This window comes from Chryseobacterium oryctis (assembly GCF_025971925.1).
Taxonomy (GTDB): Bacteria; Bacteroidota; Bacteroidia; order Flavobacteriales; family Weeksellaceae; genus Chryseobacterium; species Chryseobacterium oryctis.
In genome coordinates this window covers 239,674-296,491 of record NZ_JAPDHV010000002.1, presented here as the reverse complement: position 1 = coordinate 296,491, position 56,818 = coordinate 239,674, and the positions used below count along the sequence as shown (strand labels likewise).

The window sequence follows — 56,818 nt, the reverse complement described above, 5'->3', positions numbered from 1 at the left end:
TGATGCCAAAGACCTTTGGGAACGTCCTTTTTTTCATCAGTAGAAGTTGTAATGTTTTGTGCTTTTCTTTTAAACCACTCGAATGCCATATTGTCTGTATTAATGTATAAATGTAAAATGTACTAATATTAAAGTTTTCAATGCGAATCCTTAATATTAGTACAAATGTACAAGTTCTTATTTTAAAGTATTTATGTTATTTAAATCTTCAAATGCCTGAACCAATCTTGTAGAGAACGTTTCTTCACCTTTTCTTACCCAAACTCTTGGGTCATAGAATTTTTTGTTTGGTTTTTCTTCTCCTTCAGGGTTTCCGATTTGAGTTCTTAAATAATCAATTTTATCTAACATGTAATCTCTGATTCCTTCTGTATAAGCGAATTGAAGGTCAGTATCGATGTTCATTTTAATCACACCGTAATCGATAGCTTCTCTGATTTCTTCTAATGTAGATCCAGAACCTCCGTGGAATACGAAGTTAATAGGTTTAATTCCTGTTCCGAATTTTTCCTGAACAAATTTCTGAGAATTATCAAGAATTTTTGGAGTAAGAACTACATTTCCTGGCTTGTAAACACCATGTACATTACCAAAAGCGGCAGCAATAGTAAAGTTATCAGAAATTGCCTTTAATTTTTCGTAAGTATAAGCTACATCTTCAGGTTGAGTATACAATAAAGAATTGTCAACTCCGGAATTATCAACTCCGTCTTCTTCCCCTCCGGTTACCCCGATTTCTACTTCAAGAGTCATCTGCATTTTTGCCATTCTTTCGAAATATTTAGCAGAAATTTCTAGGTTTTCTTCCAAAGGTTCTTCAGAAAGATCCAGCATATGAGATGAGTAAAGGGATTTTCCTGTCTGCTTGAAGAATTCTTCGTTAGCATCCATTAATCCGTCAATCCAAGGCAATAATTTTTTTGCACAGTGGTCTGTATGAAGGATTACAGTTGCTCCATAAGCTTCAGCAAGTGTGTGGATGTGTTTTGCACCAGCAACGGCTCCTAAAATAGCTGCTTTTTGCCCATCATTACTTAATCCTTTTCCTGCGTTGAATGCTGCTCCACCGTTTGAAAATTGAATAATTACAGGAGAGTTTAATTTCGCTGCAGTTTCTATCGTAGCATTTACGTTACTTGAACCAACTACATTTACTGCAGGTAATGCATATTTGTTTTCTTTAGCATGCTGAAAAATATCAGTAACTAATTGGCCTGTGGCAACTCCTGCCGGGAAAATTCTGCTCATTTTTTACTTTTTAATATAAATTTATTACTGTGTTTTTAAAATTCCTGTAAAGGTAATAATTTTTAAGATATTGTTAGTTTCTTTTGTCTTTTCCCCAAAGGAGCTTCTGGCGGATGGTTTCGTAGAAACTTAAATTATTTGGTTGTACTAAAAGTATCTGGAAATCTGCCTTCTTTACTACAATTTCTGTATCTGTTTCAATGTGTATCAATCGTGAATCAAGCGAAAGAGAATACTGAGGAACTCTGCTTTCTACTCTGAATTTGATTTTAACACGGTCATTTACAACCAAAGGTCTTACATTAAGGTTGTGCGGAGCAATTGGGGTAATGACAAAATTTTCGTTATTGGGAGAGATAATAGGACCTCCACAACTCAAAGAATAGGCTGTAGAGCCTGTAGGTGTGGAAACGATAACTCCGTCTCCCCAAAAAACGTTTAGAAATTCATCATTGATATACGAATCTACCGTAATCATAGATGTTGTTTCTTTTCTTGAAATTGTAACATCGTTTAAAGCATAGGGAAAAACACCGTCTAAATCAGGTGAAACAACTTGAATAACTGAGCGACGACTTGTTTTTACATCTCCTTTTAATATAGAATCCAGTTCTTTAAAGGCTTCTTCTTTTGTAAAACTTGCTAAAAATCCTAATCTTCCGGTATTTACACCCACGATAGGAATTTCCAGATCTTCAATGAAAGTTAATGATGTTACAATGGTACCGTCTCCTCCAAACGTAAAGAAAAGGCTAACCTCTTTATCAAGAAGGTCTTGTTTGTTATTAAAAGTTTCGAAAATTTTTGAAAATTGAAGAGCTTCTGCCATTTCATCATACAAAACAGACTTTACACCTCTGTTTTCAAGCTCTGAAATAAACTTGCTTAAATATAAAAAAGTATCAAGATCTTTCTTCTGAGAATATATGGCTGCCTTCATTCTTTTTAAATTTCTATGAATTTTTGAAAAAATCCGAATCTGTCTTTGAACAAGTCTGATTTTTCATCAGAATAATATTTTTCAACGATTCTATAATCATATCGGTCAAAAGTTTCATCAATAGAACTCAGGTTTTCGTTACTTATTTTTATCGTGACATGAACGACTTCATCAGACATAAAACTAATGAAAGAACCATAAAACTTAGAGTTATTACTCTCAACAATATTAGCAATCTCTGTCATCGAATATTTTCTCGAAGGAGTCTCTATTGTGAGTATTGCTCCCGATTCTGAAAATAAAGGATATTTTGAGAAATCCTGAAAAACATCATCACAGCTAATGTATCCTAAATATTTTTCATTTTTATTAATGACCGGAATTATATTAGAATTGAATGTGTAGAATAGACGAATGCTATCCATGATATTATTATCCTCAAGAATTGCAAAACGCTCTATTTGATGTTCAAGACTTTTTAAAGTTCCTTCTTCTTCATAAAGAAAGTCTTTTGCGATAGCTCCGTAAAAAAGATTGGATTTTTTGATGAAAATATGAGAATATCCAAAATCATCTAATGTATTTCTTGCTGATTCTATTGAGTCAGAGAGAAGAAAACACGGGAAATCTTTCGAGATATAATCCTTGATAAACATTGTGCTAATTTATAAAAATTAAGCTATGTTTTTTCTGAAAACAAAACTTTTTTTTGATTTTATAAAAAAAAATGATTTTAAAATTTGTTTGTAATGAAAAAAAAAGTACCTTTGTCGCCTTTCATTTTTACTTTTTATTAGATTTATTTCAAACTGCACTGTCAACAAGACATATGCAGTTTTTTTATTTTAAGGCTTTTGCAAACTCCCACATTACAATTCCTCCGCAAACACTTACGTTTAAAGAGTGTTTTGTTCCCAACTGAGGAATTTCGATGAAAGAATCGATATTTTGTAATGCTTCATCACTTATTCCGTCTACTTCATTTCCTAAAATAACAGCATATTTTTTAGATTTGTCTATTGTAAAATCTGTGATCATTTTACTGTCGGTGGTTTGCTCTATTCCTACAACTTCGTAACCTTGAGATTTTAAATCATTAATTGCTGTATTTATGTCATTTTCATAGCTCCAATCAACACTTTCTGTTGCTCCTAACGCTGCTTTATGAATTTCACGATGTGGAGGCTGAGGTGTGATTCCGCAAAGAATGATTTTCTCAACCAAAAAAGCATCTGCCGTTCTGAAGGTTGCACCTACATTATGCATACTTCTTATATTATCCAGAATTACTATCAAAGGAATTTTTTCAACTTTTTTAAATGTTTCTACATCTATTCTGTTGAGTTCTTCCAGTTTTAATTTATGTACCAAAGTCTTATTTTGTTGTAGTTAATTTTCTTTATGTCTCTCCTATTTTTGAGGAAGAGCATATTTTTCATCCTGCAATTTACCAAAATTATAATTTTTGCTTTTTATAATTAAGAGTAAAATCTAGAATGGAAAAATCTTAAAAGTTGAGTTATTTTTTTAAGCCCATGATTTGATGAACGTTTCTTTCGATATTTTGAGATAAAGTTTCCATAGGAATATCATTTTCGTCATTGTTGAAAGGGTCTTCAATTTCTTCTGCGATTAATTCGAGACTCATCAATACATAATAAATAAACATGGTTAAAGGAATAATAAATGTTCCGATGTTGATAACGTATGCAATTGGCAAAGCGAAAACATACAGAATAATAAATTTTTTGATGAAAGATGAATAAGAATAGGGGATGGGTGTATTTTTAATTCTTTCACAACCTCCGCAAACTTCTAAAAAGCCTGAAAGCTGAGTGTCTAAATACATCATTTCTATGTCCGAAATTTTTCCTTCTTTTTTTAATTGGTTTAATTTGTAGGTCAAAAGAACAATAATTTCACTAGGTCCATGATGTTTCAATGATTTTTCAATTTCAGAATAATCTTCATCTAAAGCCAGTCTTGTTGATTCTTTAGAAAGATGTTTAGCTAAAAAGTGTGGAAAGAACTTTATATATCTTGCAATTTGTTCTGCATTTTGCCTGTCATCACCAAGAATAGTTTTAACTTTTACTGCAAAATTTCTTGTGTCATTTACTAATTTCCCCCAGAGTTTTCTTCCTTCCCACCATCTGTCGTAAGCTGTATTTGTTCTGAAAACCAATAATAAAGAAAGTACAAAGCCAAGCATGGAATGAATCATGCCTACATTGCTTATCCCGGATTTTGAAGTTAAATGAAGATACTCGATTTCCAGGTACATTATTCCCCAAGAATATAATCCTACAAGAAGCATGCTCGGGAAAAGAATTTTTAAAGTATCACTTTTATGTAAACTAAAAAGGATTTTCAGAAAATGTTTGGTATTATAAACTCTCATAAACGTAGTAAGTATCACAAAGATAATTTTTTTCACTTTTATAAACTTTATAGAAGTGGATAAATTAGAGGCAGAATTTTTTTTAAACTCAAAAAAACACTATTTTTATTTCGTATTAAATTTATTGTCAAATGATTCTCGAAAAAGTAGATGTTGTAAATGATATAAGCAAAGAAGATTTTCAAAAAAAATATTTTAAGAAGCAAAAGCCTCTTCTGATAAAGAATTTTGCAAGTCGTTGGGATGCTTTTGATAAATGGAATTTTGATTTTATCCGAGAAAAAGCAGGAGAACAGGAAGTTCCGTTATATGACAATAAACCGGCGGACGCATCTAAAAGCACAGATGCTCCCGTTACACACATGAAAATGAAGGATTATATTGATACCATCAAAAGTAAACCTTCAGATCTACGAATCTTCTTTTATATTATTACAGACAGATTGCCTGAATTGTTGAAAAATTTTACATATCCTGATTTGGGGATGAAATTTTTTAAGCGACTTCCCACTTTATTTTTCGGGGGAAGTGATGCGCACGTTATTATGCATTATGATGTAGATTTAGGGGATTTTTTACATGTTCATTTCGAAGGAAAAAAAAGGATTTTATTGTTTGACCAAAAGCAGTCTGATTTTTTATATAAAGTTCCGTTATCCGTTCACACAGTTTATGATTTAGATTTTGAAAATCCGGATTATGAAAAATTTCCGGCTTTAAAACAAGCCAAAGGTTTTGAAATTTTCATGGAACACGGCGATGCACTTTTTATTCCAGGAGCTTTTTGGCATTTTAACAGATACCTAGAGCCTGGTTTTTCATTGTCGCTTCGAGCGCTTCCTAACAAGCCATCTGTTTTTGCCAATATGCTATATCATGTTTTTATCATGAGATATACAGATAAAATCATGCGAAAATTTTTTAAGGCTAAATGGGTGAATTTTAAACAAAAATGGGCTTATGAGAAAAGCAATAAAGCACTAAAGAAATATTTACAAAACAATTCCTAGTTTTTAGATTAAACTCTAAAAAAAATCAAAAATAGAGGGGTTAAAATGTAATTAAGATAATCTTAAGCATTTTAATCCTTCTATTTTATTTCATATTTTTACCATCCGAATTTTAACAAATATTTTAATGGCAAAAGCGAAGAAAGAAACCCCGTTAATGATGCAGTATAATACCATCAAGGCAAAGTATCCTGATGCGCTTTTACTATTCAGAGTAGGAGATTTTTATGAAACTTTCGGGCAAGATGCTGTTAAAACTTCTCAGATTTTGGGGATTGTTCTTACAAAAAGAGCCAATGGAGAAGGACACATAGAATTAGCGGGTTTCCCTCATCATTCGGTAGATTCTTATCTTCCCAAATTGGTAAGAGCAGGAATGAGAGTTGCGATTTGTGACCAGTTGGAAGATCCAAAAATGGTAAAAGGAATCGTAAAAAGAGGAGTTACAGAATTGGTAACACCTGGTGTTACGTTCAACGATCAGGTCTTAAATTCAAAGAAAAATAATTTCCTGCTTTCTCTTCATAAAGAAAAAGAGAAGTTCGGGATTGCTTTGGTGGATATTTCTACGGGAGAATTTTTGGTAAGTGAAGGAAATTTAGAAAAACTACTTCATATTGTCAATACTTTTGATCCTAGTGAAATCATTTATCAGAGAAGTGTTCAGATTCCGGAACAGCTTAAAAATAAAAATGCCTTTAAACTAGAAGATTGGGCATATCAGTATAATTTTGCTTACGAAAAACTGACAAATCATTTTAAAACCAATTCGTTAAAAGGTTTTGGAGTTGAAAATCAACCGTTGGCAATTACGGCAGCAGGTGCTATTTTTGCCTATTTGGTAGAAGATACTCATCACAATTTATTATCTCACATTACCAAAATTCAGGTTATTCCACAAGAGGATTTTCTGATGATGGATAATTTTACGCTGAGAAATCTTGAGATTGTTTATCCAAGTAATGCACAAGGAAAATCTTTGCTGGATATTATTGATAAAACATCCACTCCGATGGGAGGAAGATTGTTAAGAAGAAGAATTATTTTACCATTAAAATCAGTTAATGAAATAAACAGAAGGCTTTCTTTAATTGATTTCCTGAACGAAAATGACGATCTAAAGTATAATATTTCTCAACTATTAAAATCTATCTCAGATTTAGACCGATTAATGGGAAAACTGGCGGCTGAAAAAATTTCACCTAAAGAATTAGGTTATCTTCGTCAAAGTTTGATTAATATTCATAAAATTAAGACTTTACTTCATCCTCACGCAGATGTTTTAGCTTGGTTAGAGCCTTTGTATGATCAGGAAGAATTGATTAAAATTTTGGAAAATCATCTTAATGAGGAACTTCCTGTTAATTTAGCCAAAGGAAATGTCATTAAAGAAGGAATCTCCGAAGAATTAGACCGATTAAGAGGTCTTCAAAGTAAAGGAAGAGGCTTTTTGGATGAAATGTGCCAGAGAGAAATCGAAAGAACAGGAATTTCAAGTCTTAAAATTGATTTTAATAATGTTTTCGGATATTTTATAGAAGTTCGAAATACCCATAAAGATAAAGTTCCGAGTGATTGGGTAAGAAAACAAACACTGGTAAACGCAGAACGTTACATTACCGAAGAACTGAAAGAATACGAAAATCAGATTCTTGGAGCTGAGGAAAAAATTGGAGTTTTAGAAAACGAATTGTATAGAAAAGTTTGTTCTGAAACCATGATTTATATCGATCAGATTCAGGAAAACTCAAATATTATCGCTCAATTGGATGTTGCGGTTGGTTTATCAGAATTAGCTGTTTCTGAAAGCTATACAAAACCTGTTTTGAATGAGGGTTTTGCAATTGATTTGAAAGAAGCGAGACATCCGATTATAGAAAATGCACTTCCTTTAGGAGAAAAATATATCCCGAATGATATTTTCTTAGACAAAGATTCTCAGCAAATCATTATGGTTACAGGACCGAATATGGCAGGTAAATCGGCTATTCTTCGTCAGACTGCGATTGTTTGTCTATTGGCTCAAATTGGTAGTTTTGTTCCTGCAAAACATGCTGAGATTGGAATTTTAGATAAAATTTTCACAAGAGTAGGAGCGACAGATAATATTTCTGCGGGAGAATCAACTTTCATGGTTGAAATGAATGAAGCAGCCAACATTTTGAATAATATTTCTGATAGAAGTTTAATTTTGTTAGACGAAATCGGACGTGGAACATCTACTTATGATGGTGTTTCCATTGCCTGGGCGATTGCGGAATATCTTCATCAGCATATAACTCAGGCAAAAACTTTGTTTGCCACGCATTATCATGAACTGAATGAAATGACCGTGAACTTTGAGCGTATTAAGAATTTCCATGTTTCTATTCAGGAGAATAAAGGGAATATTATTTTCTTAAGAAAGCTGGTTTCGGGAGGAAGTGAGCATAGCTTTGGTATTCATGTGGCAAAACTGGCGGGAATGCCGGCAAAAGTTGTAAACAGAGCCAACGAAATTCTTAAAACATTAGAAGCAAGTCGTTCCCAAAACGGAGGTTCTTCTGAAAGTATAAAAAGAGTGACAGAAGAAAATATGCAGCTTTCATTCTTCCAATTAGATGACCCTGTTTTAGAAAATATTCGAGAAGAATTAACGAAGATTGATATTAATACATTGACACCGATTGAGGCTTTAATGAAGCTTAATGCAATAAAAAAAATGATTGGGGAGTAAACCAATCATTTTTTATTTAGTCAAAATTTATTGTTAGAGGCATTTCTACTCTAGAACGGGCTTTTTTCCCATTAATTTCCGCAGGTATCCACTTCTCTTTAATTTTCTTAACCGCCCTAATGACTTCTTGATTGAAAGACTCATTTGTTCCGATAGCTTCTATATCCGTTAATGTTCCGTCTTTTTTGATAATAAAAATTATTTGAGATGTTTCTTTTTTCTGAGAATACTTTATTTTTCGCATTCTGAAATTTTCGGCAATCATTTTTCTAAATGTTTTGATTCCTTGAGGAAATTCAGCAGATTTTGTGCTGTAGAGAAAAACCTGATAGTTTTCTTGTTCTTGGAGTAACTGATCGTCAATTATTACTGAATCTTTTACTGATTCTTGTCCAAAAACCAATATGTTAAAGAGGATTGATAGAAATAGAATTATTTTCATAATGAGTTTTGCACAAAAATAGTATTTAATACTTCTTCAAAGTTAAAGGAAAAGTATAAAGATATCGCACAGGCTCACCGTTTATAGTGGCAGGTTTCCATCTTACAAACATTCTCCTTACGGCTATTTCTGCTGCTTGGGAGTGCTTTTTATCATCACCTGTTGCGGTAACATATCTTACATAGCCGTTTTTTTCAACAATGAAATATACCCGGGTGTTGATTTTATTAGATTTTACATCAATTACGTCCATTTTTTCGGCAAATTGTCTTTTAAAAGTTTCTGTTCCGCCGGGAAATTCGGGAGCAGTATCTGCTTTTGTTACCACATCATCGAGCTTCATTTTGGCTTTTATTATTCCATAATTCGGAACATTGGTAACACTGCTGAATTCAGGGGTATATGTTTCTGATTTTTGTGCAAATGTCATAAAACCAAATGATAACATCAAAAAAAGAATAGCTTTTTTCATAAGTCAATTTTTTGTTTTCTTACAGCAAAAAAAGAGCCTAAATACCTATATGAGCGAAAAAGAGTGGAGATTTTTCTGCAATTAGTTAAAATTCTTATTGAAAAAGAATTATTAAATTTGAGTATGAAGAATTTAATAAGTTTACTAATCTTGTTTCTGGGTGTTATTATTTTTAAGGCACAGCAAAAAGTAATTTCAATTGTGAAATATGAAGAGCTGGAAAAAAGAATACAAGAAGAGGGGGAAAAACTTCTTGTCGTGAATTTTTGGTCAACGACCTGTGCTCCTTGTGTGAAAGAGCTTCCTCATTTTATGGAAGTAAACAATAAAAATGCAGATAATCCCAAGTTCAAAATGATTTTGGTGTCTCTTGATAGACTTGTGGATAAAGAAAGGGTAATTAAGTTTATCAAAAATAAAAACCTTACTGCTGAGGTGATTTTGTTGGATGATATCAAAAGAATGAATACCTGGATTCCGCGTTTTGAAAAGAAATGGGATGGAAATATTCCTGTTACGATATTTTATAAAAACGGAGAGAAAGTTCATTTTAATGATGGTGAAATGAGCAAAGAAGAATTAGAAAATATTATTACAAAATACTTATAGACAATAACTTATGAAAAGTTTTAAAATTTTAATGACAGCTTTTGTTGTAGCACTCACAGCATTGAGTTTTACAACATTCAACAGAGATAAAGTAAATCAGTATGATAAAATTTCTTCTTCAAAAGGGTATGAAGTAGGAGATGAGGCGACCGATTTCAAGCTAAAAAATGTTGATGGGAAAATGGTTTCTTTGAGTGACTTTAAATCGGCAAAAGGATTTATTGTGATTTTTACATGCAACCATTGTCCGTATGCGAAAAAGTACGAAGACAGAATTATAGAGCTTGACAAGAAATACAAATATCAAGGATATCCTGTGATTGCAATTAATCCGAATGATCCGAATGTTCAGCCGGAAGACAGTTATGATAAAATGATTGAAAGAGCCAAGCAAAAAGGTTTTACCTTTCCTTATTTGCTTGATGAGGGGCAGAAAATTTATCCTCAATACGGAGCAACTAAAACGCCTCATGTTTTCCTTCTTCAAAAAGAAAATGGTAAAAATATCGTTAAATATATCGGAGCAATCGATAATAATTACGAAAACCCGAATGATGTTTCAGAATATTATGTTCAGGATGCGGTGAATGCTTTGATTAAAGGTGAAACTGTAAAAACAACAAAAACAGTTGCAATTGGATGCACAATAAAAGTCAAGAAATAATATATTTGATTTATAAAAAATCGGAATTCTTTGAACTCCGATTTTTTATGAATTAACATTTAAAATGATGAAATTAAAATTTAACCTCAAATATTTTATAGCAACAATTTTACTTTTCCTAATAGAAGTTTTAATTGCCACAAAACTTTCACATCTATTCTTTGTAAGGGCTTATCTCGGAGATGTAATCGTAGTGATTCTTCTTTATACTTTTGTGAAAAGTTTGATCCAAATAAATAATAATCAGAAATTAAATCTAGGTATTTTCCTTTTTTCCTGCGTAATAGAATTTGCACAATATTTTCATATTGCAGAAAAATTAGGCTTCAAAGTGGGAAGCCTAATGTACATCGTTATCGGAAATTCTTTCTCTTGGATTGATATTTTGTGCTATGTAGTTGGGTGTTTATTCGTTTCTCTATTTATCAAAATAAACGACTGAAAGATTATCTTCCAAAAGTGTCATTTAAATGAATAGCCATTGTGCTTAATAATTATAAATCAAATTTTCACAAGTTTTTAAGGTCTTTCCATTACTCTAGTCTACAAAAGCTTTATAATCATGCTCTTTAGTAATTCTATATTAATCAAAATTTTTAAGATTCAAATCCTGGGCAATCAGCCAAGCTTCACTCCAACATGCCTGAAAATTAAAACCACCTGTTACGGCATCAATATTCAAAACCTCTCCGGCAATGTAAAAGTTGGGCAAAATTTTAGAAGACATATTTTTGAAGTTAATTTCCTTTAAATCTACACCTCCTGCAGTTACAAATTCATCTTTGAAGGTAGATTTTCCTGTTACATGGAATTTCTTTTTGCATAAATTTTCCAGAATTTTCTGTATTTCTTTTCCCGAAATATTGGCAACTTGCTTGTTCAAATCAACTTTTGAAACTTCTAAAATTCTTTGCCAAAAACGAATGGTAATATCAAAAATTTTCGATTGTCCGATTGTTTTCTTTGGGTTTGACTGTTTAAAATTATGGAATAATTCTTCTGCTTCCTGTAAAGATTTTGATATGAAATTAACTTCAATTTCAAATTGATATTTAAGTTTTGCCAAATTAATAGCTTCCCACGCTGAAATTTTAAGGATTGCAGGACCTGAAAGGCCCCAATGCGTAATCAATAAAGGTCCGCTTTCTTCTGTTTTTAACTTAGGAATTGAGGTTTCTGCCAACTCAAAACTCGTTCCGGCTAAGTCTTTCAATAAATCGTCTTTAATGTTGAAAGTAAAAAGCGAAGGAACTAAATCAACAATTTTGTGGCCTAAATTTTCAATAATTTTGAGTGATTTAGGAGAGCTTCCTGTTGTATAAATTATATAATCTGCTTCAAAATCACCTAAACTTGTTTTAACTAAATATTTGTCTTCTTGTTTTGTAATTTCTTTGACAGAACATTTGGTCTTTACATCAACTTTTTTGTGCTGAATTTCATTCAAAAAAGTATTGATAATTGTTTGAGAAGAGTTACTTTCTGGGAAAATTCTGTTATCGTTTTCTATCTTCAACGAAACTTTTCGTTTTTCAAACCAATCCATTGTGTCTCCTGGTTGAAATTTGTTGAAAACACTTAGCAACTCTTTGTTTCCGCGAGGGTAAAACTGAACCAGTTCTCTCGGGTCAAAACAAGCATGAGTTACATTACAACGACCTCCTCCAGAAATTTTTACTTTCTGAAGTACATCTGAGTTCTGTTCAAGAATTGTAATTTTATATTGGGTTTCGTCAAGATTTGATGCACAGAAAAAACCTGCGGCACCGCCTCCGATAATAATTATTTGCTTCATAATATTTGCAATCTTATGCTCAAGATTATTTTTCCAAAAGTACAATTTTTATAAACCATCTTATTTGAGTAATTTTGAAGATTATAATTTAATGATTTTAAAACAGAAAATTAAATGATTTTTTACCATAAATTCGAAGTTCGTTGGAGTGATCTTGATGCGAATAAACATTTAGCAAATTCATCATACGTTCAATATTGTGCACAGGCAAGAATGGCTTTTATGACAAAAGAAAAAATGGGGGTAACCCAGATGAGCCGTTGGGGAATCGGACCCGTGATTTTGCATGAAAGATATTCTTTTTTCAAAGAGATTTATGCGGATCAAACAGTGATTGTAAGTGTAGAAATTGATGGATGTTCTGAAGATTCATCTATTTACAGATTTTTACATAAGTTCTATACTCCTGATGGTATGCATTGTGCAACAGCAGAAGCTACAGGCGTTTGGATTGATATGATGTTGAGAAAAATGACAACTCCACCAGATGATGTTGTAGAAGCAATGAACAAGTACAAATCTCCTGAAACGGAGGTTTTAACAAGAGAGCAATTTAAGAAATTCCCTTTCCATCCGCATAATATTGATCCCTCGGAACTTGTTTAAAATGGTTAATGTTTAATACTCTGAATTATATTTTCAGCTATTATTCATTACTAATAACTCAAATTTTATATTAAAAATATGTTTGAAGATAAATCACAGGAATTAACGCCAATTTCTAAATTAGGAGAATTTGGGTTAATTAAACATTTAACAGAACATTTTCCTCTATCAAACGATTCTTCGGAGCTTGGAGTGGGAGATGATGCGGCAGTTATCAATCCGGATAATAAAAAAGTTGTTGTTACAACCGATGTTTTGGCGGAAGGAGTTCATTTTAATTTAGGATATGTTCCGTTGAAACATTTAGGATATAAAGCTGTTGTGGTAAACCTGAGTGATATTGCGGCAATGAATGCAACACCTACTCAAATTTTGGTTTCTTTAGCCGTTTCCAATCGTTTTCCTGTAGAAGCTTTAGAGGAAATTTATGCAGGAATACAAACAGCTTGTAATCGTTATAAAGTAGATTTGATTGGCGGAGATACTACAAGTTCTAATTCCGGTCTTGTGATGAGTATTACTGCAATAGGAATTGAAAATGAAGAAAATATAGTCAAAAGAAGTGGAGCGAAACCGAATGATTTGCTTGTTGCAACAGGTGATTTGGGAGGAGCTTATATGGGTCTTCAGATTTTAGAAAGAGAGCACGCTGTGTTTTTAGCAGATCCGAATATGCAGCCTGAAATGGAAGGATATGACTATATTTTAGAAAGACAATTGAAACCTGAAGCCAGAACAGATGTGAAAGGAATTTTGGAGCAGTTGGATATCAAGCCGACTTCTATGATAGATATTTCAGATGGTTTGGCTTCAGAAATTCTCCATCTTTCAGATCAATCTAAAGTTGGATTTAGACTATATGAAGAGAAAATACCTATGGATAGTCTTACTATCTCTACAGCAGATCAATTTAATTTAAATCCTGTAATGGCAGCATTGAGTGGAGGAGAAGACTATGAATTGCTGTTTACGATCTCTCCAAACGATTTTGATAAGATTAAAAATCACCCGGATTTTACCATTATCGGTCATGTTGTTGAAAAGGAAGAAGGAAACTTTATGGTGGCAAGAGGTTCTAACCAATTAGTTGCTTTAACAGCGCAAGGTTGGAATGCTTTTTTAGGAAATAATAAAGAATAGATTAAATTACTTATATGCAGAAAACCACTACTTCTTCGGTAGTGGTTTTGTTTTTTAATAAGGTTCTTGATCTGTGCATCTAGGATCTCCAGGAGGGCAGTAAGTTCCCCCACCTCCTGTTCCTCCCCCTCCAACAGAAACACATTGTCCTGGGTTTCCATCATCAGCCATTTCACAAGCTTTACCGAAAGTGCATTCACAATCTGTCCAGCAATAAGCGGAATCTCCGTTCATATGGCAGTTGCCAGGGCCGCCACCAAGAATTGAGGATAAATCTTTTCTTAAAAGTTTTTTGAAGTTTTTCATAGTAAATTGGTGTTAAAGTTTGTATTCTAAAAATAGTGAAAAAATGGTATGTTTAGTTTTGTATATTTAAAAATTAAAAAGATGAAAGAAAGTTATATGTTATAAGAGATCAGGAGTAAGTTGGTGTAAAGTCATAAACTTTGTATAGCGAGATTATTAATAGAGCAATTAGAAGGATTTTTCAGATAAAATTAAAGAAAAAACAGGAGTAGGTAAGTATGAGCGATATAGAAGAAAAAAATAAATCCAAAATTACAAGGAAACAGTATATTCAATTTGCATTTGTAATGATTGTTATGCTCAGTTTATTTATACTTTTTGTTTATTACATGTCAAATAATAGGCAAAAAGAAATACAAGAAATAAATATAGATTATTCTTTTACCAAAGGAGTTATAACAAGAATAAGCCTATATAAAGGACATCATATATTTGTCAAATTTAAAATAGGTAATTCCATAATAGGAGGATCTGATGGAATGCAAAAGCCTACAAATAAAAAGGTTGGAGATTCTATATGGATAAAATATTCGAATGATAACCCCAAAAGTTTCATTACTGAGCTAAATAATGGCTATTAAATAAAAAAACAAAAAGATGAAAGAAGATTATGTTATAATAGCTCAAAGTCACAGACTTTGCATAGCAGGGCTTTGCGCAGTGGGACAAATAAAAAGATATGAAAAATGTATTATTGTTATTATTGCTATTAAATTGTAATTCAAAAGGTGAATTACATAACGAAGTCAATTTAAAAAATATATATAAAATAACTTATAATAACCATATTATTGAAGAAAAGGATAAGGATAATTTAGTTGATTTGATAGGAATATTAAAACATAGTGATGGTATTTGGAAATTTTATAAGAAGCAACCGCTTATATTGCAATATGAGAATAAAGAAATTGATACAATATATACCAATGGTTTTGTTTTTCAATACAAAGACAAATATTTTGTTTCAAAAAAAAATTTATTAATTCAGTATCAATAAGGCGTCTCCTTCCAGCTCAAAGTCACAGACTTTGAGCTGGAAATTGTAACCATATCAGCTTAGCTTTTAACAGATAAAACACATAAGCGATTGCTTAAAAGCAGGAGGTTATTTGCAGAGGGCTTTTCATCAAAAAAGTTTTACATTTATAATGAAAAGGCAAAGAGGTTAATGATTAACGCCATAATTTACGACTTAGAAAATGGAAAGTTTAGAATTTATTTTTTATATTATTAAAAGAAGAAGTTTGTTCTTTATTGAAGATAGTAATGACTATTTTAGATATGTTGAAGGCTATATTGCTGGGAGTAGAAATGAGCAGTTGTATATTTTTTTTAAAACATTTAGACAATATTTAATTGGTAATAATAATTTACGAGATTTTGAGAATAGACCATTACATTTATTAATAAACTTTTTAACAGTTTACAATTATGAATCATTAAACTTTTTAAATAGGGAGTTGATTAATTTTTTAAAGGATGATAGAACTCAGGAGCTTGAAATAGTTCGTGAATATTCTAAGAAATATGATTTAAGTGTTTTGATTAATACTTATGTGGATTAAAAGTAAAGAGACTTTCATAACATAAATTCTACGGGAATGCAGGGGCAAATTCAAAACGTAATAGATGGTCATTGAGTGGCTAAGTTTTTGTATTGAAATGCAGAAATAATAATCTTCCATATAATGAATATTTTAATATCCTTAAATTTTTCAGAAGAGAATGAATGGCATAAAGATTTATATCTAAATATTCCAACAATAGATGTTGAGGAAATATTGGATACATATTATTTCTTAATTGATAAGAGTTTTATGCCAAATTTAGAGAATAAGCAGAAGGTTATTTTAAGTTTAACAGATAATTTTAAATATTGGATTTTGAGAACAGAAGCCCTGAATAAAGGTGAGACTGTTGCTTTTCCAATTGATTTATCAGATGAGTATATTGGTTTCCTTTTAATAAATGCATTAGATGAAAATGTACTTTCTGTAAGGTATGGGAGTACTCAAGAGATTACAGGATGGCAAATTAATGCACATAATCCTGAGCAATTCGACTTAAAGTATTTAAATGATACTGATATTTCAGACTCTGAATTGATTATTACTAAGGAGGATTTTATAAATGATATCAAGAGAAATATAAACAACCTCCACGCTGCGCAAAGTCTGTGACTTTGAGCTGGATGTGAATATATCAGCTTTGTAAAGTTTATAGCTTTTAGCAGATAAAATACATAAACCACTGTTTTTAAGCAGTGGTTTATGTGTTTCAGTGTTTTTCATCAGAAAAATTTTACATTTATAATAAAAAGAAAAAGATGAAAGAAGATTATGCTATAATAGCTCAAAGTTATAAACTTTGCGTAGCGGGAGAATAAGAGAGCAAAATGAATGACAAAGCAGAAAATTTAGTAAATGAACTTTTTGACAATCCTATAAAATTTAATAATAATAAATTTAAGGGATATGAACTCTTAGAAGAGTTTCAGAAAGGATTAGATTTAGAGGTTTTGATTTTAATATTGAAAAGTGATGATCCACATATATATAATATTGGAATATCAATAGCTTCTGAACTAACTTCATCACAGTGTTCATACTTAATATTACATTTAATACCACTACTAAAAAAAGTGAATGAACAATTGAATTTTTATTATCTTTTAGAAGCTATATTTAAGGGCTCCTATGAAAGAGAATATAATAAATTTGTTTATGTTACTAAAATAGTAGAAGTAGAAGATATTGATAATATTGATTCTGCAATGTATTTTATATCTATGGCGAATAATGAACAGATTCAAGCTTGTTATAAGTACTATAGTGGGGTAAACAACGAAACAATGAAGTACGGGCTATTAAACTTATTAAACTTTAATAAATTAGATTTTGACTCAATTATGGAACTAATAAAAAGTGATCAGAGTATAAATCAAATTTTCGGAGTAATTATAGCAAAAAAAGTATATGATATATATCCTGAATTAATTACTGAAAGCTCTTTAAGTATAAATGAAATTGTCAAAAACTTTGCTCAAAATGTGCTAGAAGACAATGAAGAAATAGATTATTGATTCTGCTGCGCAAAGTTTATAACTTTGAGCTAACAATAAAAAATTGCTGCATAAGGTCTGTGACTTTAAGTGGGTATTTAATACATCAGCTTTGTAAGGTTTATACCTTGCAGATAAAACACATAAACCACTGTTTTTAAGCAATGGTTTATGTATTTCAGTGGTTTTTCATCAAAAAGTTTTACATTTATAATAAAAAGAAAAAGATGAAAGAAGATTATGCTATAATAGCTCAAAGTCACAGACTTTGCGCAGCGGGGGCAGCGGGGAAAGGTAATAATTTAAAATATCATAGACCGTGTGAAAAAGATCCTACAGGAAAAAGGAAATGGTAATGAATAAAAAAGAATTCTATAAAATTTTTATACCCGCAATAGAAAAGGCTTTTAAAGAAGACAGTATAAATTATGGCTTTTATGTGAAAGACCCCACAGAGTATTTAAATAAAGAAGAGTTAATTGAAATAGAGAAATATCTGGAAAATAATGAAGATAAGATGATTTCACTGAAAAGATTGCTTATTATTTTGATGCTAAATCACATAATTTCCCATCAATTCAAAATATAGAAATTAGCGAGTACAAAAAAGAACTAATTAATGAAATTTCAAAAATAAGAAAGGAACTTTCAATAGTCTAAAGTAGTTTTATCCCCGTTGCGCAAAGTTTATAACTTTGAGCTAACAATAAAAAATTGCTGCATAAGGTCTGTGACTTTAAGCTGGAAGTCACTTTATAAATTAGTTAATAACAAAATAGGCTGTCTCAAAAGTGAGACAGCCTATTTTTAGTTTTATGGAAAAATCTATTTTTATTTTTAAGCTTTTACAATGTTTATAATCACTTCAGCTGCCTTCTCCATACTTTCCAAAGCTACATATTCGTAAGGTCCGTGGAAGTTAATTCCTCCTGCAAAAATATTCGGACAAGGTAATCCCATATAAGATAATTGTGCACCATCTGTTCCTCCTCTAATAGCCTTAATTTTAGGTTCAATTCCAGCTTCTTTCATTGCAGCAGCAGCGATGTCGATAATGTGCATTTTGCCTTCAAATTGCTGTTTCATGTTTCTGTATTGCTCCTTAATTTCAATTTCGGCAGTACCATCACCATGTTTTGCATTAAATTCAGCAACTTTTTCTTCCATGAATTTTTTTCTGGCTTCAAATTTATCGGCATCGTGATCACGGATGATATATTGAAGTTTCGCTTCAGAAATATCAGCGTTTAAATCCATTAAATGATAAAATCCGTCAAAACCTTTTGTGGTAGCCGGAGTTTCGTTTGCAGGAAGCATTTGAGCAAATTCAGAAGCCAATAAAGCTGCGTTAATCATTTTTCCGTAAGCATACCCCGGGTGAACACTCAATCCGTGGATTTTCACGACTGCTCCGGCTGCATTGAAGTTTTCATATTCCAATTCCCCAACTTCTCCGCCATCCATTGTATACGCAAATTCAGCTCCGAATTTAGCAACATCAAACTTGTGTGCTCCTCTTCCGATTTCTTCATCAGGAGTAAATCCAACAGCAATTCTTCCGTGCTTAATTTCAGGATGAGCAATTAAATATTCTGCAGCCGTTACAATTTCGGCACAACCCGCTTTGTCATCAGCTCCCAAAAGTGTAGTTCCGTCAGTTGTAATTAAAGTCTGACCGATATATTTTTTTAAACTTTCAAATTTTGAAGAAGACAGAGTAAAACCTGTTTCTTTATTCAAAACCAAATCACCTCCGTCATAATTTTTCCAAATTTGAGGATTTACGTTTTCTCCGCTGAAATCAGGTGAAGTATCATAATGTGAAATAAATCCAATAGTTGGTTTATCATCATTTTCAAGATTTGAAGGTACATATCCCATGATATAACCATTTTCATCAATCGAAACATCTTCAAGACCTATCGTTTTCAGTTCTTCAGTAATATAGTTGGCGATATTCCACTGTCTTTCTGTAGAAGGCGTGGTTTCGCTTTCAGCATCACTTGTTGAATAGATTTTTACATAATTAAGAAAACGGTTCAGTAATTTTTCTTTCCACAATTGGTTGAATTTCATAAACTAAATATTATTTAAGCAAATTTAAGTTTAATTTAAATGATAGAAAAATTTTTTAATATGACAAGTTTTGTCGCTTCCTGATAATAGTTTTGATTAAAAAATTAGAAATGAGAAACATTTATGATGGATTTACTTTTGTGAAAGCTTTATCACTTAGTAATCCAATAGGAATATTGAATAATAATTCATTGAAAAACAAGACTGAAGAAATCCCTTTTTTGCATGCAGTAGTAGAGTTTAGAACAGTGCATAAAACCTACGATGGAAGTTTTGGCTTTGATTGGTATCGAAAAAAAGATAATGGTCAATCTTATGGTATAACGTATAAATACTTTATTAAAAGTGGATACAAAGACGGTAGAACAAACTTAAAACCAGAAGAAGCAATTAATCGTTTTTTAGATATGTATGAGGAAATTCCAATTAATATGGTATCTAGAAAAAGTCAAAAAGAGAGAGAACTAAGAAACTATCAAGTTCCATATCTTTCAATGTTTTCAAAAGAAACTGTGGAAGCAATGAAACTTCCAAAAGAGATTACTCAGCCTCAGTTTAGTATTACCTTGTCTGCCATAGTAGAAATTGCCAGAAACTCTGTCCTAGAGTTTGAATATGATACTACACTCTTTGATGTCACTCCCAAAACACTTGCTGATAAATCTGCAGAAAAAGGAATACGTCAATCCAAAACAAAAGAAATCACCATTACCTGCAAAAAAGATTTGGATAGTAATAAAGAAATTAGGATTTACGCTTATCCACAGGATAAGAAATACAAAAAATCTTTGGCGGGTAAAATCACAGTATTGCAAAACGATGATAAAGTAAGGAAAACTGTAAATTTTGCTCTTGTAAATGTGAAAACTAAAATAAAAGATGAAGAATTTACAGGTAATATACAACCTAAAGAGACCGACACTTTAAGAAAAGCAATGTATCAGTGTTTGATTATGCCGCATATTTTTTATGATGAAAAAGTACCTTTTGATTTAAGCAAAGATGAAAATTTTAAAATTATAAAAGATAACTTTGGAAATGATAAATACGGAAAATATATCTGTCGTAATACTTCGCCTGATGTAAAATGGACAGACGGAGGAATATTTCATTCTTCTGACTATACTGATTGTCATGATTATGTAAAAAAACTTTATATTTCAAAGAATAAGTTTTTTTTAAAGAGCATTTTCTACAAAAACTTAAATGAACAGATTGATGAGGAATATCTTAATACTAATGTTTTTACAGTATTTGCTTTTCAAGAAGATTCTTTTAAAACTTTTCGTTCTCCTATTTTTAAAGACAATCATGCTTTGGAAGGAGAGGTAAAAGGAATAGACAAAAATACGGCAATGCTTTTCAAAAGTTTGTATAGTACCCAAAGAAAAGATGATACGTCTTTGGCTCATGAAGTTTTACATGGGTTAGGAGTTTATCATACTCATATGGATGAAAACCCAATTCCTACATCAAGAATCCTGTGTACTTTTGAAGAAAAATCAACAGATAATTACATGTCTTACAGAGCGGTGGAATCAGACGGCACTTTAGATGGGGAAGAAAGGGAGACGTTATGGAGATGGCAGTGGAAAATAGCTAACACAAACATACCTAGGATAGAAAATGATCCCCAATAGTCCCATTCTAGGTACATGGCTTAAGTTCAACATGAAAAAAGTGTATTCATGATAAACCTAGAAGGTTTGATGTTTTCTAAAGTTAAAAGGAAGGTATGAGAATATGTGTAATTTTAACTATTTTTGATACTACAAAATATACATATGAAAATAATACTCTCCTTTTCAATAATTATTTATAGTTTTTTATTATTCTCTTGTAATGCAAAAACATCTATAAATTCAATAAGTCACAATTTGGTAATAGAGGCAGAAAAAAAAATAATATTGGATAGTTCTCGTTTTGATATCAAGAAATTTGAAGCCAATTCGTATAAACAAAAACTGTTTAAAGAGAATTTCAAAAGACCAGGATTCGATGCTCAAAACGAAGAAGAAAACTCTGATGGTACATTAGTTCGGCAATGGACAATCTTTCCTGATAAGGAGAAAGCAGATACGCAAGAATACTTAGAAGAAGTTTCAACAGAATGGAGCCCTTTTGTGATCAGGAAAAAATATGATTATATGGGAAGGTTGAGAAGATGGTCTACAACTTTTCGGCAAGAATCTATAAATAAAAGCTATGAATATGATGCAAATGGGAAGGTAATTAAAATCACTAATTATGAAGAAAAGTTTAAACATAGCTTTGCAGATATAAGAGCGTTTTTATTAAAAGCTAGAAGTATTGATATCTATGATACAAGGCAAGCTATAGCAAGAAGGGTTAATCATTTTTCGAAGATAAATGAAAATGCTTACTACGACATCTATATTCCAAGCAAAGAAGATGCTTATATAGGATACAAAATTATAATCTATGATGTTAGCTTGGAGATAAAGGAGCTTAGAGAAGAAAATGATTCTAAGTAAAAAACAAAACAATTGAGATGAAAAAATGCATAATTATAGTGATTTTGTGGAGCATAACTATAATTTCATGTACTTCAAAAAAATCCTATATTACTTTATCTAAAGGACGTGTTATAGATAGTACATGTTGTTTTGATATAAAAAAATATGATGAAAGAAGAATGAAACTAGGACGCTATGATTTTGATTTTATAGAAAATGGTAAAAATATTAGACAAAGGTATACTTTGCCAGAAAGAGATTCTCCTGATTCGGATGGAGAATACTTAGAAGAAATTTCAACAGAATGGAGTCCTTTTGTAATCAGGAAAAAATATGATTATATGGGAAGGTTGAGAAGATGGTCTACAACTTTTCGGCAAGAATCTATAAATAAAAGCTATGAATATGATGCAAATGGGAAGGTAATTAAAATCACTAATTATGAAGAAAAGTTTAAACATAGCTTTGCAGATATAAGAGCGTTTTTATTAAAAGCTAGAAGTATTGATATCTATGATACAAGGCAAGCTATAGCAAGAAGGGTTAATCATTTTTCGAAGATAAATGAAAATGCTTACTACGACATCTATATTCCAAGCAAAGAAGATGCTTATATAGGATACAAAATTATAATCTATGATGTTAGCTTGGAGATAAAGGAGCTTAGAGAAGAAAATGATTCTAAGTAAAATATATTATCATGAGATTTAGATATTTATGATTATATAAAAAAGTGTATTTTTGAGAAAATCTAAAGTGAAAATGTTTCTTACTGAATGTCCGCGCGACGCAATGCAGGGTTGGGGAGAATTTATCCCGACAGATAAAAAAATCGATTATATCAACTCTTTAATGGACGTTGGTTTTGATGTATTGGATTGTCTGAGTTTTGTTTCTCCAAAAGCAATTCCGCAAATGGCTGACTCTGATGAGGTTGCCGAAAATATTGATAAATCTCGTTCCGATACAAAAGTTTCTGCAATTGTAGCGAACTACAGAGGAGCAGAAAAGGCTCTGAAACATGAAGTTGTAGATATTATTGGTTTTCCGTTTTCTATTTCTGAGACATTTCAGCACAGAAATACCAATAAAACTCAGGAGGAGGCTTTTGATGAAATCATTAAAATGCTTGAGCTGGTAAAAAGTGAAAAGAGACAATTAAATATCTACTTTTCAATGGCTTTTGGAAATCCTTATGGCGAAATGTGGAAATGGGAAGATGTAGATTTTTGGGCACAACGTTTTTCAGAAATTGGGGTTAAAGATGTCTTACTTTCTGATACAACGGGGGTTGCAACGCCTGAAATAATCAGTCTTTTGTTTGAAAAAATACCGTCAAAATATCCTGAAATTAATTTCGGAGGACACTTTCATAACCGTTATGAAGATTCTTATTCAAAATTAAAAGCAGCTTACGACCAAGGCTGTACAAGATTCGACAGTGCAATTAAGGGAATTGGAGGTTGCCCGATGGCGAAGGATGATTTAGTTGGAAATATGCCTACAGAACAGGTTATTAATTTTATGAGTGTTGAAAAAATAGAGCATAATCTCAATCTGTTAAACTTTGAAAGTTCTTACAACAAAGCAAAAGATATTTTTCATTTTTAACAATTGTGCTATCCATTTAGTGATTAGTATTATGTCACCCTGAGCTTGTCGAAGGGCTATACATAAAAAGGCTTCGACAAGCTCAGCCTGACAACGAAGAATAGTCAAAAAGCAGAAAAAGAAATAAAAAATTATAATTAATGGAAGCGGGTTTTAACCCGCTTTGTTATTCAAACCTAATTAATTTTAAAATCGACAAAATGTCACCAATAATATTACCATCCGAATTAAAAAATCTCCAAAACGAAAATCTTATCATTCTTGATGCAAGAGTGGGAAAAGATGCTGAGCAGAATTATTTAAACAAGCACATAAAAGGAACAAGGTTTATTGATTTGGACAAAGATTTGGCTGAGATTGGTGAAGATGCAGCTTTTGGAGGGAGACATCCTCTTCCGAGTATCGAAAAATTTGCTGAAACGTTGTCAAACTTGGGAATTTCAGAAGACTCTCATGTTGTTGTTTATGATGATAAAAACGGAGCGAATGCGGCAGCAAGAGCATGGTGGATGCTGAAATCTTTCGGGCTAGAAAATGTTCAGGTTTTGGATGGAGGATTTCAGGCTGCAGAAAAAGAAAATCTGGATTTTTCTTCGGGAAATGAAAAATTTGATAAGGCAGAAATTATTAAAAAAGACAGATGGCTTCTTCCTGTTTCGTTTTTGGAAGATGTTGAAAATGAATTAATAAACAATTCTTCTACTGTGATTGATGTAAGAGATGCTTACCGATACAATGGAGAATCCGAGCCCATCGATTTGGTTGCAGGGCATATTCCTGGAGCAATCAATATTCCTTTTTCTGAAAATCTGGATGAAAATGGCAATTTCTTAAAACCTGAAATTTTGAAAGAAAAATATTTAAAATTATTGATAAATAAACCTCAAAATCTAATTGTTCATTGTGGTTCTGGAGTTACCGCATGTCATACTATTTTAGCATTGGATTATGCGGGATTTGATATTCCGAATTTATATGTAGGTTCTTGGAGCGAATGGAGTAGAAGAGAAGGAAAAGAAATTGCTAAAGAAATATAAAAATCTTTCACAGATATCATTCTGTGAAAGATGGATTTAACTTATGAAAAATACGTGTGTTATTTAGCAACTCCCATTCCTGCAAAATAATACTTGAATGAGTTGATTTCTAAGGCAAATACTCCATCGTTACCAATCATATTGATTGGTCTCCAGAAACTACCATCAAAAAAGCTTATTAAACCTTGATAAGAATTTAGCCCGTTTGGTTCTGTCACTCCCCAAGGATTTCTCAGAATGATATAATTTTTATTATTGAAGGTAGACCAACCTAAGATTGTATAAGCGTGATTCCCAACAATGTTAGAACCTGAATAATCTCTACCTGAACCATAAGTCCAAGCAACCATCGGATTAATAGTTTTGTAACTCATAGAATTTCCTCGGACTATTCCGAATAAATCAAGAGCTGTTCTTGAATCGGTGTTGTAATAAAAAGGAGTCTTATTGTTAAGCTGAGCAACAGCTTTTACAGGATCTCCGTACGCTGTTTTAGAAATATCCGGTCTGTCATCGTTGGTCTGGTTGATCCATTTTGCAAAAGCTTTTTCGTAAACAGCAGGCCAAATTTCACCAGCATCATTACTTCTACAGTATACAGGATTATTTGAGTTGTTGATAATGGTTCTGTCGGTAACTTCTACCAATCTGCTCGGTGCATCTTTTCCACCTCCTTTTGTGTAAAACTGTATGGCATTCACTCTATCAGCTTCTCCTGTTCCCGTGGCTCTTACTTTATGTTCGATTAGATAAGGGGAAGCCCAGGCTACGGCAGCAATAGCAGAAATAAAATAGCAATTTCCAACGGCTCCCTGAATAGGATCGTTATATTCAACCACATCATTAAAGAAATTTCCTCTGTCACTCCATGATGTGTTTGCGGGAGTCCAGCCTGTTTCAACTGTGAAATTTCCGAAAATAATATTTTTTAACGTTGGAGAAATTAGTTTGTTGCTTATTGTATTATTCACAGTCGGAATGTTTAAAACCACTTTTACGTCTCCTTTGTCCAGTCTTGCATTTTTTACAGCAATTGTGTCAAGGTTCTTGACTCCTATTTTATTAAGGTCTTTTAGGTTAGTGATAGTTGAAAAGTCTAGTGATTCTTGTTTGTCTGCTGCTCTTACTTTGATATCTTCAATTTTTAAAGGTTTTACAGAATTGTCTTTCATTAGTTCTAATCCTGCATATAAAGGAGAATTGTATTTAATATCAAAGAGTTCAGAGTAGTTTTTTTCTAAAGTTTGCTCAAGGATTTGAAAAGATTTAGGATCTTTCCAGTCGAATTTTTTCCCTGTAATAGCTTCTGTTAATGCGTAAGGGTTGATGACCCCTACAAACATTTCGATTGGTGCTTTGTCCATGATAATAATTTGTTTAAAGGTTAATGTTTTTGTTTATGATGTCTGAAAAATTATTGTTGTATAAATAAAGAAAGCGGTTAAAAAGTGAAATTCCTTTTTCATTATCAGGCTCAATCTCAATTCTTCCCGTATGATTGTCTGATATGATTTCGATTATTCTTTGGCTACCTCCTATTATATTAAAATTGTCTCTAGGAACGATGGTTTCTAATTCTGATAGAAGCTGACGAAGAATATCAGAATTGAATTTTTCTGATTCAGATAATATCAGTTCTTCATTACTATCATATCCTTTGAAAATTTTCAAATTTGCATTTCCTGTTTGCTTGGAAAATGATATTTCATATCGATAGGCATAAGGAGGAGGTACGCTACCATTATTGAATGAGATTATAACTTTTTCTGTTTTCATGGTATTTATTTCTGATACCAAAGTTATATGACCTGTATAATATTTTTAGCAGTGGTTTTACGGTTTTAAGATGGGAAAATAACTGAATTTAAGTTACTTATGATGTCGTTTTTAATGTATATAAAGGGTAAAAAATAAAAAACTTTCTTACTCGGTGAGAATAAGAAAGTTATATGTTTGATTGTTGAATAATGATGAACTATAAAAAGCCAAGCTCAAATTTAGCTTCTTCGCTCATCATCTCTTTATTCCAGCTAGGTTCGAAAGTAAGCTCTAAATCAACGCTTTTTACATTTTCTACTTCTGCAACCTTGTCTTTTACTTCTTGTGGAAGTGTTTCTGCAACAGGGCAGTTGGGAGTAGTAAGTGTCATTATGATTTTAACGTCTGCATCATCAGAAATCTGAACATCATAAACCAACCCCAATTCGTAGATATCTACAGGAATTTCAGGGTCATACACGGTTTTTAAAACTTTGATGATTTCTTCGCCAATGTCAGCAATCTGGTCGTCTGTAAATTTCATTTTTTAATCTAAATTGATGTACCTTTTCAATAAATCTTCCTGACGCATTCGTCGGAAAATATTTGCCAAAGTTAAGACATCTTTTTCACAATAGTCAACAATTCTTTGCAAGTCTTTTTCTATGTAGTAAATTGATGAAACCATTGAGCCGTCAATATCATCTTTTGGAGTGGGAATTCCGAACACATGAGCCAATAATTCTAGCGACACAAAACTTTTATAATCTCCAAATTTCCAAAGCTCCATTGTATCGATATGAGGGATTTCCCAAGGTTTTTTTCCAAACATCTGAAAAGGAACAGGCGGTTGCATTCCATTGATTAAGAATCTTCTGGCTATCCAAGGAAAATCGAATTCTTTTCCGTTGTGAGCACAGAGAATAACATCCCTGAGTCTCGGACTGTTAAAAATTTCGCCAAACTCCTGTAGAATTTTCTTTTCATCATCATTTGCAAAACTTTTAATTTTCAACGTGTCATTTTTTTCAAGCATTCCAATGCTTATGCAGATAATTTTTCCGAATTCTGCCATAATTCCGGCTCTTTCAGGATAAAAATCTTCTGCAGAGACTTCATCTTTTCTCTGAAATCTCGTTTTTTTGTCCCAAAGCATTTGTTCGGTTTCTGATAAGTCCTCCCAAGCTCCCACATTCGGAACGGTTTCAATATCAAGGAATAAGGTTCTTTCTAAAGGAATGTTTTGTATCATTTTTTTGTGCTTTTATCCTAATTGCATCCCATTTTTGGTTGGTAACGATGGCGTAACTAAAGTAACGTCTTTTTTGTCTTCTCCATAAAGTCCTAATACCAGACATTCACTAAAAAAGTTGGCAATTTGTTTCTTTGGGAAGTTGACTACAGCCAAAATCTGTTTTCCGAGAAGTTCTTCTTTTTTGTAAAGAGAAGTAATCTGTGCCGATGATTTTTTGATTCCTAAATCACCAAAATCTATTTCTAATTGATATGATGGGTTTCTTGCTTTTTCAAAATCATTTACCGAAATAATAGTACCACATCTGATATCTATTTTCTCAAAGTCAGACCAAGATATTTCGGGTTTTATATTCATGCTAATGAGTTGATTAATTGTTCTATTTCAATTTTCTGTTCTGCATATTTTTGTTGTAGCTCAGAACCTTCACCCATTCTTTTATAGTATTCTAAGGCTTTATTTCCGAAAAATTTTCTGTGATAGTCTGAAACATCCGGAATTTGAGGGAAAACTTTGTGAAAAAGCATTTCATAATATGCCTGAAACTCTCTTTCGTTTTTATCTTCAATGACTTGTCCGGGAGCTTTTTGTCTTACATGAAGCATTTCGTGAGCTACCATATTCAAGACTAAACTCAAATCAAAATCAAACAAATTTTTCGGAATCATTACTTTTTGTAATCCTCCGAGTTCTCCTTCTGCAGTTAAAAGTAATGAGTTTGGAGAAAGTTCTTCTCTAAAACCAAACCCTCCAAAGTTTTCGTGCTCCAGCTGAAAAGAATGAATAAGATACTTTGCAGCATCAATAATCTGGTCGTTTTCTTTGTATGCGGCAAGATGTGAGTTGATTTGTTTGAAATTCATCCCGAAATATGTTTTAACAAATGTATTAAAATAATAAAAACCATAATGTAAATTTTATTATTTGAAATTTTTGTTGTTTAAAATCAGTCAGTTATGTTTTTTTTTGAGAGTTTTCATGCAAGATTCTGTAAAAAGAGGGTTTATATAAATGAGTACTCGAAATAACTAATGTTTAATGAATTGAATTTGAAGAAAATGAAAAAATTATTTGTACTTAAAGCTTTTGTAATTGCTTTTATTGCTTTGCTAGGTCTATCGTTAACATCTTGTAATGATGATAAATATGAGCCAATTCCCGTAAAAATTGGTGATGAAAACGGAAAATACAGAGCCAAGTTAATTACGAAACAAGGAAATAACAGAACAGAGAAAATTATTGATTTTGTTGCAAAAGATTCTGTTATTACATACAAAGAATTTCCGGTTAAGGAAATCGTTATGACAGTGCTTGAAGATGAAGCAAAGACGAATGTGGCACTAGATGCTATGGGAGATATTGAATACAAACTTGATTTTACTCCAAAGTTATTAGCAGAACAAAATGTGATTGAACTGGAACTAGAGCCGAAAGTAATGACGCTTCAAATTCCGGTTGACGGACAGACTAAAACAGCTGTTGTTACATTTACAGCCAATGAAAAAGGATATTATGTAGGGCAGGACTTTTCTATGAGATATGGTTTTGTAGCAGATAAAATTACAGTAGACGGTGCGGATTTGACTCCTTTCGAGAAGATTGAATATAGTTTTCCGTATAGTTTAAAGTATTAATTAATGTTTATATCCCCGATAGGTTGTACTTTGTGAAAAGGCAACCTATTTTTGTATTATGTTAAGTAAATTAACTCATTTATAGTGATGTTGATATAAGAATAGATGGAGATAAGTAAGGAGCAAATCTTGGTAACCCGCCTTCTGAAAAAGGAAGAATCGGCTTGGAAAGAACTTTTCGGAGTTTATTCAGGTAATCTTACTTATGTCTGTTCTCGATATATTATAGGAAAAGAAGATGTGCATGATGTGCTTCAAAATAGCTTCATCAAAATGTTTAAGTCAATTGATTCTTTTGAGTATAGAGGAGAAGGATCTTTGAAGGCATGGATTACTAGAATTGTAATCAATGAATCTTTGAAACATATTAAACAAAACTCAGATAATAAGAGCTTTACGGATGTTTTGGACATTCCGGATATTCCAAACGAAGAAGAGCCAAATATTGAAGAAATCCCGAAATCTATCATCATGCAGATGATTCGTGAGTTACCGGATGGATATCGAACGGTGTTTAACCTTTTTGTGTTTGAAAGAAAGAGCCATAAAGAAATAGCGGAGAATTTGGGAATTGTCGAGAGTTCTTCTGCATCACAGTTTCACAGAGCAAAAGCAATACTTGCTCAAAAAATAAAGGAATATAAAATGTCAAAAAAAGCGCAATATGGATGACAAATGGTTAAATAATCTGCGCAATAAAATGGAAGATCATTCAGAAGATGTTCCTGACGGGTTATGGGATGATATCAGTAAAGAATTATTTCAGAAAGAAGATGATAATACAATTGTGGGAATAGGTTCTGGAAATGAAGTAAAAGCGCAGAAACAATCTATTCAACATAGTTTTAAGAGAAAAATTTATCGTGCTGTCGCTGTTGCTGCAACAATTGCTGTATGTTTTTTTGTAGGGAAAGAACTGTTTAATATTGACTTTTCAGACCAAAAAATAAGACAATCAAAAGCAACGTATTCTAACAATAATGTCAAAAAGGGAAACAAAACTTTAGAAAAGAAAGAGATTTCAAAATCAAATGAAAAGATAATAGCTGAGCAAAATATTGGTGATGATAATTGGTTGAATAATAGTTTTTTAAGTCAAAAATTTGCAAAGAATAAAACAGCTCATAATATAAGAGAAGAAAGAGAAACTGAGAATATACTTTCAAAAAATCAGGAAGAATTTAGCATTGAGAAATTATTCAATCAAAACCCAAACACAACTAAAGAAAATACAGCAGTAAAAGAATACACATTACCAGACAAGATTCAAGAAAATAATGAAATTCTTGCGGATAATAAACAACTTTTGTCTCCTGAAAAAATAGAAGAAACGAGACTGGAAAAGCAGCAATCAAAAAAATGGATGCTGAGTATGCTTACAGGAAACGCTTCTTCAGGTTCTACAGAGCAATTTCCGGGATATGCTAATGTAATGGGTAATCCCATGAGAGCAACGGAAGTATACCAAAGTTCTGAAGCAACACCTTTATTACATGTACTTATGGCTAATCAAAATAAGGAGGTCGAGGCAAGAATAAGGCATAAAACTCCCGTTAATTTTGGGTTGTCTTTATATTATAATTTAGGAAAAAACTGGGGAGTCGGAACTGGTTTAAATTATACCAAACTTTCTTCCGAAATCCATTCAGGAAGCGAATCAAATTATGTTAAAACGGATCAATCGGTTCATTATCTGGGAATTCCTGTTCAGGTTAATTATAATGTGGTAAAAAAAGGAAAGTTTACAGGATATGTTACGGCGGGAACTCTGGTCGAGAAAGCAATTTCTGGAAAGCAAAAAACTCAATATGTAGTTGATAATAAAATAGAAGATTCTTCACAGGAAAAAATTGACTTAAAACCGCTACAGTTTTCTGTAAATAGTGCAGTTGGTATTCAGTATAAAATCATAAATAATATTGGTGTTTATGCAGAACCAGGGGTGTCATATCATTTTAAGGACGACAGTCAGCTCAATACAATTTATAAGGAAAAGCCATTTAATTTTAATGTCAAATTTGGAATTAGAATACAAATAGATTAAATATTTTTTGGAACAATTAATTTTAATAAATCAAAATAAAAAGATTCGTTGTTTGCGGATTTTAGTTTTTCATTAAATATCCTTTGGTCGGCGCAGGCATTTTTGTCTGCGCTGTTTTTTGTTTTAAATGTTAAAAATCAACTATGTAATGACTTATTTCTATTGAATTTATGAATAGTGATGTTGATTTTGTAAAATAAAATATTAATTATTTTTATCCCAAAACACCAATCATGTTAATAAAAGTTTACGGAAGTGCTATTCACGGAGTTGCAGCTCAAACCATTACTATTGAAGTGAATGTTGATACGGGTGGAGTAGGGTATCACCTTGTTGGGCTTCCGGATAATGCAATCAAAGAGAGTAGTTATAGAATTTCAGCGGCGCTGAAAAATGTAGGATACAAAATTCCGGGTAAGAAAATTACTATCAATATGGCTCCTGCAGACCTCAGAAAGGAAGGTTCTGCTTATGATTTAAGTATTGCAATTGGTATTCTTGCTGCATCAGACCAAATTTTAGCAGAAAATATTCAGGATTATATCATCATGGGAGAGCTTTCGTTGGACGGAAGTTTACAACCGATAAAAGGTGTTTTACCCATTGCAATTCAGGCAAGGGAAGAAGGTTTTAAAGGGATTATTTTACCAAAGCAAAATACTCGCGAAGCGGCGATTGTGAATAATCTTGATGTGTATGCTGCTGAGAATATCAAAGAAGTTATTGAGTTTTTCAATGAAGGAAAACCTCTTGAAAAAGTGGAAATAGATACAAGAAAAGAATTTCAGGAGAAAATAAATAATTTTCCTTTCGATTTTTCTGAAGTTAAAGGTCAGGAAGCAGCAAAAAGAGCGATGGAAGTTGCAGCAGCAGGAGGACATAATATTATTTTAATAGGACCTCCGGGAAGCGGAAAAACAATGTTGGCAAAAAGAATTCCCAGTATTTTGCCACCTTTAACTCTGAAAGAAGCTCTCGAAACAACAAAAATACATTCTGTAGCTGGAAAAATGGGTACAAATACGTCTCTCATGACAATTCGTCCTTTTAGAAATCCCCATCACACAATCTCTGATGTTGCATTAGTAGGTGGCGGTGGTTATCCTCAACCAGGCGAAATTTCTTTGGCTCACAATGGAGTTTTATTTTTGGATGAAATGCCGGAATTTAAAAGAACGGTTTTAGAAGTTATGAGGCAACCTTTGGAAGACCGTGAAGTTACCATTTCCAGAGCAAGGTTTACGGTGAATTATCCTGCAAGTTTTATGTTGGTAGCTTCTATGAATCCTAGTCCGAGCGGATATTTTCCGGATGACCCTAATAATACCTCATCAACTTACGAAATGCAGCGATATATGAATAAACTTTCAGGACCTCTTTTAGATAGAATTGATATTCATATTGAAGTTCAGAAAGTGGAGTTTGAACAATTGGCAGAAAAAAGAAAAGGAGAAAAAAGTGAAGATATAAGAAAGCGTGTTTTAAAGGCTCGTGAAATTCAACAAGAGCGATATAAAGATTTGAAAATAAGTTATAACGCTCAAATCGGACCCAAGGAAATTGAAAAATATTGTGAGTTAGATCAAACCTCCTTTGATCTCATAAAAATGGCAATGGAAAAACTGAATCTTTCGGCGAGAGCTTATGACAGGATTTTGAAAGTTGCAAGAACGATTGCCGATTTAGAAGAATCAGAAAATGTTTTGTCGCATCACGTTTCCGAAGCTATACAATACAGAAGTTTAGATAGAGAATTTTGGAATGTGTGAAAACTTAATTTATTGAAATATTTTATTTAGCTTAGTTAAATTCCCTTCTTTCCATCCAAAATCATTTGGATCATTTTTATTTTTCTGTTCTCCCTAGTTTCCGGTTTTTTTGCCTCCTCAATCCAGCGGATATATTCCTTTTTGTGAGTATAGCTCATTTTTTCAAACAAAGTTTTGACTTTTGTATTTTTACTAAAAATCTCGGCAATATCATCCGATATTTGAACAATTCTTTCTTCTTTATCTTCAATTAAACTCACAGAAATCTCATCACCAAAAGTTTTTCCCAGTTGTTTTCTGACTTCCTGAGTTAATCCTAAGATATGACAATCAGATTTCATTTTGGCTAAACTTCCGCGATATTCAATTTTATCATCAAATAAAGCTTTGATTTTTACTTGTCCTTTTTTACCAAATAATTCTTCTGTAGAAAAAGGAAATTCTACAAATGCAGCATTTATATTTCCGTTTTGCTTTATGGTAGCAGAAAATTTTATTGGTGTAGATGACATTTTTAATGTTTTTAAAAGTCTAAAAATAAAAAAAACCGTGAAAGAAAAACTTCACGGTTTCAAAAATATATCAAAAAAGATTATTTTTTCTTTTTACCAGTTGTTTTCACATGATCTGGTTTCGCTGCTCTTGTTTTTGTATCTGCAGGAGTATTTTCGTCTCTTACTAATTGTAATTCATCAATTAATCTTCTAGCACCAGCATATTTGTCGATAGTCCAAAGAACGAAACGAACGTCAACATTGATAGTTTTTTGCCATTCTGGTTCGAAAACGATATCTCCACTTAAAGCCTCACTGTTTCCGTCAAATGCAATACCGATAAGATTTCCGTCTCCATCGATTACAGGAGAACCAGAGTTACCACCTGTAATATCATTGTTAGAAAGGAAGTTTACAGGCATATAACCTTTGGCATCAGCATACTGTCCAAAATCTTTCATGTTGTAAAGGTCAATAACCCTTTGTGGAAGGTCAAACTCTTCATCACCTTTCTTGTATTTTCCTACAAGACCTGTCATGTCTGTATAATAGTTGTCAGTAACTCCAAAGTAGTTTCTGTCTTCTCTGATTGGCAATGTGTCAACGCTTCCGTAGGTTAATCTCATTGTAGAGTTTGCATCCGGATAGAATTTTTTCTCAGGTATTGCCTTCATTAAACCAGCTAAGAATAAACGATTGTTTTTCGCAAAGTTATCATCGATTTTTGAATATCTCTCAGATGATGCTTTTTGATCAGCAACGATTCCGTTTGCAATTTTCAAAAGAGGATCTGCATCTAATTTTAAACGATCAGGGTTTAAAATGAAGTTTGTAACAGATGTTTTGTTAGCAAATATTGATGAATAAGCTACATTAGAAAGATTTTTTGAATCTAATCCCATAATAGTAGGAGAAGCAACATCTTTATTCACCTTAGACTGGTAAAGCCCAACCATGGAGTTCATCATTTCTCCTTCAAGGTTGATGTTAATCTTTTCATAAGCTGATTTTACAGCAGCTTCTACTTTTGGCTTCATAGCCAATCTTCCTTGCATATCTTGTTCAGCATAAGATTTTAGAACAGAACCAAGTTGTAATGCAATTGAGAAGTATTTAGCATTTCTTGTAAGAAGCGACGCGTAATTTCTCTCAACGTTTCTGTCAGAAGTTTGCTTGTAATAAATTGCAATATCATCTAAAACAGTTTCGTATTCTGCAATATTTGCAGGTTGTACTGCCCATTGCTTGAATTTAGCTTCAAGACCTTGCTTATCTGTGATAGTTCCATTTTTAATTACAGCATCAATTGTTCCTTGTCTGTTTTTCCAATAGTTTGCAACAGAAGCATACTGAGAAGCGTAGTTAAGTTGAGTTCCTTTATCTTTATCCATGTACTTTTTCATTACGTCCATAGCTAATTTAGAAGCTTCAACCCAAGCCGGATAATCTTTGCTTACCATTTGCTGAATTCCGTAAGAAGTCAAATAACGGTTTGTTCTCCCAGGATAACCCATAATCATAGAGAAATCACCTGGTTTAATTCCTTTAAGAGAAACAGGTAAGAAATGTTTAGGCTTTAAAGGAACATTGCTTGGAGAATATTCTGCAGGATTTCCTGCTGCATCAGCATATACTCTGAAAACAGTGAAGTCTGCTGTATGTCTTGGCCACTCCCAGTTATCTGTATCACCACCGAATTTTCCTAATGATGAAGGTGGAGCACCAACTAATCTGATATCTTTATAATCTTGATATACGAAATAGTAGAACTCATTCCCGTTGAAGAAATCTCTTACTACTACAGTATATTTCCCGTTTTCAGAGTTTTCAGCCTGAATTGCTTTAGTTTCAGCATCAATCACAGCTTTTCTCTCTTCTCCGGTCATTTTATTATTTAGTTTGGATGTGATTCTTTGTGTAGCATCATCCATTCTAACTAAAAATCTTACATAAAGATCCTTTGAATTGAATTCATCTTTTTGCTTCATTGCCCAGAAACCATTTTTTAAATAGTCTTTTTCAGGAGTAGAAGCTGCCGCGATAGCGCCATAACCACAGTGGTGGTTTGTAAATAAAAGGCCCTGGTTTGAAACAATTTCACCTGTACAGAAACCACCGAAACTTACGATAGCATCTTTCATACTTGAATTGTTTACGGAATAAATTTCTTCTGGAGTCAAATGCAAACCTTCTTTTTGCATGTCAACACCATTTAGTCTTTTGATGAGCATCAACAGCCACATCCCCTCATCCGCCCTCATCTGAGCAAAGCTCAATAGAAAAGTGAATAGTAGAAATAGTCTTTTCATTTTATAAATTAATTTTTGTGTCGCTAATTTACTAATTTTTACGATATTCTGCCTGTGGTTGGTATGAAAATGGGATAGTATCTTTTATGAAAAACATACTGCTGTCAATTTTGACTTTTTTATTTCTCGGAATGGTTTGGAATTGTACTCCCACAAAAGGAAAGGATTCACAAAATATTACTGAAATCCATAAGATTCAAAGAGAGTGGATGCTGGTTTCTTTCGGTGATTTTTCTAAACCTGAACTGATTAAAAATAAAGCTAAAATTTCTTTAACAGGGAAAATTGAAAATGAAAAAATAAAAGGTACTGCTTTTATGGGATGTAATACTATGTTTTTCACCTCTGAGTTTAAAAAAGATGGATCCGTAAAATTTTCAGATATAGGAGGTACACTCATGGCTTGTCAGGATATGGAGCTTGAACTTTATTTTTCAGAAAAATTTAAAAATATGACAAAATATTCTATTGAAGGTCATTTTCTTACATTGACGGATGATAATGGAAATTCGATGAGGTTTATTGCATCTGATTGGGATTAAATTTAAAGAAAAATGAACTTAAATAAATATGAAAAGTCCGCATATTTGCGGACTTTTTTTAATTGAAAAATCTAGTTAAACTTCGCTGGTTATTAGTTTTTGGGGATAGTTTTCTTTATTTCTTCCAAAGTTGCGGTGTTGGGAAGTCCCGGAACGTTATTATGTATGTTTTTAGAATTTGTAGTGTGTTTTGTAGCTTGTCTGTTGGGAATTGTACCTTTGATTTCTTCAAGAGTAGCTGTATTTGGCAATAATTTACCAGAATTACTTGGTATGGACTGAGTTTTTGTTTCTTGTTTTTTTACTTCAAGTCCCAGATCGGATGCTAATTGTACCGATGGTAATTTTTGGGATGCAGCTTCCTTTGCTTCTTTCATCATTTTAGCTTCAGCTTCCTTCGATTCTTTGTAGTACGGAGCCTCTTGTGTTTCAGTGTTTTTTTTATCTTGTTGGGCATAAATATTTATACTTAATGCAACAAACGCAATGATATATAGTGATTTCATGGTACTTTATTTAATGTTTACTAAAACTTTTATTTTTCCAATTTCATTTTGATTGTAATCCTGAAGGGCTTTGCCAATTACCTGTCCTACTTTTACTTTTTTAGGATTGGCTTTCATTGCTACACCTGATTTTGAGGATGTTACTAAAAGATCTCCTCTTTTTATTGCACCTCCTTCCAAGCAAACTTTTGTTGGTATTACACCAATTACTCCCATTGGTACTTTGTCAGAAATATCAGCATCTATGTGCTCTTCTGTGAGAAGTACGCCCGGTTTGGTAGCGTATACACCGGCTACAAGGGTAGAATATGGTTTGGAAGATTTTTCTACGGTTCTGTCAGAATCTGTTGAAATTACTAAAATGTCTCCAGTTTCATATTCTGAAATATTTCCTTCAACATCAAAAACTTCTGCAACATCGGCTCCACTGTTTTGTGTTCCACCATTAAAGAATCCTCTTCCGGCAGAATTGATACGAGCAACATTTACCGTTCCGGGATTTCCTGACTTGAAAACTGCTATTGAACCACTGCTGTGAGTTTCAACGGTAAGAGCAGCATTTGTATTAGTGGTATTGTAATTTACAAATCTTGCAGGCCGTCCGGTACCAAAATTAGGAACCCACGCATAAATTGCATTTCCTGTACCATCAGCTGTTGTTTCTACACCATCACCTGTATTTGATGCATTGGCTGTAATGCCATTTCCGTTTCCGTCAGCAATAGCAATAAGAGCGGGGCCGTTTCCAGCGGGATTGCTTGCGTGGAATAATCCTGCATATCCACCGGTTCCTGAAGAAATACCATAAATACCGGCTGTTCCAAAATTAGCAAACTGAGAATTTACTTCACCTCTTACGGCAGCTTTTGTTCCTGTAACTTTATCGACTTTAAAGTTTCCTGCAATACCGTTTCCTATTGTGGTTACAGTGATTACATCACTTGTATTGGATTCGTTGAAGATGTTAAATCTTCCTGCGCGTCCTGTAGCGAAAGAAGGAACCCATGCATATAGAGCATTTCCGGCTCCGTCTATATTGGTTTCAACACCGTTTCCGTCTTTACTTGCGTTGGCAGTGATTGCATTTCCGTTTCCATCGGTTATTGCTACTAATGCGGCTCCATTTCCGGATACGTTGGATGCATGGAAGAGCCCGGCAAAGCCTCCTGTGCCTGATGAAATCCCAAAAATACCTGCTGCTCCGAAGTTTCCGAAAATAGTTTTTACTTCTCCTCTTACAGCAGCAGCTACACTATTGGTGTTATTCACAAGAAAAGACGCGGCATTTCCTTGTTTATTATCAGGAATATTTCCGTTTCCGTTAGTTTCTACTTCAAAAGCATTGAAAAGATTGGTTGTATTAAAATTTTCAAAACGTCCGGCACGTCCAGTACTACCGTTAAGTCCAATTTGTCCTAAAACCCCAACTCCTGTGCCTGATGAATTGGTAGCTACAAAACCTCTTACTCCGTATCCTCCACCGTCATTTCTTCCTACAACAGCACCTGCAATATCACTGGTCGTTCTCCCTACAACAGCTTCACCGGCTCCGTTATTATCCCCTACAATACCGGCAGAAGTTTGTGCGCTGGTAATTCCATGCAGTCCAAAACCGGCGGTTGTTGAACTTCTCACACCAACTCCGTTTCCTGTTGTTGAAACATTAACTACAGTTCCGTTTCCTACAGAATTAGCAACAATTACATTATTGTTGTTGGTATTATTATAAATCGAAAAATTAGCAGGGATACCATTATTACTGGTTGCATTCAGACCTGTTCCCGTATTACTGTTGGCGTAAACTCCATAGCCGTTTGCACTGGCATTTCCATAAACACCCAATCCATTCGGAGTAACTCCATAAACACCCCAACCACTTCCATCCTGACTTCCGTATACACCTACACCTAAACCTCCGGTACCATTATTTATGCCTCTGATTCCTGAGGAAAAGCCTCCCGGAGAAGTACTATTAACAATACCTCTGACTGAAGCAATATTTGAAGTGGTTGTATTGTTAATGCCTTCTAAAGAAGTGCCATCTCCGTTATTTGTTAAGGAAAAGAGGGTTGCAGGATTATTGGCTGTATTTGTATATGGAATTGTAAAGCTTCCTCCGCCTCCGCCTGCTGATTTTGCATACATTGCATACGGAACGCTTAATAACTGACTAGTGCCTGTAATAGTATAAGTTGTTCCCCCTGTGGGATCTGTTTCTGTTTTTAAGTAATAATTTCCTGTAGACCAATCAATTGTGTTGAATGTCCCTGAAAGAACTGTCCCTGTACCAAGTTCAAGAGTGATAAGACCGTTTACATTAGTATTTCCTGTAAGTCTTTCAGAATATACAGCTGCACCTGCGGGAGACCCTTGCAAAACACTTGCTCTGATTCCTACACTTTGATTAGCGAGAATTTGTCCGCCGACATTTCGAACAATGGCCTGATAACTCATTTTTTCAGGAATTTGCGCAAAAGCAGTAATTGTTCCCAGTAAAATTCCTATCGATAGTAATATTTTTTTCATGGTAGTTATTTTTTTATGATTTTAAATGTTTTTATATTTTTTCCATCTTTGTTTACTTTTATGATATACATTGCCGAAGGAAGATGAGAAAAATTGAATTCAGACTTAGATTGAGTGATTTTGTCTTTAGCTATCAATTTACCTTGGGCATCAAATAATTGATAATCTGAATTTTTGTAATCATTTGTGGTAAAATCCAGATATAAATAATCTCTAAACGGATTTGGGTAAAGTAAAATGCCTTTTTCATTTTCCGATATCTCATTGGTAGAAAGGGGAGTGGTGATTTCATAGGCGTGTTGTAAACCTTCTAAAACTTCATTATTTCCTTTTGACAAGTAAACAACTTGTCCCACACTGTAAGAAACTGAGCCATTACTTCCTGTAGCATCTGCTCCGGTTGATAATACGGCACTTTGAGCCTTTAGTAGTCCGGAGACAATAAGGATCGGGATGAAAAAGAGACAATAGATAAATGTTCTTTTCATGTTGGATGATTTTATGGTTATTATTTCCAGAATGAATTTATATTCAATTTGGAATTACTAAATTACCATAAAAAGAAAGCATTAAAGACTTAAAATAGATAAACAACCTAAATAATCGACGAATGACAAAAGTAGAGTTATTTCTCAAAAAGAGATAATAGCAACAGAATAAATGTATTAATTAGGAGTGAAAAAATCAAGATTTTCCCTATAAGATCTACCTATCGGAAGTTTAATATGATGTACAAGCTCTACTTCGTGGGTATTCTTACTTCTGATCAAATATTTTGGAATCGCATAGCTTCTGTGTATTCTGACAAAGGAATCAAAATGGGCTTTATGTAAGAGGTTTCCTAGAGAATCTAAAATACAATGTTTTTTATCAGAAGTTACAATTCTTGTGTAATCTTTTAAGGCTTCAAGATAGAGAATATCGGTTATTTTTATCTGATGAATATTGCCTCCTTCTTTTATTTTAATGCTGTTTTCTCCAATTAATGAATCAAAATAATCACATTTTTCTTTCATTTCGAAATAATCGAAAAGTTTTTGCATTGAATAATGAAATCGGTCAGATTTTAATGGCTTTGTGATGAAGTCTAAAGTATCTATTTCGAAAGTCGCAACGGCAAACTCAGGATGAGAGCTGACAAAAATACAAGCAGGAATTTCGTGAGCTAATTTTCTGAATTCCAGACCACACATTCCTTTTATTTGGGTTTCTATAAACAATAGATCTATTTGGGTGTCAAGATAAGGTAGTGCTTGATCTATCGAATTAAAAGAACCAGCAATTTCAATATTTTCATATTGCTTGATATGGTGATGAAGAATGATTCTGTCTAGCTCGTCATCATCAATGATTATACATTTAATACTTTTGGTCATGGCGTTTTTAGTTTAGTTTTTATTTGACTTTTGACTTAAAATGTTTTTAAAACAAAAAATCAGTTTATAAAATTATTAAATTACCTTAAATAAATCCCAAGATGTGCTTAAATTAACGTTAAAATATTTTGTAATACAAAATTCATTTTGATTTTTGTATTGAAAATATTATCTTGTAAAAATCACAAAAACGGATAGAATTTAATGCTAGAAAAGAAAGAACATAACTACGAAAAGGCAGTTTTGGTAGGGGTAATTACTCAAAATCAAGATGAAGAAAAGCTTCAGGAATATATGGATGAACTGGAGTTTTTAGCTTTTACAGCAGGTGCTACGGTAGACAGACGTTTTACTCAAAAATTAACTCAGCCTGATTCCAAAACGTTCATTGGTAGCGGAAAGGCTCAGGAAATAAAAGAATATGTAAAGGAAAATGAGATTGGAACTGTAATTTTTGATGACGAGTTATCTCCCTCTCAGCTTAAAAATTTAGAAAGAGAAATAGAAGCTAAAATTCTGGATAGAACCAATCTTATATTAGATATTTTTGCACAACGAGCTCAGACTTCTTATGCGAGAACACAGGTGGAATTGGCTCAATATCAATACCTTTTACCACGATTAACAAGAATGTGGACTCACCTTGAACGTCAAAAAGGGGGAATCGGGATGAGAGGACCCGGAGAAACGGAGATTGAAACCGACCGTCGTATTATTCGTGACAGAATCTCTTTGCTGAAAGATAAATTGAAAACCATCGATAAGCAAATGGCAACTCAGAGAAATAACCGTGGAAAAGTGGTTCGTGCGGCTTTGGTAGGATATACCAATGTCGGGAAATCAACTTTGATGAATGCTATTTCTAAATCTGAAGTTTTTGCTGAAAACAAGCTTTTCGCAACCTTAGATACAACGGTAAGAAAGGTCGTAATAGGGAATTTACCTTTCTTATTAACAGATACGGTAGGTTTTATCAGAAAATTACCAACCCAATTGGTTGAATCTTTCAAATCTACATTGGATGAGGTGCGTGAAGCTGATTTACTGATTCATGTGGTGGATATTTCTCATGAAAGCTTTGAAGATCACATAGATTCTGTGAATCAAATTTTAATGGAAATCAATGCGCATCAAAAACCGATGATTATGATTTTCAATAAAATTGATGACTTTAGTTATGAGAAAAAAGACGAGGATGACTTAACGCCTTCTACGAAGAGAAACATTTCTCTTGATGAATGGAAAAAAACATGGATGGCAAAATCTAAGTATCCTACCGTTTTTATTTCAGCTTTAACGAAAGAAAACTTCCCGGAAATGAAGAAATTGGTGTATGATGAGGTAATGAAGATTCATATTTCCAGATTTCCTTACAACGATTTCCTTTTCGAGTATTTCGATAATGATGAGGAAGAAAATAATAATTAATGAAAAAATATCTTTTCTTTTTGCTGATTTTCATTTCGATTTTAGGTTTTGGTCAAAAACTAAAACTTGATTTAAAAGTCGTAGAAAAAAATCTTAAGAACTCTCACTCTCCGTATAACTACGATAAGTTGATTTTCAAATACAAAGCTTATCCGCAATCGGTTGATAGTATTGAAGCTCAGCATCTTTATTATGGAAGAAATTTTAAAGATAATTTAGTTTCAACTTCTGAAGATGAGTTTAAAAAACTGGCCGAAGCTTTTAAGAATAAAAATTTTGATGAGTGTATTTCTCAGGGAAATATTTTGTTTCAGAAAGATCCTACAAATATGGATATTTTGCTCATTCTTCTTCGAGCTTATGACTCAAAAGAAGATGGAAACAAATTTACCTACCATTTGAATCAGTTTCGTTTGTTGTCAAATGCAATAAAGTTTTCAGGAGATGGAAAGTCTGAAAAGACCGCCTATATTGTAAATTCTGTTGGGGATGAGTATATTCTGCTGAATATGCTGAAAGTGGGAGAGGAATATACAAGAGGTTCAAAAGCATTAAAAGACGGAATGCTGGATATTTGGCAAAAAGAAGATGATAAAATATATATTAAAATACTTTATTTAAATTTTTAATTAAAAAAACAGCTTAGTGGAATTATATTATTCATTTTCAGCGTTAATAGTTTTAGCATCAATATTCGCATATCTTAATTACAGATTTTTGAGACTTCCGAGTACTATCGGAATTATGATTATTGCGATTTCGGTTTCAATCATATTGGTTTTGTTTGGGGAAAGTTTTCTTCCAAAAACATTTGGGCATCTTCATAAATTGATGAATAGTATTGATTTTACTGAAGTTCTGATGGGTGCAATGCTTAATTTTCTTCTCTTTGCAGGAGGAATTCATATTAATATTAATGATTTGAAAGAGCAACTGCGGCCTGTTGCAATTTTTTCGACGGTTGGCGTTGTAATTTCAACCTTTATCGTAGGTTTCGGAATGTTCTATCTTTTGCCTTTGGTTGGGCTAAAACTTCCGTTTATATATTGTCTTGTTTTTGGAGCTTTAATCTCACCAACAGATCCTGTTGCTGTTTTAAGTATTCTGAAACAGGCAAATGTTTCAAAATCTTTGGAAACAAAGGTTGCAGGAGAATCTCTTTTCAATGATGGTATGGCAGTAGTTGTTTTTACTGTTGTATTGCAATTGGCAATAGGGAAGGAAGTGGATTTGGGTATCGAAAATATCGGATTGCTATTGATGAAAGAAGCCGGAGGAGGATTGCTTCTGGGGGTTTTATTGGGTTGGGTTACTTCCCGATTGATGCGTGAAGTTGATGATTATATTATTTCGGTTTTAGTAACGCTTTCTGTCGTGATGGGAGGGTATCTTATTGCGAGACAAATGCATATTTCCGGACCTTTAACGATGGTTGCAGCCGGATTATTTATGGGTAATTTTAATGTTAAATTTAAAATGAAATCCGTAACTCAGGATTACCTGATAAAATTTTGGGAATTAATTGACGAAATTTTGAATGCAGTTTTATTCTTATTCATTGGTTTTGAACTTTTAATGATTAAAGATTTAAAGAACTTCATGATTCCGGGATTGGTTGCAATTTTAGTTGTTTTATTTGCGAGATTTATTTCAATTTGGGGGCCTACAAAGTTTATGTCTTTGAGAACGAGGTTTAATCCGCAAACGGTAAAAGTGCTTGTTTGGGGAGGAATTCGAGGTGGTGTTTCCATTGCTTTGGCAATGTCTATTCCTAAAGGTGAGTATAGTGATGCTATTTTAAGTATTACTTATTGTGTTGTTGTATTTTCAATTGTAGTACAAGGTCTTACGATTGCTAAAGTCGCTAATCCGAAACAAATTGCACAAGAAGAACAAGAGCAAGAAGGAGTTTTAGATGAATCTCACTAAATGATACAAAATCAGAAGTATAAATGAGTGTAGTCAAGGAAATTCAAGAAGCGTTAGCTGTTTTATCTATTCCCGAAAAAGCTGAATTCTTTCCTAAATTTTTTAAAACAGGGAAAGGTGAATATGGTGAGGGTGATTTGTTTTTGGGAGTCACCGTTCCGGATCAACGAGCTGTGGCAAAAGAGTATTATGCAAAAATATTGCTGGAAGAATTAAGCAAAATTCTTTCTTCAAAATATCATGAGCACCGTTTAACGGCTTTATTTATGTTGATTTCAAAGTTTGAAAAAACGAAAGATAAAGCTGTAAAAGACGAAATTGTTGAGTTTTATATGAATCATCTTCAATTTGTTAATAACTGGGATTTGGTAGATTCAAGCTGTTACAAGATTTTAGGAAGATATGCTTTTGAAAATCAGAAAGAAAATATATTGAGGGAGTTGTCTCATTCTGATGAAATGTGGCATAAAAGGATTGCGGTTGTCGGAACAATGTATTATGTAAAAAAAGGTTTTTTTGATTTAACAAAAGAATTTGTGACAAATAATCTACAGCATCCTCACGATTTGATGCATAAGGCAAACGGCTGGCTTTTAAGAGAAATGGGAAATAAAAATGAAGGAGAGTTGATAAATTACCTTAATAAATATTATAAAGAAATGCCAAGAACTTGCCTGAGATATGCTATTGAAAAATTGGAAGAAGACCTGAGGCAGGATTATTTAAAAGGTAAAATTTAGTATGGATTGTTTCTTTTGGAAGACTTTTTTTCATTATTTTTTACATTTTATCTTTCCGGTTTTTATTGCTTTGATTTTTTTTCGTGAAAACTGGAGAAAGGTTTATTTTCTTTTTTTGGTGACAATGTTGGTAGATTTAGATCATTTATTGGCTAATCCTATTTTTGACCCTAATAGAGGAAGTATAGGATTTCATTTTTTGCACTCATATTATGCAATTGCGGTGTATTTTTTGATGCTTTTGTTTAAAGGTAATATTAGAATTATCGGTATTGGTCTTCTTTTTCATATGTTGACTGATTTTCAGGATTTTTATTTTTGGTGTCATTAAAATATTATTAATATTTTCTTTTGAAATTGTGAAAAATCGTTGGTTTTTCGTATTTTGTTAACACTTTATGAAATTAAAAGAACTTTTACATTATACGTATATTTTTCCTGTTCTGGCGGTTGTTTATTACTTCTCCGGACTCATTGGTAGCGGTGTAATTTATGATATTGTTGCCGGAATTTTACTTACTGCAAGTGTTTTATCGGCAGTGCATCATGCTGAAATGGTAGCTCATAAAGTAGGTGAGCCTTTCGGAACAATTATTTTGGCTCTTTGTATTACAATTATTGAAGTGGCTCTGATTATTTCGCTGATGGTTGCAGGTGGAGATCAGGCAATCACTCTGGCTCGAGATACTGTTTTTGCTGCTGTAATGCTTATTTTGAATGGTATTTTAGGTATCTGTATTTTGGTAGGAGGAGTTAAATATCATGAACAGTTTTTTGCCAGAACTTCGGCTACTACTTATTTGGTAAGTATTGTTTCGATTTTAGTACTTACTTTGGTTCTTCCGAATTTTACTTCAAGTGTCAACGGTCCGTTCTATAATGAGGCACAATTGGGTTTTGTTTCTGTAGCCTGTTTGGCGATTTATGGAGTATTTCTAATGGTTCAGACGGTAAGGCACAGAAGTTATTTTGTAGTACCGGAAGAACATCCTGAAGAACATTATATTCCTTCATTGACTAAGACTTTAGTGAGCTTTGTTTATCTTATCGTTTGTCTTGCTATTGTTGTGATGATGGCAAAAGGGCTTTCTTCAACTATCGAAAATATGGTAAGGAGTTTTGGAGCTCCAAAATCTTTGGTCGGGGTAATTATTGCTGCCGTAGTTTTACTTCCTGAAGGAGTTGCAGCAATTAGGGCGGCAAGAAATAATCAAATTCAGGCTAGTTTGAATCTTGGATTGGGTTCTGCTTTGGCAAGTATTGGCTTAACGATTCCTGCGGTAGCTGTAGTATGTATAGTGTACGATATTCCTTTGGTTTTAGGTCTTGATAAGAAGGATATTATTTTACTTTCTTTATCTGTTTTTATCGTAATGCTTTCCTTAAGCCGAGGAAAGACAAATATTTTGTACGGAACGGTTCTGTTAGTAAATCTTGCAGCTTATATTTTTACGGTTATTGTTCCATAAAACAAATTAAAGTCTTCTTGCTAAATCCATTTTGAAAGCCATTAATTTGGCGATGTTTTCTGCTTTGTAAATAGCTAATGAAGCCGTTTCTCCGATGAAGTTTTCCTCAATTGTTTTTCTCCATAGTTCAAGCCATTTGTCAAAATGTTTTTGTTCCATTGCCTGAATTTCGTTGATGGGAAAATGGGCACCCATTGGATTTCCTTTGTAAGTCATTTGCCCAAAAATAATTGATTCCCAGAAAGAATACATTTTAGGAAGGTGTTTGTCCCAGTCAACTTTTGCAATTTCATTAAAGAAGAAACCAATGGTTTCGTCCTTAACGACTTTATCATAAAATGAATTAACTAAAAGTTCAATATCTTCTCGTGTCTCCAAGTTTTTCATATCTCAAATTTAGGTTAAAATAGGATTATAATTTCATTCATGTACTTGATAAATTTCATAAAGCAATATTTTTATCTTTGCACAATGGTTTTTTGTATTCGAAAAACTGTTTTAGCAAAGGAAATAAATGGATTTAGAATTATATAAAAAACAGGCTTTACAAAAGCAAAAAGAGCATAAAAAATTTCTTGATGGATTGAAGAAAAAACCTCCCAAGAATCTCGACTATATTGTTCAGGAGACGCATGATGAAGTTTTTGAAGAGATAGATTGTTTATCATGTGCAAACTGCTGTAAGACGACAGGGCCATTATATACTGAAAAAGATATTGAGCGCATTGCAAAGCATCTGCGAATGAAACCCGCTGATTTTGAATCCAAATTCCTGCGAGTAGATGAGGATAATGATAAAGTTTTGCAGAATCTTCCTTGTTTCTTTTTAAATGAAGATAATACCTGTTCCATATACGAAGTCCGCCCAAAGGCTTGTAGGGAATATCCGCATACAGATAGGAAAAAAATATACCAGATAAATAATTTGATGATTAAAAATACGGTGATTTGCCCTGCTGCATACGAGTTTGTAGAAAAAATTATGAAAAATTTAGGAAAATAACATACAATCACAAATCGTCTTAATAAATTATAAAGTACGTTAAATGAGAACTTTATATATAATTTAATGAAAAATGTGTCGTTTAACTTAAACAACCATTTAAAAATATTATGTTATTATGAAAAAGTTAATTTTAACTGCAGTATTCTCATTTTTCGGAGTAGTAGCAATATCGGCGCAGGATACAATTCAAAAACCTAATGAACAACCGGCTCAGACTCCGCAAACAACAACAGATTGGAATAGTAATTCGAATGCAAATACTAATATCAATCAGAATCAAAATCAAAATACAACAATAGATACTTCTGCGGCTACGACAGTAAATCCTAATCAGGATGCAACCAAGCCTCAAGATTCAGCAAAAGAAGAGAAGAAGGCAAAAAAGAAAAAGTAATTCAGTTACTTAAAGTAGAAATGTGAAATCCTGAAAACAATATTTTCAGGATTTTTTTTGTTCAATATCATTCATTCGGAATTGTACGATTTCTTTTATCAGATTTAGTGGAAGCCTTTCATTGATAGGGAATTGTACCGCACCTTTTGAGAATTTATATTGTCTTTCTATAAAAATCTGCTCAAAGTTCTTGATGCCCATAGCTCCGGGATAAAGACCGATATGTTTTTTATAGACAGCGAAGTATATTAACCCTTTTCCTTTATATCTAAAAGCAGGCATTTGATAACCAATGTATTCTTCAATATCAGATGCTTGGGAATGAATTATACTCCTAAGGTCTTTCAGTTTTCCTTGAATTTCTTCAGGAAATAAAAGTATATATTCATCAATATTTTCGAATGTTTTTTCCATTCTATAAAAATAAAAAAAGCGTTGACATATCAACGCTTTCTCCTTTCACTATTTACTTTTTTTCCTTTTATAATCCCGGAAACAGGCTATATCAAAAAAGGTCGGGATTTTTCCCAACCTTTATATTTTATACTACTCCTTGAGCGAGCATTGCTTCTGCAACTTTTACGAATCCGGCGATATTTGCCCCTTTTACGTAGTTTACATAGCCATTCTCCTCTTTTCCGTAGTCTCTACAAGCTTTGTGGATTCCAATCATGATTTCTTTCAATCTTGCATCTACCTCTTCAGAAGTCCAGTTTAGACGAATTGAGTTTTGTGTCATTTCTAATCCTGAAGTTGCTACACCTCCTGCGTTAGAAGCTTTACCTGGAGAGAATAATACTTTATTTTCTAAGAAATAGTTGATTGCATCAAGAGTTGAAGGCATGTTTGCTGCTTCTGTAACGCACACACATCCGTTTTCAACTAAATTTTTAGCATCTTCCAAGTCTAATTCGTTTTGTGTAGCTGCAGGAATAGCAACATCACACTTAACTTCCCAAGGACGTTTTCCAGCGTGGAATTCTGCAGAAGGATATTTTTTAGCATAATCTTCAGCTCTGTTGTTTCCTGAAGATCTTAATTCTAATAAATAATCAATTTTTTCTCCATCAATACCATCTTTATCATAGATGTATCCGTCTGGTCCGGAAATAGTTAATACTTTACCTCCAAGTTCAGTTACTTTTTTGATAACTCCCCAAGCTACGTTTCCGAAACCTGAAACAGTTACTGTTTTACCTTTAAAGTCTTGTCCGATAGTTTTAAGCATTTGCTCAGCGAAATAAACTACTCCGTAACCTGTAGCTTCAGGACGAATTAGTGAACCTCCGTAAGCAAGGCCTTTACCTGTAAGAACTCCCGTAAACTCGTTTCTGATTTTTTTATACTGACCGAATAAATATCCGATTTCTCTTGCTCCAACACCGATATCACCCGCAGGAACGTCGGTTTCAGGACCTACATGCTTACATAGCTCTGTCATGAAAGCTTGGCAGAAACGCATTACTTCCATATCAGATTTACCTTGTGGGTCGAAATCTGAACCTCCTTTACCTCCTCCCATTGGAAGTGTAGTTAATGAGTTTTTAAATACTTGTTCAAAAGCTAAGAATTTAAGAACTGAAAGGTTCACTGTAGGATGGAAACGGATTCCTCCTTTATATGGTCCGATTGCAGAGTTCATCTGAATTCTGAAACCTCTGTTTACTTGGATTTCACCTTTGTCATCAACCCATGGAACTCTGAATATAATGATTCTTTCAGCTTCAGCCATTCTCTCAAGAAGCTTCATTCCTGTATATTCCTTTTTAGTCATGATAAACGGAATTACAGTTACTGCTACTTCTTTTACTGCTTGTAAAAATTCCGGTTCATTAGGGTTTTTTGCTTCAATTTTTGCAATAAACTCTTGGATTTTCTGGTCAATATTATATTGTTCCATATGTTAAGGTTGAATATTATTGCCAACAAATTTAATTTTTTTTTCAAGATTCACAATACCTTTTTTTAAAATTGTTAAAAATTTAATAATAATGTGTCGAAATATTGTTAAATTGATAATTATCCTTTAAACTTTGTTAAAAATTAAATGTTATGTCCTAAATAATGCAATATTAAGAAATCGTTAATTATGATATTGCTAAAAATTGTCTCCCGGAAAATGATTTCACTTTACCCAAAAGCTCCAACTCAAGAATTATGGGTAAAATTTTATGTGAAGGGAGTAAGACTTTAGCAGATAGATCATCCAAAGAAACATGAGGATTATTTATTATCGTATCATATATTGATTTTTGATTTTCAGTTAATTGTATGCTTTCTTTTACCTCTGGAAATAATTCTTCAGTTTTATCTTTTTGTTTATTAAGTCCAAGTAAATTGATAAGATCTTTGATGGTAGAAATCGCTGTAGCTTTATTCTGAAAAATGAGTTGGTTGCAACCTTGGCTGTATTTGTCTGTTATTTTTCCCGGAAGAGCAAAAACATCTCTGTTATAATTATTTGCAAATGTTGCTGTACTGATTGAGCCTCCTCCAAAAGCTGTTTCTACAACAATTGTTGAGGGAGAAAGGCCTGCAACGATTCTGTTTCTTTGAATGAAATTTTCTCTGTCTGGTTTTTGAGATGAATTGAATTCTGTGAGTAAAGCTCCTCCGTTTTGGAACATTTTTTCTGCTAATTTTTTATTTTTAGCAGGATATAAAGTATGAAATCCGTGAGCTAAAACTCCGATTGTTGGGATGTTAAATTGTATTGACTGTTCATGAACTTCTTTGTCAGCTCCTAAAGCCAAACCACTTATAGAAGCCAAATTCAAATGTTGAACTTCTTCAAAAAAATCTGCAATGAATTTCTGACCATAAGGCGTAATATTTCTTGTTCCAACTATACTTACTGGGTTCAAAAGAGTATTTAAGGTTCCTTTTTGGTATAAAATGGCAGGAGCATCATCGCATTCATCGAGCAGATAAGGAAGGTTTTGAAGGTGTCTTAAATTGATATTGATTTCATTCTTTTCGCAAAATGCTAATTCGTTTTCTGCAAATTTTAAATGGGTGGGATTCCCAATATCAGAAACTATTTTCTTCCCTATTCCATCTATTTTACTGTATTCTTTTTTTGCGTTTTCCCATGCATCTTTTGCGCTTCCAAAAGTTTTCACAAGTTTATAAAAATTGATATCACCAATGAGATTACATTCACGTAAAGCAATTGAGTAAAGATGTTCTTCAGAATACATTTGTGTTTTGTTTTAAACAAATGTAATGAATAAGTTTTATTTCCTTCTTAGCTCCTCTAGATGTTCCCAAATATCATCTTTCTTCTTGAAAGGTAGTTCTAAAAAGTCGTCAGGGTGATTTTCTTTGTATTCCTGCCAAAGTTTGTCATCTTTTTCATTGTAATAGTTTGGGAATTCCCAGATATATTTTTTCTTTTTTTCTCCAATATCTTTAAAAATGAAGGCAATGATAATTCCTACAATAGCTCCGGAAAGGTGTGCTTGCCACGAAATATTGCTCGGTTCGTGAAGGTTATAGAATAGCTCTTCCGGGAAAATTCCCCAAATTAAACTTCCATAATATAAAACAACAAGCATTGAAATGGTAAGAAGTTTTGTATTCCATTTAAAAACTCCACTAAAGAATAAGAAAAAAGCTAAAACGTAAACTACTCCACTTGCTCCAATTGTACAAGTATAAGTGTATTGACCTGTAAATATATCAATTGGTGGTAAAAGCCAAAGCAATAAACCACTGGCTAGCCAGCCCATAATAAAAACTTTATTGGCAACTAAAGGATAAAATTGATACAAAAGAAACATTAAAATGGCAATAGGGATGGAGTTCCCCACAATATGTTCTGTATTTCCGTGCAAAAGAGGAGAGGTAATTATACCTAATAAACCTTCTGGTAACAAAGGAATGATTGCCCCAAAACAAGAACCAAAAAAGCCTTGTGTCTGTAAAAAATATCCGAACCACATTGTTGCTAACATTAGCAAAGGGTAAATGATAGCTTTTTTGGAAATTACATTTTTAAGCATATTGTTATTTAGAGTAATTGAAATCACAAATCAAAAGCCAACCATAAATTTCGGAAAATTTGTCGATGATTTTTATTTCTTCAAGTTTATTTAAGACAAAAGGTAATGATTTTCATAGAGTTTTAAAGTTCAAATAAATTTTTTGACCACTTATTCTGATAAACTGGCTTACTTTTAGCTGATAAAGTAATTTTATATGTATAAAGTAAATGTTTTTTAAGGCATAGCTTATATTTTTGTAATGAAAATCGTTAATTTATGAAGAAGTTTTTATTATGTATCTCAATTTCGGTCGGGATTTATGCAAATGCACAAGACGAAATAAAGAAAGATTCTATAGTTGCTGATACCATAAAATATTGGTCGGTTTCTGGAAAAAATTCATTAATGATTAATCAGGCTGCTTTTTCCAATTGGGTTGGTGGTGGAGCGAATAATATTGGCTGGCTTGCAGGAATAAATTATAATATTACCTACGAGAAGGATAAGGATTTGTGGGAAAATATTATTATTCTTGATTATGGGCAAAACAATACAAAAGGCTTAGGAACGAGAAAAACTCAAGATGCGATTAATATTTCTACGAACTATGGGAGGCAGTTTTCTAAGAGTTGGTATTTTTCAGGAGGGGTGGGATTTCAGTCCCAGTTTTCAGCAGGATATGAAGATGGAAATAATCCTTCTGCAAAGAAAATATCAAACTTTATGGCTCCGGGATACTTGAATTTAGGTTTGGGTATTACATATAGACCCAATGACAATATAAATGTTACTTTGAGACCCATCAACGCAAGATGGACTTTTGTTTTGGATAAAGATTTACAGACAGCGGGAACGTATGGTTTAAAAGCAGACGGAGATTCATCTTTGTTACAGTTTGGTTTTTTGGGAACGGCTTATTATAAAATTAAAGTAATGGAAAATGTTAATTTAACAAACTCAGCCTCTGTTTTCTCAAATTATCTTGATCATCCGGAAAGATTAGTTTTAGCTTATTCTGCAATACTGAATCTAAAAGTAAATAAATTTATCACCTCAAATATAACGGCGGATATTTTGTATGACCATAATCAAATCCAGAAAACACAATTGAAGCAAACATTAGGAATTGGCTTTGCTTATACATTAAATAACGGAGTAAAACGCTCTGATAGAAAAGATAGCCAATGGTGGATTAAGAAATAAATAGTTTAAAAAAACAAAAGCACTTCAATTTGAAGTGCTTTTTTATTATCAATTATATATTGTTAGAACTCTATATCTACCTCTAGTTTTTCTGCTAAAAGTTTTGATATTTTCTCTTTTAAAGGTTCAATATCAATATTTTGCATAGCATCATTTGCAAAAGCATATAATAGTAAAGCCTGAGCTTCTTTTTTAGAAATACCTCTTGCTCTCAAATAAAATAAAGCATCTTCGTTTAATTGACCAACGGTACAACCGTGAGAACATTTCACATCATCTGCAAAAATTTCCAATTGTGGTTTTGTGTCAATTGTTGCTCCTTCGCTTAATAAAACATTATTATTTTGCTGATAAGCATTCGTTTTTTGAGCTATTTTATCTACAAAAACTTTTCCGTTGAAAACTCCATGAGAATTTCCGTTGTAAATACCTTTATAGTTCTGATAACTTTCACAATTCGGAAAATTATGGTGAACTGCAGTGTGGTGATCTACCAACTGATCTTTTCCGATAATGGTGATTCCGTTCATAAATGAATTGATATTTGATCCATTTTGAATGAAATCTAAGTTATTTCTTACTAATTTACCTCCGAAAGAGAACGTGTTTACGGTTGTTAAACTGTCTTTTTCCTGTTTTGCAAAAGTATTATCAATCAGATAAGAAGTATCGTTATCGTTCTGAAGTTTATGCCAATCTGCTTTTGCATTTGGATGAGTGAAAATTTCTGTCACAGAATTTGTCAGAACATATGTGCTGTCAAAATTATGATGACTTTCAATGATTTCAACTTTAGCCCCTTCTTCTACAATTAATAAATTTCTTGTATTGTAGAACGTGTTTTCTTCCTGATTTTGAGAAATGTAAAAAACATGGATTGGTTTTTCAATCACAACATTTTTAGGAACTTTCAAAAAGAAACCATACTTGCAATATGCCTGATTTAAGTTGGTAAATGCAGAGTCGTTGGAAGCGATAGTATTAAAATATGTATCAAAAACTTCTCTGTGTTTTTCATCATTTAAAGCATAATTAAATGAAAGAAAATCGACGTTTTCGATAGAAACTTTTGATAATTCTTTATGAAGTTTACCGTTCACAAAAGTAATCCAGTCAAAATTTTCTTCACCAAGATGCAATTGCTCCAACTGTTCTTTTGTGATATTATGACTTTCTTTTGGGAAAAAATTATACCCCTTTTCAGTAATCTCCTTTAGATTGGTATATTTATATTCTTCGTCTTTTTTGGTTGGAAAACCGATGTTTTCAAATCTTTGAAGAGCTGCTTTTCTATCTTCATCCAAAAATCTGTGACGAAGACTCTCCAAAAATTTATTGTGGTTGTCTGTAATTTGTTCGTATAAAGCCATTACTGATATTTCGGCCATCACACCTTATTTATTATATTTAAAATAAAATTGTTTCAATTGTACGGTTTTACCGTTTTTTTCATCACTGAATTAAAACTTTCACTTCACTTTGACTAATTCAGAATGATATTCTAGGTTGATATTAGTTTAAAAGCCAATCGTAACCTTTCTCTTCAAGTTCTAGAGCAAGAGATTTATCACCAGTTTTGATGATTTTTCCGTTGGCTAAAACGTGAACGAAGTCAGGCTGGATGTAATTAAGCAATCTTTGATAGTGAGTAATCAAAAGAACTGCATTTCCTTCATTTTTGAAGTAATTTACACCGTCTGCAACAATTCTTAAAGCATCAATATCCAATCCAGAATCTGTTTCGTCAAGAATAGCCAACTTAGGATTAAGCATCATCATTTGGAAAATCTCGTTTCTTTTCTTCTCACCTCCTGAGAAGCCTTCGTTCAAAGATCTTGAAAGGAAGTCTTTCTTAATTCCTAATTTTTCAGATTTTTCACGAATTAAAGCAAGCATTTCTTTTGCAGGCATTTCTTCTAAACCGTTAGCTTTTCTGTTTTCGTTTAAAGCAGCTTTTATAAAGTTGGTTACAGAAACACCTGGAATTTCGACAGGATACTGGAACGAAAGAAAAATTCCTTTGTGAGCTCTTTCTTCCGGAGCATCTTCAATAATGTTTTCACCATCGAAAATGATTTCTCCGTCTGTAACTTCATAATCTTCTTTTCCTGCAATTACAGAAGAAAGAGTAGATTTTCCAGCTCCGTTCGGTCCCATAATAGCATGAACTTCACCCGGTTTTATTTCAAGATTAATACCTTTTAATATTTCTGCGCCATCTTCAATTTTGGCGTGTAGGTTTTTAATGTTTAACATAATTTTTTATGATGATTAGGCAATTAGAAACTCTATTACCATTTTTATTTAAACTTTTATTTTATCCAACGGAGCCTTCTAATGAAATTTCTAATAATTTCTGTGCTTCAATAGCAAATTCCATTGGGAGTTTATTTAAAACTTCTTTACTGAAACCGTTTACAATCAGGGCGATAGCTCTTTCTGTATCAATTCCTCTTTGGTTACAGTAGAAAATCTGGTCTTCTCCGATTTTTGAAGTTGTAGCTTCGTGCTCCAGCTGAGCAGAAGGATCTTTTATTTCAATATAAGGGAAAGTGTGTGCTCCACATTCATTACCCATCAATAGAGAGTCGCATTGTGAAAAGTTTCTTGCTCCTTTTGCAGAAGGCATTACTTTTACCAAACCTCTATATGAATTATTAGATTTTCCGGCAGAAATACCCTTAGAAATAATTGTTGATTTCGTATTTTTCCCGATATGAATCATTTTTGTACCAGTATCTGCATATTGATAATTGTTGGTAACTGCGATAGAGTAGAATTCTCCCACAGAATTATCACCTTTTAAGATACAAGAAGGATATTTCCAAGTTACTGCAGAACCTGTTTCAACCTGAGTCCAAGAAATTTTTGCATTTTTTTCGCAAAGACCTCTTTTGGTTACAAAGTTGAAAACACCTCCTTTTCCTTCTTCATTCCCAGGATACCAGTTTTGAACAGTAGAGTATTTAATTTCAGCATTCTCCATTGCGATGAGCTCAACAACGGCAGCGTGAAGCTGATTTTCGTCTCTTGACGGAGCTGTACAACCTTCAAGATAAGAAACGTAACTTCCTTCATCAGCAATTAATAACGTTCTTTCAAATTGTCCTGTTCCTGCCTGATTGATTCTGAAATATGTAGATAATTCCATTGGGCATTTTACACCTTTAGGAATATAACAGAAACTTCCGTCGGAGAATACAGCAGAATTAAGAGCGGCATAGAAATTATCACCTCTAGGAACCACTTTTCCGATATATTTTCTTACTAAATCAGGGTGGTTTTTAATAGCCTCAGAAATAGAACAGAAAATAATTCCTTTTTCCATTAAAGTTTCCTGAAAAGTAGTCTTTACCGAAACGGAGTCCATTACAATATCTACAGCTACACCAGTAAGTCTTTTTTGCTCTTCAATGTTAATCCCTAATTTTTCAAAAGTTTTCAATAATTCAGGATCTACCTCGTCTAAGCTTTCCAATTCTGGCTTAGCTTTTGGAGCAGCATAATATTTAATTGCCTGGAAATCTGGTTTTTCATATTTAATATTAGCCCAATCCGGTTCTGTCATTTTTTGCCAGATTCTGAAAGATTCCAAACGCCATTCTGTCATCCATTCTGGTTCTTCTTTTTTAGAAGAAATAGCACGGATGATATCTTCGTTCAAACCAATTGGGAAATCCTCGTAATCGATTTTAGTTTCCCAACCAAATTCGTATTTTTTATTTTCTAAATCGACGCGTAAATCGTCTTCTGTATATTTACTCATTATTTTTTTTAGATTTCAGAACTAAGTCTGATTTCTGGTATCTATTATCTAATGTATTTTCTGTCTTATAAAG

65 protein-coding genes (2 of these 65 running past the window's edge) are annotated in these 56,818 nt (G+C 32.8%); 33 read left to right on the top strand and 32 right to left on the bottom strand.

Annotated elements, in window-relative coordinates; all coding sequences use genetic code 11:
- The 6 genes from accD to OH806_RS05080 all read right to left on the bottom strand — a co-directional run.
- Positions 1-89 carry the beginning of an acetyl-CoA carboxylase, carboxyltransferase subunit beta gene (accD, locus tag OH806_RS05105; protein ID WP_264742592.1) on the bottom strand. The gene continues 766 nt to the left of window position 1, outside the view, so 89 of the gene's 855 nt are visible here — the first part of the coding sequence; its start codon is at positions 87-89; its stop codon lies beyond the left edge, outside the window.
- An 88-nt stretch (positions 90-177) separates the two neighbouring features.
- Positions 178-1,248, bottom strand: a complete 1,071-nt coding sequence (gene fbaA, locus OH806_RS05100) for a class II fructose-bisphosphate aldolase (RefSeq protein ID WP_264742591.1) — start codon at positions 1,246-1,248, stop codon at positions 178-180.
- Between the two features lie 73 nt (positions 1,249-1,321).
- Complete coding sequence (locus tag OH806_RS05095; protein WP_264742590.1) at positions 1,322-2,188, bottom strand: NAD kinase; 867 nt, start codon at positions 2,186-2,188, stop codon at positions 1,322-1,324.
- Positions 2,189-2,193: 5 nt separating this feature from the next.
- Entirely contained in the window at positions 2,194-2,844 is a 651-nt protein-coding gene (locus tag OH806_RS05090; RefSeq protein ID WP_264742589.1) for a CBS domain-containing protein, read from the bottom strand.
- A 184-nt stretch (positions 2,845-3,028) separates the two neighbouring features.
- Entirely contained in the window at positions 3,029-3,559 is a 531-nt protein-coding gene (locus tag OH806_RS05085) for an RNA methyltransferase (RefSeq protein ID WP_264742588.1), read from the bottom strand.
- A 148-nt stretch (positions 3,560-3,707) separates the two neighbouring features.
- Positions 3,708-4,625 (bottom strand): bestrophin family protein, encoded by a 918-nt coding sequence (locus tag OH806_RS05080; RefSeq protein ID WP_264742587.1) that lies wholly within the window; start codon positions 4,623-4,625, stop codon positions 3,708-3,710.
- 95 nt (positions 4,626-4,720) lie between these two features.
- Here OH806_RS05080 and OH806_RS05075 point away from each other — a divergent pair, with 95 nt between their 5' ends.
- A complete protein-coding gene (locus OH806_RS05075) occupies positions 4,721-5,599 on the top strand; it encodes a cupin-like domain-containing protein (RefSeq protein WP_264742586.1) in 879 nt (292 codons plus the stop codon).
- Between the two features lie 127 nt (positions 5,600-5,726).
- Entirely contained in the window at positions 5,727-8,315 is a 2,589-nt protein-coding gene (gene mutS / locus OH806_RS05070; protein WP_264742585.1) for a DNA mismatch repair protein MutS, read from the top strand.
- 16 nt (positions 8,316-8,331) lie between these two features.
- On the opposite strand, the gene OH806_RS05065 is transcribed toward mutS, so the two are convergent.
- Positions 8,332-8,757, bottom strand: coding sequence for an energy transducer TonB (locus OH806_RS05065; RefSeq protein ID WP_264742584.1), 426 nt, complete (start codon positions 8,755-8,757; stop codon positions 8,332-8,334).
- 25 nt (positions 8,758-8,782) lie between these two features.
- Positions 8,783-9,229, bottom strand: a complete 447-nt coding sequence (locus OH806_RS05060; protein WP_264742583.1) for an energy transducer TonB — start codon at positions 9,227-9,229, stop codon at positions 8,783-8,785.
- Positions 9,230-9,352: 123 nt separating this feature from the next.
- Between OH806_RS05060 and OH806_RS05055 the strand changes: the two genes are divergently transcribed.
- From OH806_RS05055 to OH806_RS05045, 3 genes are all read left to right on the top strand, one after another.
- Positions 9,353-9,838 (top strand): TlpA disulfide reductase family protein, encoded by a 486-nt coding sequence (locus OH806_RS05055; RefSeq protein ID WP_264742582.1) that lies wholly within the window; start codon positions 9,353-9,355, stop codon positions 9,836-9,838.
- A 10-nt stretch (positions 9,839-9,848) separates the two neighbouring features.
- Positions 9,849-10,502, top strand: a complete 654-nt coding sequence (locus OH806_RS05050) for a thioredoxin family protein (protein WP_264742581.1) — start codon at positions 9,849-9,851, stop codon at positions 10,500-10,502.
- A gap of 67 nt (positions 10,503-10,569) precedes the next feature.
- Positions 10,570-10,944, top strand: coding sequence for a ribosomal maturation YjgA family protein (locus tag OH806_RS05045; RefSeq protein ID WP_264742977.1), 375 nt, complete (start codon positions 10,570-10,572; stop codon positions 10,942-10,944).
- Between the two features lie 141 nt (positions 10,945-11,085).
- Here the strand turns inward: OH806_RS05045 and OH806_RS05040 are convergent, their stop codons facing one another.
- Complete coding sequence (locus OH806_RS05040) at positions 11,086-12,297, bottom strand: BaiN/RdsA family NAD(P)/FAD-dependent oxidoreductase (RefSeq protein WP_264742580.1); 1,212 nt, start codon at positions 12,295-12,297, stop codon at positions 11,086-11,088.
- Between the two features lie 114 nt (positions 12,298-12,411).
- Here OH806_RS05040 and OH806_RS05035 point away from each other — a divergent pair, with 114 nt between their 5' ends.
- Positions 12,412-12,903 carry an acyl-CoA thioesterase gene (locus tag OH806_RS05035; protein WP_264742579.1) on the top strand — a complete coding sequence of 164 codons (492 nt, stop codon included), beginning with the start codon at positions 12,412-12,414 and terminating at the stop codon, positions 12,901-12,903.
- Positions 12,904-12,981: 78 nt separating this feature from the next.
- Positions 12,982-14,043 carry a thiamine-phosphate kinase gene (gene thiL, locus OH806_RS05030; RefSeq protein WP_264742578.1) on the top strand — a complete coding sequence of 354 codons (1,062 nt, stop codon included), beginning with the start codon at positions 12,982-12,984 and terminating at the stop codon, positions 14,041-14,043.
- 54 nt (positions 14,044-14,097) lie between these two features.
- Here the strand turns inward: thiL and OH806_RS05025 are convergent, their stop codons facing one another.
- On the bottom strand, positions 14,098-14,349 hold the full coding sequence (locus OH806_RS05025) for a hypothetical protein (RefSeq protein ID WP_264742577.1): 252 nt from the start codon (positions 14,347-14,349) through the stop codon (positions 14,098-14,100).
- 218 nt (positions 14,350-14,567) lie between these two features.
- Between OH806_RS05025 and OH806_RS05020 the strand changes: the two genes are divergently transcribed.
- The 7 genes from OH806_RS05020 to OH806_RS04990 all read left to right on the top strand — a co-directional run bounded on the left by OH806_RS05020 (position 14,568) and on the right by OH806_RS04990 (position 17,999).
- On the top strand, positions 14,568-14,930 hold the full coding sequence (locus tag OH806_RS05020) for a hypothetical protein (RefSeq protein ID WP_264742576.1): 363 nt from the start codon (positions 14,568-14,570) through the stop codon (positions 14,928-14,930).
- Between the two features lie 98 nt (positions 14,931-15,028).
- Entirely contained in the window at positions 15,029-15,346 is a 318-nt protein-coding gene (locus OH806_RS05015; RefSeq protein ID WP_264742575.1) for a hypothetical protein, read from the top strand.
- A 202-nt stretch (positions 15,347-15,548) separates the two neighbouring features.
- Complete coding sequence (locus OH806_RS05010) at positions 15,549-15,914, top strand: hypothetical protein (protein ID WP_264742574.1); 366 nt, start codon at positions 15,549-15,551, stop codon at positions 15,912-15,914.
- Between the two features lie 123 nt (positions 15,915-16,037).
- Positions 16,038-16,529 (top strand): hypothetical protein, encoded by a 492-nt coding sequence (locus tag OH806_RS05005; RefSeq protein WP_264742573.1) that lies wholly within the window; start codon positions 16,038-16,040, stop codon positions 16,527-16,529.
- Positions 16,530-16,744: 215 nt separating this feature from the next.
- Positions 16,745-17,431 (top strand): hypothetical protein, encoded by a 687-nt coding sequence (locus OH806_RS05000; protein WP_264742572.1) that lies wholly within the window; start codon positions 16,745-16,747, stop codon positions 17,429-17,431.
- Between the two features lie 206 nt (positions 17,432-17,637).
- Complete coding sequence (locus OH806_RS04995; protein WP_264742571.1) at positions 17,638-17,766, top strand: hypothetical protein; 129 nt, start codon at positions 17,638-17,640, stop codon at positions 17,764-17,766.
- The gene (locus OH806_RS04990) at positions 17,766-17,999 is read left to right on the top strand and encodes a hypothetical protein (protein WP_264742570.1); all 234 of its coding nucleotides are present in this window, start codon (positions 17,766-17,768) and stop codon (positions 17,997-17,999) included. Before OH806_RS04995 ends, OH806_RS04990 begins: the two co-directional genes overlap by 1 nt.
- A 248-nt stretch (positions 18,000-18,247) precedes the next feature.
- Here the strand turns inward: OH806_RS04990 and pepT are convergent, their stop codons facing one another.
- Complete coding sequence (pepT, locus tag OH806_RS04985; RefSeq protein ID WP_264742569.1) at positions 18,248-19,486, bottom strand: peptidase T; 1,239 nt, start codon at positions 19,484-19,486, stop codon at positions 18,248-18,250.
- A 110-nt stretch (positions 19,487-19,596) separates the two neighbouring features.
- Between pepT and OH806_RS04980 the strand changes: the two genes are divergently transcribed.
- From OH806_RS04980 to OH806_RS04960, 5 genes are all read left to right on the top strand, one after another.
- Positions 19,597-21,126: a hypothetical protein gene (locus OH806_RS04980; RefSeq protein WP_264742568.1), complete on the top strand. Its 1,530-nt coding sequence runs from the start codon at positions 19,597-19,599 to the stop codon at positions 21,124-21,126.
- A 144-nt stretch (positions 21,127-21,270) separates the two neighbouring features.
- Entirely contained in the window at positions 21,271-21,981 is a 711-nt protein-coding gene (locus OH806_RS04975; RefSeq protein ID WP_264742567.1) for a hypothetical protein, read from the top strand.
- A 161-nt stretch (positions 21,982-22,142) separates the two neighbouring features.
- The gene (locus tag OH806_RS04970; protein WP_264742566.1) at positions 22,143-22,652 is read left to right on the top strand and encodes a hypothetical protein; all 510 of its coding nucleotides are present in this window, start codon (positions 22,143-22,145) and stop codon (positions 22,650-22,652) included.
- 73 nt (positions 22,653-22,725) lie between these two features.
- Complete coding sequence (locus OH806_RS04965; protein WP_264742976.1) at positions 22,726-23,574, top strand: hydroxymethylglutaryl-CoA lyase; 849 nt, start codon at positions 22,726-22,728, stop codon at positions 23,572-23,574.
- 200 nt (positions 23,575-23,774) lie between these two features.
- A complete protein-coding gene (locus tag OH806_RS04960; RefSeq protein ID WP_264742565.1) occupies positions 23,775-24,611 on the top strand; it encodes a sulfurtransferase in 837 nt (278 codons plus the stop codon).
- Positions 24,612-24,670: 59 nt separating this feature from the next.
- On the opposite strand, the gene OH806_RS04955 is transcribed toward OH806_RS04960, so the two are convergent.
- From OH806_RS04955 to OH806_RS04930, 6 genes are all read right to left on the bottom strand, one after another.
- Positions 24,671-25,975, bottom strand: coding sequence for a C2 family cysteine protease (locus OH806_RS04955; RefSeq protein WP_264742564.1), 1,305 nt, complete (start codon positions 25,973-25,975; stop codon positions 24,671-24,673).
- A 13-nt stretch (positions 25,976-25,988) separates the two neighbouring features.
- Positions 25,989-26,387 (bottom strand): hypothetical protein, encoded by a 399-nt coding sequence (locus tag OH806_RS04950; RefSeq protein ID WP_264742563.1) that lies wholly within the window; start codon positions 26,385-26,387, stop codon positions 25,989-25,991.
- 199 nt (positions 26,388-26,586) lie between these two features.
- A complete protein-coding gene (locus OH806_RS04945) occupies positions 26,587-26,913 on the bottom strand; it encodes an SUF system Fe-S cluster assembly protein (protein ID WP_264742562.1) in 327 nt (108 codons plus the stop codon).
- 3 nt (positions 26,914-26,916) lie between these two features.
- Positions 26,917-27,621 (bottom strand): 3'-5' exonuclease, encoded by a 705-nt coding sequence (locus OH806_RS04940; protein ID WP_264742561.1) that lies wholly within the window; start codon positions 27,619-27,621, stop codon positions 26,917-26,919.
- A gap of 12 nt (positions 27,622-27,633) precedes the next feature.
- Complete coding sequence (locus tag OH806_RS04935; protein ID WP_264742560.1) at positions 27,634-27,981, bottom strand: tRNA-binding protein; 348 nt, start codon at positions 27,979-27,981, stop codon at positions 27,634-27,636.
- Positions 27,978-28,487 carry a hypothetical protein gene (locus tag OH806_RS04930; protein ID WP_264742559.1) on the bottom strand — a complete coding sequence of 170 codons (510 nt, stop codon included), beginning with the start codon at positions 28,485-28,487 and terminating at the stop codon, positions 27,978-27,980. Before OH806_RS04930 ends, OH806_RS04935 begins: the two co-directional genes overlap by 4 nt.
- Positions 28,488-28,682: 195 nt before the next feature.
- Between OH806_RS04930 and OH806_RS04925 the strand changes: the two genes are divergently transcribed.
- From OH806_RS04925 to OH806_RS04910, 4 genes are all read left to right on the top strand, one after another.
- Positions 28,683-29,258, top strand: coding sequence for a DUF4840 domain-containing protein (locus tag OH806_RS04925; RefSeq protein WP_264742558.1), 576 nt, complete (start codon positions 28,683-28,685; stop codon positions 29,256-29,258).
- Positions 29,259-29,363: 105 nt separating this feature from the next.
- Entirely contained in the window at positions 29,364-29,930 is a 567-nt protein-coding gene (locus OH806_RS04920) for an RNA polymerase sigma factor (RefSeq protein WP_264742557.1), read from the top strand.
- A complete protein-coding gene (locus tag OH806_RS04915; RefSeq protein WP_264742556.1) occupies positions 29,923-31,302 on the top strand; it encodes a porin family protein in 1,380 nt (459 codons plus the stop codon). Before OH806_RS04920 ends, OH806_RS04915 begins: the two co-directional genes overlap by 8 nt.
- A 233-nt stretch (positions 31,303-31,535) precedes the next feature.
- On the top strand, positions 31,536-33,071 hold the full coding sequence (locus OH806_RS04910; RefSeq protein ID WP_264742555.1) for a YifB family Mg chelatase-like AAA ATPase: 1,536 nt from the start codon (positions 31,536-31,538) through the stop codon (positions 33,069-33,071).
- Between the two features lie 35 nt (positions 33,072-33,106).
- Here OH806_RS04910 and OH806_RS04905 read toward each other — a convergent pair whose 3' ends face one another.
- Positions 33,107-33,583 carry a YdeI/OmpD-associated family protein gene (locus tag OH806_RS04905; protein WP_264742554.1) on the bottom strand — a complete coding sequence of 159 codons (477 nt, stop codon included), beginning with the start codon at positions 33,581-33,583 and terminating at the stop codon, positions 33,107-33,109.
- A gap of 80 nt (positions 33,584-33,663) precedes the next feature.
- The gene (locus tag OH806_RS04900; protein WP_264742553.1) at positions 33,664-35,874 is read right to left on the bottom strand and encodes a S46 family peptidase; all 2,211 of its coding nucleotides are present in this window, start codon (positions 35,872-35,874) and stop codon (positions 33,664-33,666) included.
- 86 nt (positions 35,875-35,960) lie between these two features.
- Between OH806_RS04900 and OH806_RS04895 the strand changes: the two genes are divergently transcribed.
- Positions 35,961-36,416: an META domain-containing protein gene (locus OH806_RS04895; RefSeq protein WP_264742552.1), complete on the top strand. Its 456-nt coding sequence runs from the start codon at positions 35,961-35,963 to the stop codon at positions 36,414-36,416.
- 92 nt (positions 36,417-36,508) lie between these two features.
- Here the strand turns inward: OH806_RS04895 and OH806_RS04890 are convergent, their stop codons facing one another.
- From OH806_RS04890 to OH806_RS04875, 4 genes are all read right to left on the bottom strand, one after another.
- Positions 36,509-36,922: a hypothetical protein gene (locus tag OH806_RS04890; RefSeq protein WP_264742551.1), complete on the bottom strand. Its 414-nt coding sequence runs from the start codon at positions 36,920-36,922 to the stop codon at positions 36,509-36,511.
- Positions 36,923-36,928: 6 nt separating this feature from the next.
- Positions 36,929-39,448 (bottom strand): beta strand repeat-containing protein, encoded by a 2,520-nt coding sequence (locus OH806_RS04885; protein WP_264742550.1) that lies wholly within the window; start codon positions 39,446-39,448, stop codon positions 36,929-36,931.
- Between the two features lie 5 nt (positions 39,449-39,453).
- Positions 39,454-39,936, bottom strand: coding sequence for a T9SS type A sorting domain-containing protein (locus OH806_RS04880; RefSeq protein WP_264742549.1), 483 nt, complete (start codon positions 39,934-39,936; stop codon positions 39,454-39,456).
- Positions 39,937-40,113: 177 nt separating this feature from the next.
- Positions 40,114-40,824: a LytR/AlgR family response regulator transcription factor gene (locus OH806_RS04875; RefSeq protein WP_264742548.1), complete on the bottom strand. Its 711-nt coding sequence runs from the start codon at positions 40,822-40,824 to the stop codon at positions 40,114-40,116.
- A 204-nt stretch (positions 40,825-41,028) separates the two neighbouring features.
- On the opposite strand from OH806_RS04875, the gene hflX reads away from it, so the two are divergent.
- The 6 genes from hflX to OH806_RS04845 all read left to right on the top strand — a co-directional run bounded on the left by hflX (position 41,029) and on the right by OH806_RS04845 (position 46,390).
- Positions 41,029-42,252, top strand: a complete 1,224-nt coding sequence (hflX, locus tag OH806_RS04870) for a GTPase HflX (RefSeq protein ID WP_264742547.1) — start codon at positions 41,029-41,031, stop codon at positions 42,250-42,252.
- Positions 42,252-42,881 (top strand): DUF4919 domain-containing protein, encoded by a 630-nt coding sequence (locus OH806_RS04865; RefSeq protein ID WP_264742546.1) that lies wholly within the window; start codon positions 42,252-42,254, stop codon positions 42,879-42,881. The genes hflX and OH806_RS04865 overlap by 1 nt, the downstream gene beginning before the upstream one ends.
- Before the next feature lie 16 nt (positions 42,882-42,897).
- Positions 42,898-44,181: a cation:proton antiporter gene (locus OH806_RS04860; RefSeq protein ID WP_264742545.1), complete on the top strand. Its 1,284-nt coding sequence runs from the start codon at positions 42,898-42,900 to the stop codon at positions 44,179-44,181.
- Between the two features lie 23 nt (positions 44,182-44,204).
- Entirely contained in the window at positions 44,205-44,921 is a 717-nt protein-coding gene (locus tag OH806_RS04855) for a DNA alkylation repair protein (protein ID WP_264742544.1), read from the top strand.
- Between the two features lies 1 nt (position 44,922).
- Positions 44,923-45,252, top strand: coding sequence for a DUF6122 family protein (locus OH806_RS04850; RefSeq protein ID WP_264742543.1), 330 nt, complete (start codon positions 44,923-44,925; stop codon positions 45,250-45,252).
- A 67-nt stretch (positions 45,253-45,319) separates the two neighbouring features.
- Positions 45,320-46,390 carry a calcium:cation antiporter gene (locus OH806_RS04845; RefSeq protein ID WP_264742542.1) on the top strand — a complete coding sequence of 357 codons (1,071 nt, stop codon included), beginning with the start codon at positions 45,320-45,322 and terminating at the stop codon, positions 46,388-46,390.
- 6 nt (positions 46,391-46,396) lie between these two features.
- Here OH806_RS04845 and OH806_RS04840 read toward each other — a convergent pair whose 3' ends face one another.
- Entirely contained in the window at positions 46,397-46,777 is a 381-nt protein-coding gene (locus tag OH806_RS04840; protein ID WP_264742541.1) for a group III truncated hemoglobin, read from the bottom strand.
- A 127-nt stretch (positions 46,778-46,904) separates the two neighbouring features.
- Between OH806_RS04840 and OH806_RS04835 the strand changes: the two genes are divergently transcribed.
- Positions 46,905-47,393: a YkgJ family cysteine cluster protein gene (locus OH806_RS04835; protein WP_264742540.1), complete on the top strand. Its 489-nt coding sequence runs from the start codon at positions 46,905-46,907 to the stop codon at positions 47,391-47,393.
- A 118-nt stretch (positions 47,394-47,511) separates the two neighbouring features.
- Positions 47,512-47,790 (top strand): hypothetical protein, encoded by a 279-nt coding sequence (locus OH806_RS04830; protein ID WP_264742539.1) that lies wholly within the window; start codon positions 47,512-47,514, stop codon positions 47,788-47,790.
- Between the two features lie 45 nt (positions 47,791-47,835).
- Here OH806_RS04830 and OH806_RS04825 read toward each other — a convergent pair whose 3' ends face one another.
- The 4 genes from OH806_RS04825 to OH806_RS04810 form a co-directional block, all read right to left on the bottom strand.
- Complete coding sequence (locus tag OH806_RS04825) at positions 47,836-48,204, bottom strand: iron chaperone (RefSeq protein WP_264742538.1); 369 nt, start codon at positions 48,202-48,204, stop codon at positions 47,836-47,838.
- A gap of 127 nt (positions 48,205-48,331) precedes the next feature.
- Positions 48,332-49,690, bottom strand: coding sequence for an NADP-specific glutamate dehydrogenase (gene gdhA, locus OH806_RS04820; protein ID WP_264742537.1), 1,359 nt, complete (start codon positions 49,688-49,690; stop codon positions 48,332-48,334).
- A 187-nt stretch (positions 49,691-49,877) separates the two neighbouring features.
- Positions 49,878-50,990 (bottom strand): DNA-processing protein DprA, encoded by a 1,113-nt coding sequence (dprA, locus tag OH806_RS04815; protein ID WP_264742536.1) that lies wholly within the window; start codon positions 50,988-50,990, stop codon positions 49,878-49,880.
- A 36-nt stretch (positions 50,991-51,026) separates the two neighbouring features.
- Positions 51,027-51,794: a rhomboid family intramembrane serine protease gene (locus OH806_RS04810; RefSeq protein ID WP_264742535.1), complete on the bottom strand. Its 768-nt coding sequence runs from the start codon at positions 51,792-51,794 to the stop codon at positions 51,027-51,029.
- 258 nt (positions 51,795-52,052) lie between these two features.
- Between OH806_RS04810 and OH806_RS04805 the strand changes: the two genes are divergently transcribed.
- On the top strand, positions 52,053-52,979 hold the full coding sequence (locus OH806_RS04805) for a DUF3078 domain-containing protein (protein ID WP_264742534.1): 927 nt from the start codon (positions 52,053-52,055) through the stop codon (positions 52,977-52,979).
- Positions 52,980-53,041: 62 nt separating this feature from the next.
- Here the strand turns inward: OH806_RS04805 and sufD are convergent, their stop codons facing one another.
- The 4 genes from sufD to OH806_RS04785 form a co-directional block, all read right to left on the bottom strand.
- The gene (sufD, locus tag OH806_RS04800) at positions 53,042-54,349 is read right to left on the bottom strand and encodes a Fe-S cluster assembly protein SufD (RefSeq protein ID WP_264742975.1); all 1,308 of its coding nucleotides are present in this window, start codon (positions 54,347-54,349) and stop codon (positions 53,042-53,044) included.
- A gap of 142 nt (positions 54,350-54,491) precedes the next feature.
- Positions 54,492-55,235, bottom strand: coding sequence for a Fe-S cluster assembly ATPase SufC (sufC, locus tag OH806_RS04795; RefSeq protein WP_264742533.1), 744 nt, complete (start codon positions 55,233-55,235; stop codon positions 54,492-54,494).
- A 61-nt stretch (positions 55,236-55,296) separates the two neighbouring features.
- Positions 55,297-56,745 carry a Fe-S cluster assembly protein SufB gene (gene sufB / locus OH806_RS04790; RefSeq protein ID WP_264742532.1) on the bottom strand — a complete coding sequence of 483 codons (1,449 nt, stop codon included), beginning with the start codon at positions 56,743-56,745 and terminating at the stop codon, positions 55,297-55,299.
- 65 nt (positions 56,746-56,810) lie between these two features.
- Positions 56,811-56,818 carry the end of a HesB/IscA family protein gene (locus OH806_RS04785; RefSeq protein WP_264742531.1) on the bottom strand. 322 nt of this gene lie beyond the right edge of the window, so the window shows 8 of its 330 coding nt (coding positions 323-330); the start codon falls outside the window, past its right edge; it ends in the stop codon at positions 56,811-56,813.

Excerpts from the sequence above, each read along its gene's own strand:
- OH806_RS04925 (WP_264742558.1), top strand. The coding sequence starts at position 28,683 with ATGAAAAAATTATTTGTACTTAAAGCTTTTGTAATTGCTTTTATTGCT.
- OH806_RS04850 (WP_264742543.1), top strand. The coding sequence starts at position 44,923 with ATGGATTGTTTCTTTTGGAAGACTTTTTTTCATTATTTTTTACATTTT.
- OH806_RS04855 (WP_264742544.1), top strand. The coding sequence starts at position 44,205 with ATGAGTGTAGTCAAGGAAATTCAAGAAGCGTTAGCTGTTTTATCTATT.
- sufB (WP_264742532.1), bottom strand. The coding sequence starts at position 56,745 with ATGAGTAAATATACAGAAGACGATTTACGCGTCGATTTAGAAAATAAA.
- OH806_RS04940 (WP_264742561.1), bottom strand. The coding sequence starts at position 27,621 with ATGATACAAAACATTCCTTTAGAAAGAACCTTATTCCTTGATATTGAA.
- OH806_RS05040 (WP_264742580.1), bottom strand. The coding sequence starts at position 12,297 with ATGAAGCAAATAATTATTATCGGAGGCGGTGCCGCAGGTTTTTTCTGT.
- sufD (WP_264742975.1), bottom strand. The coding sequence starts at position 54,349 with ATGGCTTTATACGAACAAATTACAGACAACCACAATAAATTTTTGGAG.
- OH806_RS04970 (WP_264742566.1), top strand. The coding sequence starts at position 22,143 with ATGAAACTAGGACGCTATGATTTTGATTTTATAGAAAATGGTAAAAAT.
- OH806_RS04900 (WP_264742553.1), bottom strand. The coding sequence starts at position 35,874 with ATGAAAAGACTATTTCTACTATTCACTTTTCTATTGAGCTTTGCTCAG.
- OH806_RS04955 (WP_264742564.1), bottom strand. The coding sequence starts at position 25,975 with ATGGACAAAGCACCAATCGAAATGTTTGTAGGGGTCATCAACCCTTAC.
- hflX (WP_264742547.1), top strand. The coding sequence starts at position 41,029 with ATGCTAGAAAAGAAAGAACATAACTACGAAAAGGCAGTTTTGGTAGGG.
- OH806_RS05060 (WP_264742583.1), bottom strand. The coding sequence starts at position 9,229 with ATGAAAAAAGCTATTCTTTTTTTGATGTTATCATTTGGTTTTATGACA.
- OH806_RS05050 (WP_264742581.1), top strand. The coding sequence starts at position 9,849 with ATGAAAAGTTTTAAAATTTTAATGACAGCTTTTGTTGTAGCACTCACA.
- OH806_RS05000 (WP_264742572.1), top strand. The coding sequence starts at position 16,745 with ATGAATGACAAAGCAGAAAATTTAGTAAATGAACTTTTTGACAATCCT.
- dprA (WP_264742536.1), bottom strand. The coding sequence starts at position 50,990 with ATGTATTCTGAAGAACATCTTTACTCAATTGCTTTACGTGAATGTAAT.
- OH806_RS05010 (WP_264742574.1), top strand. The coding sequence starts at position 15,549 with ATGGAAAGTTTAGAATTTATTTTTTATATTATTAAAAGAAGAAGTTTG.
- OH806_RS04975 (WP_264742567.1), top strand. The coding sequence starts at position 21,271 with ATGAAAATAATACTCTCCTTTTCAATAATTATTTATAGTTTTTTATTA.
- OH806_RS04995 (WP_264742571.1), top strand. The coding sequence starts at position 17,638 with ATGAAAGAAGATTATGCTATAATAGCTCAAAGTCACAGACTTTGCGCA.
- OH806_RS04960 (WP_264742565.1), top strand. The coding sequence starts at position 23,775 with ATGTCACCAATAATATTACCATCCGAATTAAAAAATCTCCAAAACGAA.
- OH806_RS04980 (WP_264742568.1), top strand. The coding sequence starts at position 19,597 with ATGAGAAACATTTATGATGGATTTACTTTTGTGAAAGCTTTATCACTT.
- OH806_RS04905 (WP_264742554.1), bottom strand. The coding sequence starts at position 33,583 with ATGTCATCTACACCAATAAAATTTTCTGCTACCATAAAGCAAAACGGA.
- OH806_RS04840 (WP_264742541.1), bottom strand. The coding sequence starts at position 46,777 with ATGAAAAACTTGGAGACACGAGAAGATATTGAACTTTTAGTTAATTCA.
- OH806_RS04910 (WP_264742555.1), top strand. The coding sequence starts at position 31,536 with ATGTTAATAAAAGTTTACGGAAGTGCTATTCACGGAGTTGCAGCTCAA.
- OH806_RS04880 (WP_264742549.1), bottom strand. The coding sequence starts at position 39,936 with ATGAAAAGAACATTTATCTATTGTCTCTTTTTCATCCCGATCCTTATT.
- OH806_RS05055 (WP_264742582.1), top strand. The coding sequence starts at position 9,353 with ATGAAGAATTTAATAAGTTTACTAATCTTGTTTCTGGGTGTTATTATT.
- OH806_RS04895 (WP_264742552.1), top strand. The coding sequence starts at position 35,961 with ATGAAAAACATACTGCTGTCAATTTTGACTTTTTTATTTCTCGGAATG.
- OH806_RS05065 (WP_264742584.1), bottom strand. The coding sequence starts at position 8,757 with ATGAAAATAATTCTATTTCTATCAATCCTCTTTAACATATTGGTTTTT.
- OH806_RS04865 (WP_264742546.1), top strand. The coding sequence starts at position 42,252 with ATGAAAAAATATCTTTTCTTTTTGCTGATTTTCATTTCGATTTTAGGT.
- OH806_RS04990 (WP_264742570.1), top strand. The coding sequence starts at position 17,766 with ATGAATAAAAAAGAATTCTATAAAATTTTTATACCCGCAATAGAAAAG.
- OH806_RS04950 (WP_264742563.1), bottom strand. The coding sequence starts at position 26,387 with ATGAAAACAGAAAAAGTTATAATCTCATTCAATAATGGTAGCGTACCT.
- OH806_RS04915 (WP_264742556.1), top strand. The coding sequence starts at position 29,923 with ATGGATGACAAATGGTTAAATAATCTGCGCAATAAAATGGAAGATCAT.
- OH806_RS04875 (WP_264742548.1), bottom strand. The coding sequence starts at position 40,824 with ATGACCAAAAGTATTAAATGTATAATCATTGATGATGACGAGCTAGAC.
- mutS (WP_264742585.1), top strand. The coding sequence starts at position 5,727 with ATGGCAAAAGCGAAGAAAGAAACCCCGTTAATGATGCAGTATAATACC.
- OH806_RS04825 (WP_264742538.1), bottom strand. The coding sequence starts at position 48,204 with ATGGAAAAAACATTCGAAAATATTGATGAATATATACTTTTATTTCCT.
- OH806_RS05035 (WP_264742579.1), top strand. The coding sequence starts at position 12,412 with ATGATTTTTTACCATAAATTCGAAGTTCGTTGGAGTGATCTTGATGCG.
- OH806_RS04945 (WP_264742562.1), bottom strand. The coding sequence starts at position 26,913 with ATGAAATTTACAGACGACCAGATTGCTGACATTGGCGAAGAAATCATC.
- OH806_RS04935 (WP_264742560.1), bottom strand. The coding sequence starts at position 27,981 with ATGAATATAAAACCCGAAATATCTTGGTCTGACTTTGAGAAAATAGAT.
- OH806_RS04835 (WP_264742540.1), top strand. The coding sequence starts at position 46,905 with ATGGATTTAGAATTATATAAAAAACAGGCTTTACAAAAGCAAAAAGAG.
- OH806_RS05095 (WP_264742590.1), bottom strand. The coding sequence starts at position 2,188 with ATGAAGGCAGCCATATATTCTCAGAAGAAAGATCTTGATACTTTTTTA.
- OH806_RS05020 (WP_264742576.1), top strand. The coding sequence starts at position 14,568 with ATGAGCGATATAGAAGAAAAAAATAAATCCAAAATTACAAGGAAACAG.
- OH806_RS04885 (WP_264742550.1), bottom strand. The coding sequence starts at position 39,448 with ATGAAAAAAATATTACTATCGATAGGAATTTTACTGGGAACAATTACT.
- OH806_RS05090 (WP_264742589.1), bottom strand. The coding sequence starts at position 2,844 with ATGTTTATCAAGGATTATATCTCGAAAGATTTCCCGTGTTTTCTTCTC.
- sufC (WP_264742533.1), bottom strand. The coding sequence starts at position 55,235 with ATGTTAAACATTAAAAACCTACACGCCAAAATTGAAGATGGCGCAGAA.
- gdhA (WP_264742537.1), bottom strand. The coding sequence starts at position 49,690 with ATGGAACAATATAATATTGACCAGAAAATCCAAGAGTTTATTGCAAAA.
- pepT (WP_264742569.1), bottom strand. The coding sequence starts at position 19,486 with ATGAAATTCAACCAATTGTGGAAAGAAAAATTACTGAACCGTTTTCTT.
- OH806_RS05025 (WP_264742577.1), bottom strand. The coding sequence starts at position 14,349 with ATGAAAAACTTCAAAAAACTTTTAAGAAAAGATTTATCCTCAATTCTT.
- OH806_RS04920 (WP_264742557.1), top strand. The coding sequence starts at position 29,364 with ATGGAGATAAGTAAGGAGCAAATCTTGGTAACCCGCCTTCTGAAAAAG.
- OH806_RS04965 (WP_264742976.1), top strand. The coding sequence starts at position 22,726 with ATGTTTCTTACTGAATGTCCGCGCGACGCAATGCAGGGTTGGGGAGAA.
- OH806_RS04805 (WP_264742534.1), top strand. The coding sequence starts at position 52,053 with ATGAAGAAGTTTTTATTATGTATCTCAATTTCGGTCGGGATTTATGCA.
- fbaA (WP_264742591.1), bottom strand. The coding sequence starts at position 1,248 with ATGAGCAGAATTTTCCCGGCAGGAGTTGCCACAGGCCAATTAGTTACT.
- thiL (WP_264742578.1), top strand. The coding sequence starts at position 12,982 with ATGTTTGAAGATAAATCACAGGAATTAACGCCAATTTCTAAATTAGGA.
- OH806_RS04810 (WP_264742535.1), bottom strand. The coding sequence starts at position 51,794 with ATGCTTAAAAATGTAATTTCCAAAAAAGCTATCATTTACCCTTTGCTA.
- OH806_RS04890 (WP_264742551.1), bottom strand. The coding sequence starts at position 36,922 with ATGAAATCACTATATATCATTGCGTTTGTTGCATTAAGTATAAATATT.
- OH806_RS04845 (WP_264742542.1), top strand. The coding sequence starts at position 45,320 with ATGAAATTAAAAGAACTTTTACATTATACGTATATTTTTCCTGTTCTG.
- OH806_RS04930 (WP_264742559.1), bottom strand. The coding sequence starts at position 28,487 with ATGAATTTCAAACAAATCAACTCACATCTTGCCGCATACAAAGAAAAC.
- OH806_RS05045 (WP_264742977.1), top strand. The coding sequence starts at position 10,570 with ATGAAATTAAAATTTAACCTCAAATATTTTATAGCAACAATTTTACTT.
- OH806_RS04830 (WP_264742539.1), top strand. The coding sequence starts at position 47,512 with ATGAAAAAGTTAATTTTAACTGCAGTATTCTCATTTTTCGGAGTAGTA.
- OH806_RS05075 (WP_264742586.1), top strand. The coding sequence starts at position 4,721 with ATGATTCTCGAAAAAGTAGATGTTGTAAATGATATAAGCAAAGAAGAT.
- OH806_RS05015 (WP_264742575.1), top strand. The coding sequence starts at position 15,029 with ATGAAAAATGTATTATTGTTATTATTGCTATTAAATTGTAATTCAAAA.
- OH806_RS05005 (WP_264742573.1), top strand. The coding sequence starts at position 16,038 with ATGAATATTTTAATATCCTTAAATTTTTCAGAAGAGAATGAATGGCAT.